This window comes from Mucilaginibacter dorajii, assembly GCF_024808255.1.
In the GTDB taxonomy this organism is placed as follows: domain Bacteria; phylum Bacteroidota; class Bacteroidia; order Sphingobacteriales; family Sphingobacteriaceae; genus Mucilaginibacter; species Mucilaginibacter dorajii.
Map to the genome: position 1 here is coordinate 1 of NZ_JANTYS010000001.1, position 57671 is coordinate 57671.

Genomic DNA, 57671 nt, shown 5'->3' on the forward strand with positions numbered 1-57671 from the left:
TTGCTGAGAAATTCAACGAAAACAGATAAACATGGAGCCAATACGTTGCAAACATAGAGGCCGCATCATTTGAATTATGATACGGCCTCCTTTAAGAGGATATTTAAGAGTCATTTGCTAAGCAGGTGGCTCTTTTTTCGTTTTAAAGGTCTTTTGTCTGATAGTCCCAAAGTCTTATCGTCTATTGTTCCCCTCTTCAAATTCTGTCCTTGCTCCTTCATCCTTCCATCCTTGGTCCCTTTTGTACCCAAAAGTTTACAAAGCAAAACTTCTTATAATTTTTTAAAAACTCTATATTCACCACGTAGTACCAACCTCACACTAAATATGTTAAAAAAAGCTTCCCTGCTGCTGTTCGCACTGCTTACATCATGCACTATTGTTGTTAACGCCCAGGATACTGATCCGTACGCGGGTATTATCCCGGCACCGGTATCGTTAAAAAAAGTACCCGGTCAGTTTATATTGAGCCAGGAAACCCGTATCCAGGCCGATTCACCTTCAAACAAAGCGGTAGTTTTTTTTAAAGATTATTTGGCCAATAACCAGGCTTATAATAAAGCCATCAGTTTAAAAGGGGCGGGGAACGCTTCAAACACCATTACCCTAACAGCTGCCGGTACCGATGGCTTGCCTGCCGAAGGTTACCGCTTAACGATCACCCCACAACAAATTACCGTTGCAGGTAAGGGCGCGGGCCTGTTTTATGGCATCCAAACACTTATCCAGCTGTTCCCGGCCGATAGGGCTGCTACCGCTAAATTACCTTGTGTACAAGTGGAAGATTATCCACGCTTTGGCTATCGTGGTGCTATGCTTGACGTAGGCAGGCACTTCTTCGGCGTAGAGATGGTGAAAAAATACATCGACCTGTTAGCTGCCTACAAACTGAATAACTTTCATTGGCACTTAACTGAAGACCAGGGCTGGCGCATCGAGATCAAAAAATATCCTAAGCTAACACAAATCAGCAGCGTGCGCGCGCAAACGCTGATTGGCGGCTATCGCGATAAAACACCTCAACAATTTGATGGCACGCCATACGGTGGTTTTTACACCCAGGATCAGATCCGCGATGTAGTTAAATACGCCGCCGCAAGATACATCAACATTGTACCCGAAATTGAAATGCCTGGCCACTCGCAGGCTGCCCTGGCCGCTTACCCCGAGTTGAGCTGCGATCCAACCAAAACTTATAAAGCTGCCGAAACCTGGGGCGTATTCAAAGATATTTATTGCCCAAGTGATAAAACCTTCGCGTTTATACAAGATGTATTGACCGAGGTGATGGAACTTTTCCCAAGTAAATACATCCACATTGGTGGCGATGAAGCGCCTAAGGATGCGTGGAAAGCTTCACCGTTTTGCCAGCAGCTGATCAAAAAACTAAAGCTGAAAGACGAGAACGAGCTGCAAAGCTACTTTATCCAACGGGTAGAAAAATTCCTGAACTCAAAAGGCCGTAACATCATAGGCTGGGACGAGATCCTGGAAGGTGGTCTTGCACCAAACGCGGCTGTAATGAGCTGGCGGGGCGAGGAGGGTGGCATTGCAGCGGCTCAGCAAAAACATAATGTGATCATGACGCCCGGCAGCCACGGCTTATATATCGACCATGGACAGGGCAAACCAAGCCAGGAGCCATTAAGTATTGGCGGTAACGAGCCATTATCAAAAATTTACAGTTATGACCCAACTCCCGAAGCCTTAACCGCAGAGCAGAAGAAATATATTATGGGCGTACAAGCCAACCTGTGGACAGAATACATCCCAACAGATGCCAAAGTTGAGTTCATGCTGCTGCCGCGTTTAATGGCCCTGTCAGAAATTGCCTGGTCGCCATTGGCTAATAAGAATTTTAAGGATTTTTCTGAAACCCGTTTACCAGGTCATTTAGCCTGGCTGGATAAAAACGGTTTTGATTACCACGTACCTGTTGCCATTGGCGCGGTTGATACCGTAATGATAGGTAGCCAGCTAACGGTAAACCTGAAACCATCTGTTGACGGTGCCAAAGTTTATTATACCATTGACGGCTATACCCCTCGCGAAACAGATTTAGAATACAATATCCCGATGACCTACACTGTACCGCAGGATCAATACCGCGAGTTGCAAACCATTGTTATTACCCCATCAGGTAAACGCAGTAACGTTACCCGTACATTGGTTTACAATAAAGCGCCTTTAGCCCCCGTTAATTATACAGGTGATGTGGCCGGCCTTAAATACCAGTTATATGCGGGCAATTTTGGCAGCACCAGCCAATTAACAGGTGCCGCTACAGATAGCGGTACGGTAAAAACCTTTAGTACAACTGATTTTAGAAAAAGTAAGGGTAAGTATGGTGTAATTTACAGCGGATTTATTAATATTGATGCTGATGGTAATTACGGCTTTTCAACCCTGTCTGCCAATGGTTCGGTGTTGTTAATTGACGACCAGGTGGTTGTTGATAACGACGGCAAACATGCGGTTAACGAGCAAATGGGTGCCGCGCCTTTAACAAAGGGCTATCATAAATTTACATTGAAATATGTAGATAATGGCGGTAACAATACCTTAAAGGTATTTATAGCCGCCCCGGGCAAAACCAAGGCTGAGTTAACAGCCGATGTGCTAAAAAACTAACAGAAGGATAAAACATATAATGATCAACAGGTTATATTATTTAGCTTTTTCATTAACTGCCGCCATTGCTTTGGCGGGCTGTGGTAACAGCGGAACAAAAACAGCGGTTGCGCCGCCTGCCCGTAAAAAGCCCGAATTAATGGCTCCTTTCAGGTTTCATAAACTGATCGAGGTTTCGCCGGGGCAAAGTTATGACGTTTTTAGCTGGGGCAGGGGATCGCAGGAGGCAGGGGCTTTTATGATCCTGCATTCGGATTCATCGGCCATAAAATATACCACCACAACCGGCGATCTGGATGGCAACATCATTGATGTTTACAATGCTGATATGGATCTGGACGGCAACCCTGAGATACTAATACAAGCCAAATCAAAAGATACCATTAACCGGGCAAGCATTTATGCTTTTGAGTTTAACGATAACAAGGCCAGCAAGCTCGATTTTCCAAAACTAAACTCATCCCAGCGTAAAGGCTACCGGGGCGAGGATAACTTTTACATCCGCGAGGGGAAGTTGATCCGGGAGTTTCCTATTTATAGTGGTACCGGTAAAGATGCCAAATCAACCGGTGCCAAACGTCAATTGGAATACGGCCTGAGCAGGAATGAGTTTACCGTTAAACAATTGAGTAAAGATTCTGTAGATGTAGCTACAAAGGCGACTACTGCGAGTACTCCGGTAAAGCAGGCCGATAAGCCAAGTGTCAAAAAATCTGAAAAGAAAAACTCATCAAAATCAAGCAAGAAAAAGAAACATAAAAGACATAGGGGGGATTAGATCCATGGTAAATGCATCTAATTGGGTTAACATAACTTAACACAATTTAAAAATATATTTTATAAATGATTAATAATCAATATTTTATATTTTTACATGGTTAACACTAAACTGATGTATCGTGCAATTTAGGCGCATCCAAATATTTGTGCCTGTTGTTGCCCAATACAGGTGCCGAATGGACCTGGATCTTTTAACCAGGATCAGATGATAAAAACAAGGTATCGTTTGATGCTTATATATTCCGAGGGCATAAGCTTATTCCGTTAGCTATTATAAAAAAACAGCTCATCGCCGTTAACTATTTAGATGGGTTTGCTCTGGGATTAGACCCTCTTTTATTTGATATTTCGTTAAAAACGGCTATTAGATGGATTATCTGATAGCCGTTTTTAACGAAATATAGTTTACTTAGTTTTTCACCCTGTTCTGCTCACTTTCGGCACCATTGGCATCGTGTTTACGCTGATCTGAAATCGTTTTGCCAAATCGATAGCTAAAAGTTAGTACGCCAAAACGGGTATCGTTTTGGTTATGGTAGGATGCATTCGTGTTTACCAGGTTGGTAATTATTCCCTGGTTTACATACGAATAAAATATATCATTAACCGCCAATTTAATAGAGGTACTTGTTGAAAGTTTTTTAGAAACAGCCATGTTTACCTGTCCCCGGCTACCTACTATAAACTGGGCCGAAGTAACCTTACTCCGGTAACTGCCGTCTAACTGGGCATTCCAGGTATCGCTTATTTTAAATTGCAGCATGGGGTTCACATAAACAAAGGTGCCTTTGGTATGTAAAAAGCCGTTATAAAATGCGCTTTTTGATTCCATTTGTGTTAATTCGGAATAGAGGTGAAAACTGAGCCATTTGGTTGGATCAAGCGTACCATCTATCGATATGCTTTTGTAGGTGCTTGTGCCTATGTTCCCTGGCCGGTCGTAGTAAATGCCATTAACAATCTCAATGGTTTCGTTAACATTGTCGGTTGTAGAGCCATAGCTTATTGTTGTAGTGAACTTGTTTTTATAGGTATGCGAAAGCTCAATGTCTGTTGAATAGGAAGGTTTAAGTAAAGGGTTACCAAGGTAATAGGTAAACTTATCAATCGGACTGATAAATGGGTTCAGGTCCTGGTAATAAGGGCGGTCTATCCTTCGCCCTATTTTAAGACCGAATTGATTATTGCTCATGGTATCCAGCTTGTACGATGCATAAAATGTAGGAAAAAAGCTGTTATAGTTGCGTTGAAATGCAGAGTCGGGTCTTTGCGCGTTCCCAAGCTGATGCCCATCAGAATTGGTGTTTTCAAACCGTAGCCCGGCTTCTATCGATAGCTTTTTAAAATCCTTATTTACATTTACATAGGCAGCGTTTATATTTTCCTTATAAATAAAATGGTTGCTTAGGTTGTAATCCGGGCTGCTTACCTGGTTAATTACGTTTGAGTAATCTGCCAGGTTATCTGTTTTTGTAAAGCTCGATTTTACACCGGCCATCAACTTCAATTTATTGGCAAAGGGGTGGGCATAATCAGTTTTGGCCGAATAAATATGAACATTTGCAGGTAAATTACCATTGCGCTGATCCTGTGTTGCAAGGCTTTGATCTGGCAGGTAAGTGAAATTGTTAAACTGCTGGTTTATATTTGATTGATAAACTATATAATCCACATCGGCGGTTAATTCTTTTCCGTTTTTATCATATTCGTGGCGGTAGTTAAAGTTGATGCCGCCGTTTTTGTTATTATAGATCTCGGTATTATGCGCCACAACTGCCGAATCTAATTGATGCCCTGCATTCAACAGGTTACTGGTGCTATTATAATCGCGGGTAAAGGGGCGGATGGAGCCGGTAAGCACAACACCGAACGTAGTTTTATCAGATGCGTAATAATCGGCCCCAAGCTTTGAAGCAGAAGCGTGGCCGTGTTGATAGATGTAGGTGTGTTGATTTAAGAAGGAGGTTGTACTGCCATCCGGGGCAAAATATTGCCTGTCTATATACAGGTTATTAAACCCACGCTGAACATTAAAGCTTAGGTTACCAAAAATATTCAGCTTACCATCGCGGTAATTGAAGTTAAAACTGTTATTGGTTTTTGAATATTTACCCTGTACAAATGCCAGGCTGATGCCTCCGTTAAACCCTTTGGCTGCATTCTTTTTGGTTTTAATGTTGATAACGCCTCCATTGCCGGCCGCGTCATACTGGGCAGGCGGGTTGGTCATGATCTCTATCTGGTCGAGGGTTGATGAGGGCAGCGACCGTAAATAGTTTTGAAGGTCCTCGCCCGATAGGTAAGTGGGTTTATTATCTATAAAAACGGTTACTCCCGATTTTCCCTTTAGGCTGATCACCCCGTTTTGATCAACCTGTACACCTGGTGATTTTTCCAGTACCTCAAGCGCTGTGATACCGGCGTTGCCTATCAGGGCATCTACATTAACAACTGTCCGGTCAAGTTTCTGTTCAATAAAAGGGCGGGTGCTTACAATGCTCACCTGCTTTAGCTGCCTTACGGCCGTGCTAAGTACCAAATCTGGCAGGGTTACCACCGGGGCATCGGCAAGCGTAATCGCAACGCTTAAACTATCTTTGCCCATGGCCGATAGCTTAACCAGGTAATCGCCTTTTGCAATTACCGATAACTTAAAATGACCGCCGGTATCTGTCTGTGTGGTTTGTAATATTTTATTAGCACTTTTTTCGCTCACGCTAACCATGGCGAATTCAACGGGCTTGTGATCGATTCCGATAACCCTGCCTTTAATTTCATAAGATATTTGCGATTGATTCTTTTGCAGCAGAATGCTTTGATCAACCTGCCTGAAAGATATAAAGGTATTTTGCAGCAATGCCTGCAAAATTTGTTCAATTGAGTTGGCTGTTTCTGTTAAGTTAAGGTTATTGATATGCCTGATGTCCGCTTTGCGGTAATAGAACCGAAGCGCGGTTTGTTGTTCAATTTTGTGGATAGCCGTTTCCAGGCTTTCACGTTTAAGGGCTATCGTTACCTTTTCGGTATGCATATCCTGTGCGCTTGAAACCGCTGCAGATAACAGCTGCACAGAGAGCATGGTAATAAAAGCAATAACGAAGCTTATACGCATCAGTTGTAGTATGGTTAATTTATTAGATAGCCGGCGGCTGGTTTTGCACGTACCTATAGCCGCCCTTCTCCGCTTTATTGCAGAAAAATTCATAATTTTAAATGTTTTAATGATTTCCGAATGATTTAAGACCCCGGTTAGTTCCGGGAAACCTGTAAGTCGATTGCCGTCGGCTTGCAGGTATTATTTTACCGGCTGCGCTTGTTCTGTGATTGAGCCGGTTTGTATCTGTTTCCTTTCCTGTATTTTGTAAATTAATAGATTGAATTTAGGGTTACTGATCGCATCCCGGTCCGTCAATGTTAATACTGCCGTCAGCGTTTGTTTTGTAGGTCGCGCCGTTAAAAGCGCATATTACCTTCAGTATTTTATTTAGGTTGTCTCCGTTTAAAGATGTGCCGGTGAACTGGCATTTTTTAACCTTTTCGTTGCTGAAACTGATTTTTACCTTAAAACGTTTTTCAAGGACGGTGGCGGCATTGGCAAAGCTGATATCTTCAAAATGAATCTCCTGTTGCTGCCATGCAATCACCTGCGTTACATCTACCTGTGCCTGGACGGCTGTTTGCGAATCAGTACGATAACTAATTTGTTGATTAGGGGTAAGAATGCCCAGTGTTTTATTGCCATTGCCCACGCTTACTTTACCGCGTGTTACCGTTACTACTATGGTGTGGCTTACCTTATCTTCCTTAATATTAAAAGCGGTACCCAACACGGTGGTGATCACTTTGCCTGTATGGATAAGGAATGGCCTGGTAACATCATGATTAATGTCAAAATAGGCCTCGCCAGATAGATAAACTTCCCGTGTTTTACCGTCGAAGGTTTTAGGATAAGTTAATTCCGAACCGGCATTCACCCAAACTTTGCTGCCATCGGCCAGCGTAAGTTGTTGTTTTTGGTTAATACCCGTTTTTAAAACAGTTTGCTCAACAACAGCGTCATCGTTATTAGTTGCCGACTGAATTAAATAAACGGAAAAAAAGATGATTAAAACGGCGGCGACTGCCGCAATGCTTCGCCATAAGATTTTCGACCGTTTTATTGGAACAACCTTAGCTCCTTTATTATCTATATCCTGACGGATGCTGCTGTAAAGGAAAGATAACCATTGCGTACGGTCGGCAGCGGCCATTTGGTGCCACTCGGCACTGGGGTTATTGGTATTGGCTAACCATTGCTCTACCCTTTCTTTTTCCGATGCCGATGCTTCTCCGCTTAAATAGCGGTCAAGCAATTTTTCCATGTCCTGCTGGCTCATTGTTTTAATGATTTTTGCAGTAGTCGGATGAAAGCGGATTTGGTACTATACGAAAATGAAAAAAAATTATTTTTTATTTAGAGCCTGTTTAAATTTCTTTCAAAAATATTTTTATATACTCCATTGAGTGCATATACACTCGTCATTGCGAGAACCCATCAGGGGTAAACCAAAAAAAAAGAGTGATGACGTTTAATGCCCATATGGGTTAGCGCAGACGACTCACCCCGACGAGGCTCCGCCCGTCTGCCCCTCTCTCCGGCTGCGCCGCATAGAGGGGCTAAAAAAGTTTTTTGTTTCCTCTAACCCTCTTTGCGGCTTGCCGGAGAGAGGGTGGTCCAGCGAAGCGTAGACCGGGTGAGTCGTTGCCGGCGTTCTCGCAATGATGATCTTTTTATTTATTCTAAAACAGGCTCTTATTACTAATCTCCCAAAGAATAGCAATAAAAGGAAGGGATTTACGTAAAACGGCAAGCGCGGTAGTCAGTTGATTTTTTACGGTTTGTTCCGAAATATTAAGCCTGGCGGCAATCTCCGGAATACTTAAATGCTGGTCTCGGCTTAACTGATAAATTTCCCGTACCCTTGGCGATAACTCATTCAAAGACTCATCAACTGTTCGTTTCAACTCCTTGGCTTCTAACTGTTGATGTGCATCGGGATAAAAGGACGTTTGTAAGGATTGCAGCATTGCCGAATAATCTTCCCGGGTAACGTTTTTGCGGATGTGATCAATAACCCGGTAGCGCACCGCACCAAATAAATATGATTTTAAATCGGCCTTTATTTCCAGGAGTAAGCGATCTTCCCAAAGTTTCACAAAAAGATCGTGGATGATATCCCTGGCATCTTCCAGCCTGAATAATTTCGAAGCTGCAAAGCCAGCAAGATTTTCTGCATACCGGGTGTAAATTTCTTCGAAAGCAGCTTCATCACCATCTTTTAAAAGACGAATTAACTGAAAATCTGCTTCGGATTGATATATACTCATGGTAGCAAGCAAATGTAATCTTTAGGGATAATATATTTAAAGAGGACTACAGGCATCCGCTAACATAAGTTAGAACACTTTAAGAGGTATTAGTTACGCTTATTTAAGACGAAAAAAAAGAGTTTTTCCAATCGATATCATTCCACCCGGTTTATCTCATAAACTTTTACTGGTTCAACCAGGTATTGCGCGTCATCTTTTTGTGATTGAATTTTTTTAACAACGTCCATACCTGCGGTTACCTTGCCAAAGGCGGCAAAGCCTTGTCCGTCGGGGTTACGGGCACCGCCATAATCTAAAGCTGGCTGGGCATTTATACAGATAAAAAACTGGCTTGTGGCAGAGTTTGGTCCGCTTCGGGCCATGGAGAGTGTACCATTTTGGTGCAGTAACCCAGTGGATTTGGTAGTTTCAATTTTTATACTGTCGAGGATCAGGCTATCGGGCATATTGCCACCCTGGATAACCTGGATTTTTACTTTCCTTGTGGCTTCGTTAACAGGAGTACAAACCCTGAAAAAGCTGCTGCCATTGTAAGCGTGCTTGTCTACATATTTCATAAAATTTGCTACGCTAACAGGCGCTTTAGTAGGATATAGTTCAATTGCTATATCACCCAGCGAAGTTTTAATAAGACAATGTATCGGCTTTTGTGCAAAGGCTGTCAAAACGGAGGTTACGGCTAAACAAAAAATGGCGATTGCTTTTTTCATAAGGAATAGTATCTAAATACCGAAAGGTACAGTTTCTTTGGTTTAGATTTTACGTGGTATATGGGTTAGCACAATTTAACTTTGGATGTTTTTGGGGAATTTGCACCATCTTACAGCCAAATCTGTTGATCAAACCGATTTGTAAAAAGTCCCTGCAAAGCGGGAGACGCAAAATATTGCGTCTCTACAAAAAAACATATAAAAAAACGCTCCTCATCAGAAAATGAGAAGCGTTAAATCTTAAAAGAGTTTCTGTTATTTACCTTCCAACCAAACACGGGCATTAACAAATGCCTCCATCCATGGCGAAACCTCGTCTTTACGGCCTTGTGGATAATTAGCCCAATGCCATTGAAATAAAGAACGCTCAATATGTGGCATCATCACCAGGTGACGACCGGTTTTATCGCACATCATAGCCGTGTTATAGTCAGATCCGTTTGGATTAGCCGGGTAACTTTGGTATCCATATTTGGCAACAATTCCGTACTGATCTTCGGTATATGGCAACTGGAATTTTCCTTCGCCATGCGAGATCCAAACACCCAGTGTTGAACCGGCCAGGCTCGATAACATTACCGAGTTATTTGGCTGTATGGTAAGCGATGTAAAGCCGCTTTCGTGCTTGTGGCTCTCGTTATGCAGCATTTTGGGCTTGTCGGCATGGTCGGGGTTAATCAATCCTAACTCTACAAACAGCTGGCAGCCGTTACAAATACCAACAGATAAAGTATCATCGCGTTTAAAGAAATTCTCAAGCGCTATGCGTGCTTTTTCGTTATATAAAAACGCGCCGGCCCAGCCTTTAGCCGAACCTAAAACATCTGAGTTGGAAAAGCCGCCAACAGCACCAATAAACTGAATGTCTTCCAAGGTTTCACGGCCCGAGATGAGGTCGGTCATGTGCACATCTTTTACATCAAAGCCGGCCAGGTACATGGCGTTAGCCAGCTCCCGTTCAGAGTTACTGCCTTTTTCACGTATCACCGCGGCTTTTGGTCTTGGTTTAGATGCATCTATCACCGGTTTTTTACCTGTAAAGCCTGCCGGGAAATTGTATGTTAAAACGTGATTTTTATAGTTGTCAAAACGCTCTTTAGCTTTAACTGGTCCGCTTTGTTTTTGATCTAACAGGTATGATGTTTTAAACCATACATCGCGCAGGTGATCAATATCAAAGGCCCAGTTGCCGCTTGCGTTTGCTACATTAAGGGTGGCCGACGATGATACCGTACCAATTTTATGGAAAGCCACTCCATTGGTATTAAGTAGATCTTCAACAGCGCTATCAGCCTGGAAAACAATACCGATGTTTTCGGCAAACAGGGTTTCAATAATATCCTGTGAACCTAAGCCGCTCAGGTTAATATTAGCACCTAAATCACGTTCGGCAAAACAAAGTTCAAGCAGTGTGGTAATTAAACCGCCGCTGCCAATATCATGCCCGGCCTGGATCTGCCCGGCTTTAATTAATTGCTGTAAGGTGTTAAAGGTATTTTTAAAACCATCGGCATTTAAAACATCCGGTGTTTCTGTTCCTATTTTATTCAGGATCTGGGCAAATGACGATCCGCCAAGTTTATAGGTATCTGCAGATAGGTTAATGTAATAAATAGCACCACCGTCTTTCTTCAAAACAGGCTCAATCACCGCAGTCAAATCATCGCAATGACCGGCTGCCGATATGATCACTGTACCTGGGGCAATTACATCACCATCCTTGTACTTTTGTTTCATTGATAAGGAGTCCTTACCCGTTGGGATGTTAATACCCAGATCGATAGCAAAGGCCGAGCAGGCTTTTACAGCCGCATATAAACGGGCGTCTTCACCTTCGTTTTTACAGGCCCACATCCAATTGGCAGATAGTGATACACTTTGCAAGCCATCTTTTAACGGTGCCCAAATGATATTTGAAAGCGACTCGGCTATGGCGTTCCTGCTCCCGGCTGCCGGGTTAATTAATGCCGATAACGGGGCGTGACCAATTGAAGTGGCAATGCCATCTTTACCCTGGTAATCAAGCGCCATTACACCGCAGTTGTTTAAAGGTAATTGTAAAGCACCAGCACATTGCTGTTTAGCAACCCGACCACCTACGCAACGGTCAACTTTATTTACCAGCCAGTCTTTACAAGCAACGGCTTCCAACTGTAAAACCTGTTCAAGGTAATTGTTTAGCTGGGCGGTATCGTAGGTTACAGGCTGATATTTATGGGCAACAGTTTTATCGTGCATCACCACTTTGGGTGAGCTGCCAAACATATCGTCCATTTTTAGGTCCATGGGTTTTGCGCCCGTGGTGGCCGATTCAAAAGTGAAACGATGGTCGCCGGTTACTTCACCTACAGTGTACATTGGGGCGCGTTCACGGTCGGCAATGCGTTGTAGGGTCCCCAGGTTTTCCTGACCGATAACCAGGCCCATACGTTCCTGTGATTCATTTCCAATGATTTCTTTGGCCGATAGGGTAGGGTCACCGACAGGCAATTTATCCAGGTCTATTTTACCACCTGTTTCTTCCACTAATTCAGATAAACAGTTTAAGTGACCGCCGGCGCCATGGTCATGGATTGAAACAATGGTGTTGGCATCACTTTCAATCATACCACGCACAGCGTTGGCCACACGTTTTTGCATTTCGGGATTTGAACGCTGAATGGCGTTTAATTCAATACCCGAGCCTAAAGCACCGGTATCGGCAGATGATACCGCAGCACCGCCCATGCCTATACGGTAGTTATCGCCACCTAAAACAACAATTTTATCATGCGTAGCGGGTGTCGATTTTTTAGCCTGATCTGCCTTGCCGTAGCCAATACCGCCGGCCTGCATAATTACTTTATCATAACCCAACTTGCGGCCTTGTTCATCGTGCTCAAAGGTCAATACCGACCCGGTAATAAGCGGCTGGCCAAATTTGTTACCAAAATCTGATGCGCCGTTTGATGCTTTTATCAAAATATCAACAGGCGATTGGTAAAGCCATTTGCGTTCGATAACGCCGTTTTCCCAGGGTCTGTCCTGCGCCAGGCGCGATAAAGCAGTCATGTAAACAGCAGTACCTGCAAGGGGCAAAGAACCCTGTCCACCTGCCAGTCGGTCTCTGATCTCGCCGCCAGAGCCGGTAGCAGCACCGTTAAAGGGCTCCACAGTGGTCGGGAAATTATGTGTTTCGGCTTTCAGTGAAATTACCGATTCAAAATCTTTTATTTCGTAGTATTCCGGCACATCCGGGCGTTTAGGTGCAAATTGCTGCACTATTGGGCCTTTAACAAAAGCCACATTATCTTTATAGGCCGAAACAATACCATTAGGGTTGGTCTCGGATGTTTTCCGGATCATTTTAAACAACGATATAGGCTGTTCTTCGCCATCAATAACAAATGTGCCGTTAAAAATTTTATGACGGCAATGCTCTGAATTTACCTGAGAGAAACCGAAAACTTCCGAATCGGTTAGTTTGCGGCCCAGTTTTTCAGATAAGCCATTTAAGTAAGCAACCTCTTCTTCGCTTAGTGATAAGCCTTCCTGTTGATTGTATTGGGCTATGTCGGCTATTTCAAGTATAGCCTCGGGCTTAATTTTAATGGTGTAGACATCCTGATCGAGCGCTGTATATTTTTGAAACAGCATAGGGTCAAAGCCAGTAAAGCCGGCATCAACCACAGCAAATTCTTCAATCCTGATAATGCCGTCAATTCCCATATTCTGGGTGATTTCAACAGCGTTGGTGCTCCATGGGGTTACCATTGTTGCACGGGGACCAATAAAAAAACCGGAAATATTGGTTTCCGGATTTAATGTCGCGCCTGCAAACAGCCAGCTTAATTTAGAAATATCAGTGGGGTTGAGCGTTTGATTTTTTTGTACGGCAAATACCGTATCTGCATTGTTAAAAAAGAAATAGATCATAGCCTCGATTCAAGGCGCAAAGTTACAGTTTTTTTAAAAAATAACAGTGCTTTTATAGCGTGGTTTATGATGTAATCGCATAAAAATCAAATCGGCAATCAAAAAAATCGCCATTTTATGCGAAATGTTGATAACGTCAATCTTATCCACAATAAAATGATGTTCAGATTCTTATTTGCCTAATTGAACAGTTGACCGAATTATAATTAATGCGCCCTGTCTTGTTCGCTATTCGCGCCACCGGTATCGCGTTTTTGAGGTGTATTGGTTGATTTACCGAAACTGTAAGTAAAGGCCAGGGTGGCCACCTGCGTATCTAAATAATTATGATACGTTGAAGTAGCGCCCACTATATTGGTAATGGCACCGCTCGGGCTAAACGAATGTAAAATATCGCGCATATTAAGCTTAATGTTGCCTTTGTTATTCAGTATTTTTTTCTGGATAGCACCATTAAGCATTCCGGTAGGTATAGAAACAAATTGCCCGTAAGTACCGCTGGTATTAAAAAAACCGCTTATTTCGGCACTCCATGTTTTTGATATGGTGAACTGGTTGCTGCCGTTGGCGCTAAAGGTAGTTTTGGATTGGTTAAGATAACCGGAATAAAATGCTCCCTGGTAGTTGTTGTTATATACTTCGGCATATAAATTAACCGACCACCACTTGGTGGGCTGCAAATTGGTATTTACCGAAAAATCCCACGTTTTTTGTTGCCCTATGTTACCCGTGGTGCTTATAAATACATTGCCGCTTTTGTGGATAGTTTCATTTTGAACATCGCTGGTATAATTATAAGTAACAGCAATAGTAAACAGGCTTTTAAAACTATAAGCCAGTTTATAATTATCTGTAAACTGCGGTTTAAGGAAGGGGTTGCCAGAAAAATAGGTGAACTTATCTACAAAAAATGTGAAAGGGTTTAAGCTCCCGTAATTAGGGCGGCCTATCCGGCGGCCGTAAGAAGCAACCAGTACATTATGCCCTGCCGTATCAATATTATAAGAAAAATAAGCAGTGGGGAACAGGTTGGTATAATGTTTTACAAATGATGAATCGGGTTTTTGAGCGTTGCCCAACTGGTGTCCAGAGCCATTGGTATTTTCAACCCGCAAACCTGTTTGTACCGAAAACCGGTGAAAGGTTTTATTGAAATTAACGTACGCGGCGTTCAAATTCTCTTTATATAAAAAGCGATTGGTATTGTTGTAGTCGATGGTGTTTACGTTATCAATTACGTTAAAATAGTTTGCGGCATTATCTGTATTTACATAGCTGCTTTTAACGCCGGCTTCAAATTTAGCCTTGCCTTTGAGCGGATGGGTATAATCTGCCTTGGCCGAGTAAATGTTGATGGTAGCAGGTAAATCATCGTTAATGGTTTGTGAATTGGTTAAAGTACCATCGGGCAAAAAGGTATTATTTACAAACTGTTGAGTGCTGCCTGATGCATCGTGGATATAATCCAGATCGAACGTAAGCGCCCTGCCGGTACTATCAAATTTATGGGTATAATTTAGGTTGATACCGTTGCTATTGAAATGATTTTTAGATGTATTGAGTGTGTTAATGGTTGAATCTAACCCTCCGGTATTGTTATACAATAAGCTATACACCGGGCTGCTATCATGATCGCGCGATATGGTGCCGGTATATACTATACCCCAGGTTGTTTTGGGCGATACAAAATAATCGGCCCCTGCCTTAATGTTGGTATTGTTACTTGTGGGCCTGAAATAAGAAATATCCTGTAGTGAGGAGGTTGGGTTGCCGTTAGTGTCGAAATAATTACGGTCAATTTCAAGTCGCCGGTAAGTTTTTTGTCCGTTATAGGCAACGTTGGCAAACAGGTTAACCTTATCTATCCGGTAATTAAAGTTGATACTCTCATTGGTGCGGTCATAATGCCCCCGGGCAAAATCTGCCGATACTACTGCATTAAAGCCGCGGGTAGTATTCTTTTTAGTTTTAATATTGATCACGCCCGCGTTTCCGGCAGCATCGTACTTGGCTGGTGGGTTATCCATCAACTCTATCTGATCTAACGCCGACGACGGCAACGACCGCAGGTAAGTGGCCAGGCTTGTTGCCGAAAGGTAGGTAGGTTTATCATCAATCATTACCAATACGCCGCTTTTACCCTTAAAGGTAATATTACCGTCGGCATCTACCTGTACTCCCGGGCTTTTTGACAGTACTTCCAATGCGTTAGCTCCTGTATTGGATATCAGCGCCCCAACATTAACTACCGTACGGTCAATCTTTTGCTGCACATATGATTTTTGAGCGGTTATTGATACCTCTTTCAGTGTTTTGCCGGTCGGTGTTAAAATAAACGCGGGTAAACTAACCGGTTTTTGATCACTTACAACAATGGAGCCGCTTAGGTAATTTTTGTAACCTATATAGGTAGCTTTAATGAGATAAGTGTTGTTTTTTAAGTTTTGAAAAGCGAAGCTGCCATCTGCATTAACAAGTTGGGTATGTACCACTGCCGAATCCTTTGCGGTAAGTAAAATGACGGTGGCACCATCCAGCGGCCTTTTAGCACCATCTAAAACGGATCCCGAGATTTTAGCTCCCGGGCTTTGTGCATAGGCAAAATTGAATACAAACAGTGTGAATACGGTTAAAAAAAGTACCTGTACAAATTTCATAACCTAAAGACACCTGTTTGGTTAAGTTAGTTACACCCTTTTAATAATTTATACCATAATTATTTGCCGTTAATGAGTTTTGCCATGCCAAATGCAGCACCGGCGGCTAATGCGCCAATAATAACTACTTTAATTGCTCCGCTTAATGCGGGTTGCCCGGTAAGTTTGCTTTTAAAGTAGCCAAATATAAACAGGCAAATTAAAGTTACACCGCAGGAGTAATACAATGCTTCCTGGGCCGTATGGATAATAAGATATGGCGATAAAGGGATAATACCGCCAACTATGTAGGATATGCCGATAGTAAAAGCGCTTTTTGTTGCACGGTTAGGGTCAGGTTCTTCTAATCCCAACTCATATTTCATCATAAAGTCGACCCACTTTTTTTTGTCTTTGGATAGCTCTTCGGCTATTTGATCCTGTAAATGGGTGGATAAGCCAAATTCAGCAAACACTTCTTTTACTTCGGCTTTTTCCTGTTCAGGTACTAATTCAACCTCGTTGTATTCACGTTTCAGTTCAGAATTGTAATGGTCGGCTTCCGTTCGTCCGGCTAAAAAGCCACCCAGGCCCATGGCAATTGATCCTGCCACTATTTCGGCTATGCCGGCAGTTACTACAAGGCCTGATGAGGTTACTGCTCCGCTCAATCCGGCAGCCAGTGCAAACGGGACAGTTAACCCATCAGACATGCCGATAACAATATCCCTGATGGTTTCTGAGCTGGTAACGTGATGTTCTTTATGCATGCTTTTTTATTTGTATAAATATATCAATGGAATGTATTGTACGCAACTCCTATATATGTTAAGTTTGGTGATCATTATTATTATGAATATGCTCGCTTGTTTAACTTTTATTTGATGTTAAACATCAGATAATCAATGTTTTATTTTGTAGGTATGTGACAATGTTAAAAGTATAAAATGGATACAACCATCGATCAAAATTGTCCTAAAAGAATAGGTATAGCGCTTTCCGGAGGCGGTGTGCGCGGAGTGTCGCATTTAGGTGTAATGCAGGCCATGATTGATCATGGTATAAAATTTTCGCATATATCCGGCACCAGCGCAGGGGCCATTGCGGCAGCTTTTATAGCCGAAGGTTACGCCCCGAAAGAAATATTGCAGATAATTAAAGAAAGCAGCTTGCTTAAATTATTACGTCCTGCTTTTGGCAGTAATGGCTTGATTTCGATACTGCATGCCCGGCATTTAATATCGAAATATATACCGCATAACTCATTTCAGGACCTTAAAATCAAAATTACGGTTGCCGCTGTTGATCTGGGCGAAGCTCGGCAGGTTTATTTTACTGACGGTGAGCTGGATATGGCCATATTAGCTTCATGCTGTTTACCAGGTATTTTTAAGCCTATCATCATTAACAACCACATGTATGTAGATGGTGGGATACTCAATAATTTCCCGGTAGAGCCATTGATAGGCAATTGCGACCTGATCATGGGCTCGTCATGTAATCATTTACCTGTAGTTAAGGAAATTAAGTCTTTTGGAGAACTGGTTGACCGGGCCGCAATGATTTCTGTAAACTCAAACCTTAATACCCGCAAAATTTTATGCGATATAGTTATTGAACCGCATGGTTTGGGCGGGTATGGTATTTTTGATACCGATGCAGCCGAAGAAATTTATATGATAGGCTACGAAGAGGGGCTAAAAACTATCAATGGCAACCAAAAGCTGAAAGATATTATCCAGGCGCAAAAAAAATAACATGGTCAATAAACCATTCCTTCCCGATTTGACTGGTTGAAGGCTGGATATTTGCCTCATGAATTTTAGTAACTAACCTTTAAAGAAATTTGAACAGGCGTTTAAGAACCTACAAATTTGCGTTAAAAACAGTGCTAAAAGTTGGCAAAAACAAGATAAGCTATCCTTGTATGGGATAGCTTATCCTGGTAATTTGTATTCCTGTCTAAATCTGCTAAAAACTGCCGGTTAAATCAGGGGAACTTAACCCCGTTATAATCTGATATATTTACCTGTGGTATAGTGGAGTTGTATTTATTGTTGATAGCCTTAATAAACTCGTTGGCAACTATGGCGTAGCCGCGCGGCGTAAGGTGTATCCCATCTAAAGAAAACAAACCACCACTGATATAGTTAGAGTTAATGCTTACCCCGTCAACCACCATCCCGTTCTGTTTTATATTTAACAGAAAAGCATAGGCATCATATACAGCAAGACCTTTTGCCGCTGCTACGTTTTTTATGATGGTATTGTATGATGTTACATAATCTTCGGTTAAGGCGGTTTCCTTTTCGTCAAGTACGTATTGATTGTCTATAGGGGTATAAGGGGTTAGTCCGTAAGGTAGCGGTCCGTATGGGGTGGTAACCGTTTGACCAATTTTACTTGTAGGGAAGGTGAGTATAATAAGATCACTGGTTGTTGCCGCGCGTGGGGCATAGGTACTGCCCGAAACCAGCGCGTTAATATATAGTGCTTTTGCAGCCGGGTTTACTTTTTGTACGCCGGCAAGTATCGCAGAAACGGTTACGGTATTGAAATAGGGTAGTGAAGTAACATCTGGAATAGTAGCCACCACGCCTTTTTGCCCTTTAGCGGTTAAGGTATTTATCAAAACATTGTACAAATATGCAAAAGTGTTTTTGTCGGTAAGTACATCGCCGGCACCACCCGATACAGCGTAGCTTAAAGCATCGTTATTACCCAGCCAGTTTGAAAAGAAGGTAAAAGGCTTGGCGGTAACAAAATCAAGATAAGTGGTGGAGTTTGTTGGCGAATTACCGGGTAAAAGCCGCTCAAAATAACTATTAAGGTTGCCATAGGGTGCATAAGTAATATGCATCAGCTTAATACCGGGTACGCCATAGTTATTGATATCACCAGCATATTTGGTATACAGGATAACATTGCCAAAACCCGGAACGGTTAACTGACCCCGGATAGCCAGGTTTGTAGTAACCGGTGTAGTAATAGGCGTACCATCGGCATTAAAGCCGGTTAAAGACAAATAGCCCGATCCGTTTGCCTGGCTGGTGCTGAATAATGGCTGCGTGAAGGTACCCCCGCCAACCGCCTGCATTTGTTTGCCAATAATGCTTGGGTAAGATACCTGTTGCCCTGCCAGGTATAAACCACCATCGGCGTAACCGGCTGTAAGGGAATTGCCTACCGATATGTATCTCGAAAAATCGGCAGAGCCCGCAACGGGTTTCGGCGTATGGATCTCGGTTTTGCAGGCAACTAATAAAAGTAACCCAGCAATAATATAAATATGTTGTTTAAACGTTTTCATGTAATAATTTCTTTAAGGGTTACCAATGATAGGCCAATGAAACTCCCGGGATATAAACATTGGTTTTAAATGTTCCCGATAATTGCGATTCAATATTGGTTTGAGTACGCTGCATCAAATGTTCGTATTCAAAAGATACATCTATATCAAGGTGTTTGGCCAATGTATAACCCAGTCCTAATGTGCCATATACGCGATTGGCATCCGGTGCTTCGGGGGTTACATAACCATCGGCAACTGCGGTACTGGCATAGCCGCCGCCAAAACGAAGCGCAAGGGTGCTTGTAGCTTTGTACTGCGCGCCGCCCCGTATACTAACTGCCTGTTGGTAATTCCTGGCAGAGTGCGTATCCTGTAACGCGGCAGTATTGGTTTTATAATCAAATGATAATGTTTTATAAACATCCCAGTTAACCAGGTTGGCATCAAGGGCCAGTATCCACTTACTGCTGGGGTAAAACCCAAAGCCTATTGAATTGGTGGCCGGTAATGGAATGGTTGAGGTAAAAGTATTAGGCTGCGGAAAACTGCTTTGTAGTGATGCCGGTACGCTGAAAATGGCATTGCCGCCAGCGATGGTTGTATTTACTTTCGACCGGTGCGTGATACCTATAGTTACACCCGATTCTGTTTTAATGTAAATGCCTGCATTCCATCCGTAACCTTTACCACTGCCTTTTAATTCGGCCTGGCCGGGATCGCCGGCGCTGTTGGCTACCGGTATTGCCCGGGTTAAATCAACACTCCCGTGGTTGTAAACAAAACCGCCCCCGATGCTCAGGAAACTGGCCAGTTTAATACTTAATGTAGGCTGAAAATAAATGGCTTTTAAATTAAGGCTTTCTAACACGTATTTGCCCTGCCAGGTGTTGCCCCAGTCTGTTAAACCGCCAAAAGGTGTATAAACACCAAGACCGAACTTCCAGAAAGATGATTTTGGTCCCCATACCCCATAAAATTCAAATGGAGTAGCAACTTTGTTTGCAGTTCTGTTTTGTACCGATGTTCCCGCCGGGTTGAAATCAGATTTGAAAAATAATGGGCTTATGCCACCTTGCAGATAGTTTTCGGGCAGCATAGCTACCGCGCCGGGGTTAAAAAATACAGATGCGCCATCCTGAAGGGTACCTACCCCGGTATGGCCCATCCCAATTTGCTTTTGTCCCTCCAGGTTTACCTGGAAACCCTGGGAAAAAGCCATCAGCGGCGCTATAAATAGCGCCAATAGTAAAACTTTTTTCATAAGAATATAATTGGTTCATAACAGGCAATTGTATGAGGAATACAGCTTGCAACTATCAGGAATAAAATTAGTGCGGATTAAAAAGAAAAAAAGGGCTATAATGCGGAGATATTAGTCAAAAAGTCGGTTGATTGGTTGATTATGTTGAGTGAGTTGGATTAGGTTGGTCGGATAACGTTTTAATATAATATCTGCGATGAAAATCTAACTAAAGCCTTTGTCTTTTTAGATAAGGGAAATTGCTTTTAAAGATTTGCGTAGTAAAAGGTAGCTCCTATGGAGCAAAAAAACATAAATTACTTGTTCTACAAATAGGTAGCCGCTATGCGGCATCGAATATTTAATAAGACGAAGGAATGCCGCATAGCGGCTACCTGTTATGCACATTGAAAGATGTTACTTTATGCAGAAATGTTAAACGCGATTTCCCTGCTTTTTAGATGTTTTTTTGTTGAATACGTTAAATAATTTATATATTGAAAATGTATGAATAATAAGATTGGACAGTTAAGCCTATCAAAATTTGCACATCTTTATGCCGATAAGCTGGCCGGTGCTGATTTTTTTGTTGTTGATGAAAAACAGTTGCTGAGTTTAAGCGAATATCCCTATCGCTCTGATGGTTATATTATAGGTATTTGTACACGGGGCACTGCCAAGGTAGAAGCCAATTTGCAGATTTACGATGCCAGGCCCGATGCCATGCTGCTGGCAACTCCCTTTCACGTTTTAAGGATCTATAACAGCAGCCCCGATTTTTTATGCCGCTTTGTTGTTTTTAGTAAAGCTTTTTTAACAGAAAATAGTGTTAACAGTCATTTCCTGGAATCATTCAGCTATTTCAAAAGCGCGTCTATCCCCGTAATTTATCCGGATAACGCGGATGCCAGGATGATATTGGAAATTTATTTATTGATACAGAAGAAACTGGAGCGTGAAGGGCATCCCTACGATGTTGAAATATCCAGGAGCATTTTAACAACCCTGCTTTATGAAATACAGGCCATTTACGAAAAACAACATACCATTATAAAAGGTAAACAAACCCGTAAACAGGAATTGAATGTACTTTTCCAGGACCAGGTTTTTCATCATTATAAAGAACACCGTAACGTGCAGTATTATGCCGACGCGCTTTGTGTATCGCCCAAGCACCTCACAGAAACCGTTAAGGACGTTACCGGAAGAACAGCAGGGGAGTGGATAGATGATGCCGTGATATTGGAAGCCAAAGTATTATTGAGAAATCACGACATCAGCATAGCCCGTGTAGCCGAAGACATACATTTCCCCGATCAATCGTCGTTCGGCAAGTATTTTAAGAAACAAACCGGCATGTCGCCGTCAGATTACAGGGCGGTATCGGCTCGTTAGGTACCGCATACTTACATCGTTTTAAACCTACACTCTAAACAAAACGGTGTCATTTCGAACGAACCGGGGTGGTTTTATGCGCCGGGGGGGTGAGGAGAAATCTTATAGAAACGGACGTTCGGCCATGCCAATCGTATAAGATTTCTCCTCGCCCCCCGCTTTCCCCAGCGCCTGCTCGTTCGAAATGACATTTTTCTTTAATAAAAAAGATGTGGGTACAATCTAACCCAATCAACCGACTTTTTGACTAATATCTCCGCATTGCAGACCTTTCTTTGCTTTAACAAGCCCATTAATTTTACTCCTGATTATAAAACCAATAGCTGCCACAAAAAACGGTGTCCTTGCTAACCGGGGAAACCTGTGCAGTATGAAAAAACAATACAACTAAGTAAAATTGGTTCCGTCTATCGTGAATGATATGGTGACACCAATTTTTGAAAAGGAAAACAGATAAAATTAAATAGTCATTTTATGAATGCCACTGAACCAATGAAAGCTATAAAAGGCGGGGAGTTTTTGATCAGGGAAACTGCTGCAGATAGCATTTTTATTCCCGAAGAATGGAATGAAGAGCAATTGATGATAGCCGAAACATGTACCAACTTTTTGGCACAACAGGTAACACCAAACCTGCAACGTATTGACGAACAGGAGGAGGGGCTAATGCGTCATTTAATGGACGAGGCCGGCGCGCTTGGCTTATTAGGCATATCCGTACCCGAAGAATACGGCGGTTTTGGCAAAGATTTTAAAACATCTATGCTGGTTACCGAAAAGCTTGGGGCCGGGCATTCCTTTTCTGTCGCGTTTTCGGCACATACGGGCATCGGCACCATGCCCATATTATATTATGGTAATGAAGCGCAAAAACAAAAGTATGTGCCTAAACTGGCAAGCGGGGAGTGGAAAGGTGCTTATTGCCTTACAGAACCCTCTGCAGGCTCAGATGCCAATTCGGGTAAAACCCGGGCAAAGCTTTCTGCCGATGGTAAGCATTACCTTATCACCGGACAGAAAATGTGGATCACCAACGCGGGCTTCGCCGATATATTTACCGTTTTTGCCAAAATAGATGATGATGAAAACTTGAGCGCTTTTATTGTCGAAAAAGATTTTGAAGGACTTTCGCTAAATACCGAAGAACATAAAATGGGTATTAAAGGTAGCTCGACCCGCCAGGTGTTTTTTAACGATTGCAAGGTGCCGGTAGAAAACCTGCTTTCTGATAGGCAGAACGGATTTAAAATAGCGGTTAATATCTTAAATCTTGGTCGTATAAAATTGGGCGGCGGCACTGTTGGGGCAAGCAAGGATGTGATTACGGCTTCGGTGCGCTATGCCAATGAGCGTGAGCAATTTGGCCGTTCCATTTCAAAATACGGGGCTATAAGATATAAACTGGCCCAACAGGCTATCCGTACCTATGCTTCAGAATCGGCAGTGTACCGGGCCTGCCAGAACATGGAAGAGGCTACAGAAATGTTGATTTCATCGGGCCTGGATGAAACAAAAGCCAAATTAAAAGGAACGGAGCAATACGCCATAGAAGCGGCCATTCTTAAAGTTCATGCATCAGAAGTGTTAGATTATGTAACCGATGAAGGCGTACAGATTTACGGTGGCATGGGCTACAGTGCTGAAGCACCGATGGATAGGGCTTACCGCGATTCCCGGATCAACAGGATCTTTGAAGGTACCAATGAAATTAACCGGCTGTTAACGGTTGATATGATGCTTAAACGCGCCATGAAAGGTGAGCTTGACCTGATGGGCCCTGCCCAAAAAGTAGCCGGCGAGCTGGTAAGCATCCCAGACTTTGGGGCAGATAGTGACGATAGCTTATTCGCCAAAGAAAAGAAATACATCGCCAACTTTAAAAAAGCCATCTTGATGGTTGCGGGCGCGGCAGTTCAAAAGTTAATGGCTCAATTGAGCAAGGAGCAGGAAGTACTGATGAATCTGGCCGATATGCTGATAGAGCTTTACGTGAGCGAATCCCTTCAATTGCGGGTAGAAAAACTGGTAGGCTTAAGAGGGGAGGATGCCTGTAAAGAACAGTTGGATATCATGCGTGTTTATATCAACGACGCGGCAGAGCACCTGGCAAAATCTGGCAGGGAGGCATTAAACTCATTTGCCGAAGGCGACGAACGCAGGATGATGCTGATGGGCCTAAAACGCTTCACCAAAACCGAAGATTTTAATACAACCCAGGCACGCAGAAACATCGCCGCCAGGCTTATCGCCGAAAATAAATACTGTTTTTAAAGTTACGGGGTAGGAGAGGAAAATGTGTTTATTGAACCTTGAGTGTTTAAAAGATTTTTATTCCCTCCCAACGGGCTACTGTGTGTACACATCTTTCTAAAAAAAGAAAAATGTCATTTCGATAGAGCGAAGGAGGGCATGTGCGGGGCGCGAAAGAGAAATCTTATACAACTCGCAAAGCCGAATGTCCGTTTGTACAAGATTTCTCCTCACCCCCAGCGCGCGCATGCCCCGCTGGTTCGTTCGAAATGACATCAGTTTTGTTTAGTGATACGATTTCAAAAGATGTGTACCACGGTAGCTTCGGGAAAGGAATCGCACATCCTGTACTCTTAACCTTTTAAGTTTATTACATCAACCTAAAAAACAAAAATCTGATAATGAAAATATTAGTGTGTATAAGCCAGGTGCCGGATACCAGTACTAAAATTGTATTAAAGAATAACAATACCTCGGTTAGCAGCGATGGCGTTACCTATGTGCTTAACCCGTACGATGAATGGTATGCCTTGATCAGGGCCATCGAATTAAAAGAAAGCGGTATAGCTACCGAAATTCACCTTATAACTGTAGGTAAAGCAGATGTTGAGCCCGTGATGAGGAAAGCGCTGGCATTGGGTGGCGATGAAGCCATTCGCATTGACGCTGAGAGTAGTGATGCTTATGAAACCGCCGGTTATATAGCAGCATACGCCGCGCAGGTAGGATACGATCTTATTTTATGCGGTAAGGAATCTATAGATTACAATAATGGCACTACCGGAACTATGCTGGCCGGTTTGCTGGATATGGATTACATTGGTTTTGCAACCGATATTCAGATTGAATCAGGCGCAGCCTTGGTAAAGCGTGAAATAGAGGGTGGCGAAGAAACGGATACCTGTAATTTACCTTTGGTTATATCCTGTCAAAAAGGCGTCGCCGAGGCGCGTATACCCAATATGCGTGGCATTATGGCCGCCCGCACACGGCCTTTAAAGGTAATTGTGCCATCTAAAATAACAGCGGTAACAGAAATATTAACCTATGAATTACCTCCTGCCAAGGCCGGCATAAAACTGGTAAGTCCGGATGATATGGACGGGTTGGTGGCGTTGTTACATACCGAGGCGCGGGTTATTTAATATCAATTTTATTGTCTGTTGTATTTACAACGGCGTATCCTAATAAAAAAAATATGTCTGTAATAGTATTGGTAGAACATACCGGGGGAGTTATAAAAAAGAAAAATTTCGAGGCTGTACAATATGCGTCGCAAATAGCCAAAAAAGCAGGTACAACAGTAACAGCGCTTGTTTTAGGAACTGTTACCGAAACCGAAATGGAAGGCCTTGGTCAATATGGCGCGCAAAAAGTGTTACACATTGCCGATGCCCGTTTGGATGAGTTTCATGCAAGAGCGTATTCGAGTGCATTGGTAGCGGCGGCCGAAAAAGAAACCGCCAAAATAATTGTAACACTTCATGACATTGGCGGGCGAATGGTTGCCCCACGCGTGGCTGTACAATTAAAAGCAGGTTTGGTGGCTGGCGCGCTTTCGTATCCCGATACCGAAAAAGGATTTGTAATTAAAAAAGCAGTCTTTTCGGGTAAAGCGTTCGCTTATGTGAATATTTTAAGCGATACAAAGGTAATTATGCTGATGCCTAATACTTTCCCCGCAACAAAACAGGAGGGTAAGGCTGTTGTAGAACGGCTGGATATAAGCTTTAGTGAAAAGGATTTTGTGGTAAAAGTTAAATCGGTAAATAAAGTAACGGGCGAGGTATCGCTTGCCGATGCAGAACTGGTGGTGTCTGGTGGTCGGGGGATGAAAGGCCCGGAAAACTGGGGCATATTAGAAGACCTGGCAAAAGAGTTAGGTGCTGCCACAGCTTGCTCGCGCCCTGTGGCCGATTCACATTGGCGGCCACATCATGAGCATGTAGGCCAAACAGGTGGTACCGTGCGCCCCAATTTGTATATAGCCGTAGGCATATCGGGGGCCATACAGCACCTCGCAGGTGTTAACGGTTCAAAAACGATAGTAGTGATTAACAAAGACCCCGAAGCTCCATTTTTTAAAGCTGCCAATTATGGCGTTGTTGGCGATGCGATGGAGGTTTTACCAAGGCTAACCGCGGCAGTCAGGAAATTTAAAGAACAGCATAAATAATAAATGCCTGTTTAAAAATAAATAAAAATATAGCCATTGCGAGTTATAAAACCTGCGGACTGTGAAGGAGATGATGACGTAAACCGGGCGCAGACGACTCACCCCGACGAGGCTCCGCCCGTCGGCCCTCTCTCCAACTTCGTTGCAAAGAGGGCAAAAAACTTTTAAACCCTCTTTACGGCGCAGCCGGAGAGAGGGTGGTCCAGCGAAGCGTAGACCGGGTGAGTCGCAGCCAGCGTTCATGCGAATGTTTCAGCTTTGTACTTCACAATTGACGGGTGTATACGCCCTCAATGGAGGGTAGGAAATTATTACCGAATAAAAATTAAACAGGGTCTAAATCAGCATTATGGATTTTTTTTATGAAGGGCAGGTACTCTGGTCGCAGATCGACTCGAACCAACACATGAGGCACTCGGCTTATGCCGATTTTGCTGCACAGGCGCGCATCACCATGCTGGAAAGCCTGGGTTTAAAATTACCCACGCTTTATCAGTACAAAATAGGCCCTGTATTATTCAGGGAAGAACTGATTTACCTGCGCGAGATAGGTATGAATGAAACCATAAAGATAACCTGCGAACTCATCAAAGCCCGGCGCGACGGTTCCCGCTGGGCCATAAGGCATGAGTTGTACCGTGGCGATGGGGTTAAAGCCGCAATTATAAACGCAGAAGGATCCTGGATAGATATGGAAAAACGCAAACTGGCCATATTACCAATAGAATTGAGTCAGATGTTTATGAATGCACCCAGGAGCAGCGATTATCTGGAAGAGGGCGATCCTGCCTGAAATCAAAAGTTTAAAAATGAGCGATTTAAAAGAAGCCTTTGAAAAAGCGGTTACGGATAGTAAATTACTATCATCAAAACCAGATAATGAAATATTACTGCGCCTTTACAGTTTATATAAACAGGGAACGGAAGGTGATATAAATACAGACAATCCTCCGGGTATGTTTGATTTTGTGGCCAAAGCAAAGTTTGATGCCTGGCTAAAATTGAAAGGCACAACTGCAGATAACGCTATGCAGCAATATATCGACCTTGTGAGGCAATTATCAAATAAAACCAGTTAAATTTAATATCCGAAATATTGACAAATGTTTCCGCCGTTTTAACCTTTGTAATACGCTGTATAAATAGATATTTGTTACTATAAACCACCCGGTAATTGCCGGGAATAAATTATAAACCATTTTATAATTCTGCCTGTCCTGTTTTTAAAATGATACCTGCATGTGCCGGAAAATCGCTGTTGGGCGATTCTACAAAGCATTTGGACATTTCAAAAAAAGAAGAGGCTTTTTATAAAAATAATACCTAAAGCAATGTTCGTATCCATAAAGCAATCCGCCCGTTTTGTATTGATATTGCTAACTGCAGTATCTGTAAGTGTATGTGCAAAAGCGCAAACTGATAAAATAGAGGGCTTGTGGTACAATGATGTAAAAAGCGCCAAAATATTGATCACCAAAGATGCCGATAACAAGTTTAACGGCAAGGTGGTATGGCTTAAAGAACCCTTAAAAAACGGCAAACCTAAAGTTGATGAATTGAATGTTGACGAAAAATTACGTTCGAGGCCCAGGTTAGGTCTGCCCGTATTAGCCGGTTTTGTGAAAGACGGCGATGATAAATACACCGGAGGAACAATTTACGATCCCAATAACGGCAAAACGTACTCCTGCAAAATAACCTACAAAGGTAAAACCCTTGATATACGCGGTTACATTGGCATTTCGCTTTTTGGGCGTACCACTACTTGGTCAAGGGCCGAATAAGAAAATAATAATAAATAAGCTTTACTGATGGATGCTAAACGAATTATAAAAAAAGTTGCGGTATTGGGGTCGGGAGTAATGGGCAGCCGTATAGCCTGCCATTTTGCAAATATCGGCGTACAGGTACTGTTGCTTGATATTGTGCCCAAAGATGCCCCCGCGGGTGATAAAAAAGCCCGGAATAAAATTGTTAATGATGCGCTTGATTTTGCTTTAAAATCAAACCCATCGCCCGTTTATCTGAAATCATTTGCAAAACGCATCACCACCGGAAATTTTGATGACGATATGCCCAAAATTGCCGATTGCGATTGGGTGATTGAAGTTGTGGTTGAGCGCCTGGATATTAAACAGCAGGTATTTGAAATGGTAGAAAAATACAGGAAACCGGGTACGCTTATCACCTCAAACACATCCGGCATCCCCATTCATTTAATGGCCGAAGGCAGGAGTGATGATTTCAGGAAGCATTTTTGCGGCAGCCATTTCTTTAACCCTCCACGATATTTAAAACTATTGGAGATCATCCCCACAAAAGAAACATTGGCAAGCGTTGTTGATTTTTTGTTGGAATTTGGCAGCAAGTACCTGGGCAAAACCACAGTTTTGGCCAAAGATACCCCGGCATTTATTGGTAACCGTATTGGGGTTTTCAGTATCATGAGCGTATTGCATTATGTGCAAAAAACCGGGATGACGGTTGAGGAGGTTGATAAACTAACCGGGCCGGTAATTGGTCACCCTAAATCGGCAACGTTCCGCACCAATGATGTGGTTGGCTTGGATACCATGGTGCATGTTGCCAATGGCCTTTACAAAAACGCGCCGGATGATGAGGCCAGGGAATTGTTCAGGATCCCATCATTTGTAGATGAAATGCTGAAAAATAACTGGCTGGGCAGTAAAACCGGGCAGGGCTTTTACAAAAAAGAAAAAGTTGACGGGGTAAACCAGTTTTACGCGCTCGACCTGCAAACCCTGCAATACAAACCATCGCAAAAAGTGAAATTTGCTTCTTTGGAAACTACCAAAACAGTCGATAGCCTTAAAGCCCGGTTAAAGATATTGGTTGCAGCAAAAGACAAAGCAGGCGATTTTTACCGCGCTACATTCTATGAGCTATTTGCTTACGCCAGTAACCGCATTCCCGAAATAGCCGACGAGCTTTATAAAATAGATGCTGCCACAAGCGCAGGTTTTGGCTGGGAAATGGGCCCCTTTGAAAAATGGGACGCGCTGGGTGTTAAAGATACAGTAAAGGCCATGGAGGTGGCAGGAAACAAACCCGCCCAGTGGGTGTATGACATGCTTGCGGCAGGGGTAGAAAGCTTTTATAAAATAGAGGATGGTAAACGCTTGTATTATGATATCCAATCTAAAAGCCACAAGGAAATTCCGGGAACGGAAGGTTTCATCCTGTTGGATAATATCCGCGCCACAAATACGGTATGGAAAAACAGCGGAACTACCATCACCGATATAGGAGATGGCATATTGAACCTGGAGTTTCATACCAAAATGAACACTATAGGCGGGGAAGTAATTGAAGGCATTAATAAGGCCATCACACTTGCCGAAACAAGCTACAAAGGGCTGGTGATCTCAAACGAAGGAGCCAATTTTAGCGCCGGGGCTAATGTGGGCATGATATTTATGATGGCCGTTGAGCAGGAGTTTGATGAGCTGAATATGGTCATCAAGGCCTTTCAAAATACCATGATGCGCATCCGTTATTCATCTATCCCGGTGGTAATAGCGCCGCATCAAATGGCTTTGGGCGGCGGTTGTGAAATGTGCTTACACGCCGATAAAGTAGTAGCCCATGCCGAATTGTATATGGGCCTGGTTGAGTTTGGTGTTGGCCTTATACCTGGCGGCGGCGGAACCAAAGAATTTGCCCTGCGCCTTTCAGATGAACTACAGGACGGTGATATCGAACTCAATAATTTCCGGGATAGGTTTTTAACCATTGGTCAGGCTAAAGTATCCACATCGGCCTATGAGGCTTTTGAGTTTGGCTACCTTAAAAAGGGAAGAGACCTGGTTGTGGTATCCCGCGAGCGCTTACTTGCCGAAGCCAAGCAGCAATGCCTGCAAATGGCCAATGAGGGCTATATGCAACCCATCCCGCGCAGCGATATCAGGGTATTGGGCAAGCAGGCCCTTGGTCTGGGTTATGTGGGGGCTAATACCATGTACAGTGGTAATTACATCAGTGAGCACGATGTTAAAATATCTCAGAAACTGGCCTATGTGCTTTCTGGTGGCGATTTGTCTCAGCCTTCGATAGTGAGCGAAGATTATTTGCTGGGATTGGAGCGTGAGGCCTTCATCTCGCTTTGCACCGAAAAGAAAACGCTTGAGCGGATTCAGTCTATTTTAACAGGCGGCAAAGTGTTAAGGAACTAAATTTTAATACGTACAAAAATCTCGATAAAATGAACGCATATATAGTGGCAGCCAGCCGCAGCGCTGTTGGAAAAGCTACCCGGGGCGGGTTTAGATTTACCCGGCCGGATACCCTTGCCGCAGATGTGATAAGGCAGTTAATGGCATCTGTGCCTAATGTTGATAAAGAGCAGATTGACGATGTGATTGTAGGCAATGCAACACCCGAGGCAGAGCAGGGCTTAAACGTAGCCAGGCTCATATCGCTCATGGCGTTGGATACCGATAAAGTACCCGGTATGACCGTTAACCGCTACTGTTCATCGGGCCTGGAAACTATCGCCATAGCCTCTGCAAAAATACACAGCGGCATTGCCGATTGTATTATAGCAGGCGGCGTAGAAAGCATGAGCCTGATCCCGATGGGGGGCTGGCGCATTGTTCCTAATGCTGATGTTGCCCTGGCACACCCTGATTATTACTGGGGCATGGGCCTTACAGCCGAAGCAGTGGCAAAAGAGTATAATATCAGTCGGCAAGAGCAGGATCAGTTTGCTTATAACTCGCACCAGAAAGCTATCAACGCTATTAAGGCGGGTAAATTCAAGGATGAAATAGCCCCGGTAAATATTGTGGAAACCTATATTGATGAAAGCGGCAAGAAAAAGAACCGGGAATTTAAAGTAGATACAGATGAAGGTCCAAGGGCAGATACATCCATTGACGCATTGGCTAAACTAAAGCCTGTTTTTGACGCGAAGGGAATGGTAACCGCCGGCAATTCATCCCAAACAAGTGATGGGGCGGCTTTTGTAATGGTGGTAAGCGAACGCTTTTTAAAACAAAACAACCTTAAACCAATTGCAAGGCTGGTTAATTATGCCGTGGCAGGCGTTCCTCCACGCATTATGGGCATAGGGCCATTGGTGGCTATCCCCAAAGTATTGAAAATGGCGGGGATGAAGCAGCAGGATATCGACCTGATTGAATTGAACGAAGCGTTTGCATCGCAATCATTGGCTATCATTAAAGGATTGGAGCTTGATCCCGAAATAGTAAATGTAAATGGCGGCGCGATAGCGCTTGGGCATCCGCTTGGCTGCACGGGGGCCAAGCTTTCGGTTCAGCTGTTTAATGAATTGAAACGGCGGGATAAAAAATATGGTATTGTTACCATGTGTGTAGGCACCGGGCAAGGCGCAGCGGGTGTATTTGAATTACTGTAAAGGCTAACCTTTATATAAGATAACTGTTGCCATATGGAAAACGCGACACGATTATTTGACTGCATAAACACCCAGGCCAGGGCGCCAAGGGTAGATTTGTTGAATGCAAAAGAAAATGGCTCCTGGAAATTATACAGCACAGCCGAGGTACATACCATGGTTTACCAGTTATGCACCGCGTTGATAGATCTGGGCGTTTCAGGTAATGACGGTACCGCCGCCGGGCGGGATAAAATTGGGCTGATCAGCAATGGCAGGCCCGAGTGGATAATAACCGACCTGGCAGTACAGCAAACCGGTGCTATACTGGTTCCCTTATATCCCAACACAGGTACCAAAGAAATTGAACAGATCCTGAATGAGGCCGAAGTTAAATTTGTATTTGTAAGCAGTAAAGATTTGTGCGATAAGGTAAAACTGGTACACGCAAACATACCATCGCTAAAAGCCATTTACACGTTTGACCATATAGATGATTGCACGCATTGGAGCGTGCTGCTTAAGCCCCTGGCTGATGGCTATGAGCAAAAAATAAAAGCGATAAGCGATAGCATTACCGAAAACGACATTGCAACCATCATTTATACATCTGGTACCACCGGCAGACCTAAAGGGGTAATGCTTACTCATAAAAATATCATGAGCAATGCAATGGCTTCTGGTGCGGTGCTTAGCCAGATACCATTAAAAGAAAGAAGCGTTTTAAGCTTTTTGCCCCTGAATCACATTTTTGAAAAGATGTGTACCTACGTTTATCTGTACTACGGCTTTTCCATTTACTATGCCGAAAATATGGACACCATCGGGCCAAATTTAAAAGAGGTAAAACCATCGCTTTTTACAGCCGTGCCGCGTTTGCTTGAAAAAGTGTTTGAGAAAATTATGGTGCAAGGCCAAAAGCTAACCGGTATAAAAAGGAAGATCTTTTTCTGGTCGGTAAAGGTGGCAGAAGCCTATGAGTTACATGATACCAGCCTGTGGTACAAAATTAAACTGGCCATAGCCGATAAGTTGGTATACAGCAAGTGGCGCAACGCCATCGGCGGCAATATCAAAGCGATAGTGGTCGGCAGCTCGGCCTGCCCGGTTAAGCTGGAAAGGATTTTTACCGCGGCAAATATCGTTATTATGGAAGGCTATGGGCTTACCGAAACTTCGCCGGTAATTGCCGTAAACTGTTATGAAAAAAGCAAAAGGAGATTCGGAACAGTTGGCCCCTTGCTGAGCGGTGTGCAGGTTAAGATAGCCGCCGATGGTGAGATCCTTTGTAAAGGCCCCAATATCATGGCCGGATATTATAAAAATGCAGAGCTTACAGCCGAAGTAATAGAAGATGGCTGGTTCCATACCGGGGATATCGGCGAATTGGACAAGGACTCGTTCCTAAAAATAACCGACCGCAAAAAGGAGATATTTAAAACATCAGGTGGCAAATACGTAGCTCCTTTACCTATCGAAAACAAGATGAAAGAAAATTATTTCATTGAGCAAATGATGGTTGTTGGGTCCGAAAGAAAGTTTGTTGCCGCGTTGATCGTACCCTCTTACACCCATTTAAAGCCCTGGTGCGATAAAAATGAGATCCCATTTTTATCCAACAAAGAGTTAATTAAAGATGCCAGGGTGATAGAGCTATATCAATCCATCATCAATACTTATAATCCCGAGTTTAACCATGTTGAACAGGTGAAGAAAATAACATTGTTATCCAATGAATGGTCTATAGACAGCGGGGAACTTACGCCAACTGGTAAAATGAAACGAAAAGTAATTGCTGAAAAGTACAAGACCGAAATAGATAAAATGTACCCCAGCGAAGTGAACGAAAATCCAACGTTTGTAAACTGAATAAGCCGATGAGTACATTTCAAACAACAATACAGGGCAAACTGGTGGTGATAACATTGGATAGGGGGCGTTCAAATGCCATCAACCACCAGATGGTTAAAGAACTGGCCGACTGCATAAAAAAGCTGGAGAATGATGACAATGTAGGCGGGGTGATCTTAACCGGGAAGGAAGGCTTTTTTTCGTCGGGGATAGACCTGATTGAGGCTTATGAATATAATGAAAGCCAAAGTCGTGAATTTTGGATCGATTTTTTGGCACTGCAACATATTTTAACAGCTTTCAGGAAGCCGTTAGTGGCGGCCATAAGCGGGCATAGCCCTGCCGGTGGCTGCATATTGGCTATTTGTTGCGATTACCGGGTAATGGCTACGGGTAAATTCATCATCGGCTTAAATGAAATCCCTGTTGGTATTATTGTGCCCGATAGCGTTTTTAATCTGTATGCTTTCTGGCTTGGTCAGCGTAAAGCTTATCAATATTTAATGGAGGGGAAATTGCTGCAGGTAGATGAAGCGCTTGAAGCGGGGTTGATTGATGAAATCAGCGCGCCGGGTGGCTTGATGAATGCCGCTATTGAAAAGGTAACAGCTTACATGAAGCTTAACCCGGTTACCTGGAGCCAAAGTAAGCTTAACTTACGTAAGGAGCTGATCAATAAGTTAAAAGTCGATCAAACCGATACTTTAAATAAGATGCTGGAGCAATGGTGGGCACCTGCAACCAGGCAGGGATTGCAAATGATGATCCAAAATTTAAAATCAAAAAATACTGCTGCTAATTAATTGATGATGACAGATCCGGAAACTCCAAATAATGCTACGCCATTCAATCCCGCAACTGCCGGTGGTATGCTAAGGGAAAATGCCCTGAAGGGAAAAACCATCATAGTTACAGGTGGCGGAACCGGGCTTGGCAGGGCAATGGGCACTTACTTTTTGCAATTAGGCGCCAGCCTGGTAATCACCAGCCGTAAATTGGATGTTTTGAAACAAACGGCTGCCGAAATGGAAGCCGAAACAGGTGGCAAGGTATTACCCATTTCCTGCGATGTTAGGAAATATGACGAAGTTGAAAAAATGCTGCAACAAGCCATTGAGACATTTGGCCGGGTTGATGCGCTTTTAAACAATGCAGCCGGTAATTTTATTTCGCCTACCGAACGCTTATCGGCAAACGCGTTTTCGGCTATCATTGATATTGTTTTAAAAGGTTCTGCCAATTGCTCATTGGCTTTGGGTAAATACTGGATTGGCGAAAAAATACCTGGTAATATATTGAATATTGTTACTACCTATGCCTTTACCGGTTCGGCCTATGTGGTGCCGTCTGCCTGTGCAAAGGGAGGCGTGTTGGCCATGACCCGCTCTTTAGCGGTTGAGTGGGGCAGGCATGGCATACGTACCAATGCCATTGCGCCAGGCCCATTTCCTACAAAAGGGGCATGGGACCGATTGCTTCCGGGAGATATGGCCAAAAAGTTTGATTTTAAGAACAGGGTACCCCTTAAACGGGTAGGTGAGCAGCAGGAACTGGCTAACCTGGCCGCTTTCCTGGTGTCCGATTTTTCGGGTTATATAAACGGAGAGGTTATTACCATCGATGGGGGAGAGTGGTTGCAAGGTGCCGGCCAGTTCAACGCGCTTGAAATGATCCCGGCCGAAATGTGGGATAATATTGAAAAGGCCACCCGGTCGGCTTAAGTAGATTGCTTCGTGCTTGCTCATGACAAGTTGTAGATCCCAAACTTACGAAGTTTTTAAAACTTCGTAAGTTTTTCGCCGGTTTGTTATTTTTACCTTCAGAGGCCGCGGATTTTACAACTACCCATTACAAGTCCACCATGTCATTGCGAGGCACGAAGCAATCGCATGCTATACAAGGCGGATCTGTACAGTTCGCGATTGCTTCGTTCCTCGCAATGACATAGCTTTATATTGCCATTCCACCTTCAGAATTTCGCGGAATTTTAGAACTCAGGATGACCAATCTTTTTACAAGCCGCCATGGGTAGGCACGAAGAAAAACTTTAAACAATTGAATTTTTAATGAAAGGATAATAAAAAATAGAAGCTTTTCTATAGCTTAGCGTTATATATAAAAAAGCATAACGAAAACTATAAAAATGAAGCTAACATTACCCTTATTTACAATTATCCTATTAATCTTATCATGTTTTTTTAGCGTGCAGGCTAATGCGCAGGTTGCAGATACAAGCAAACATGTCTTCCAACTTGGCCAGGTTAATATTATAGGCACCAAAGACAGTTTAAGAAGCAACAAGCTAAGCGCCGGTACGCTTAATTTATATAACCGGTACGATGTATCGCATGCCTTGAGTTTATTGCCCGGTGTCACCCTTACAGCCATTGGTCCACGAAATGAGTCGGCTGTAAATGTACGTGGGTTTGATATCCGCCAGGTTCCTGTTTATTTAGATGGGATCCCTTTATATGTACCTTACGATGGTTATGTGGATTTGGCAAGGTATAATACATTTAACCTGTCGGAGATTAATATTTCTAAAGGTTATTCATCCGTATTATTCGGGCCAAATGCCGAAGGCGGAGCGATAAACCTGGTGAGCCGCAAACCTGCAAACCCTTTTGAACTGAACGCGGTTGCCGGATACCTTAACGGCGGCTACCGCCTTAATACAAACATTGGGTCTAACTTAGGTAAGTTTTATTACCAGGTTTCTGCTTCGCAATTAAAACGCGATTATTTTCCGCTTTCATCATCTTTTACACCGGTTAAAAATGAAGATGGCGGCCACCGGGATAATTCTTACAGCAACGATATTGATGTAAGCGGCAAAGTTGGATTTACGCCAACGGCATCGCAGGAGTATGCTATTGGCTATAGTTACCATCATGGTACAAAAGGTACACCCGTATACGCGGGCAACGACCCACAAAATTCTTTACTCACCAAACCGCGTTACTGGAAATGGCCTAACTGGGATACCCAGGGCCTGTACCTGTTAAGCAACAACAAGATCAATGCAACTAATGTGATTAAAACCCGCTGGTATTACAGCCAGTTTAAAAACGAGATTGACAGTTATGACGATGTAAACTATAGCACCATTACCAAACCTTATGCCTTTAAAAGTATTTATAATGATTACACATTGGGAGGCAGCGTGATATTTGAGAATACTGATATCAAGAATAATAGCTTTAGCGTTGTGGGGCAATACAAACAGGATGTGCACCGGGAACACAACGTAGGCGAACCAACGCGGCGTGATGCTGATAATAATTTCTACGCGGGTGCAGAAGACACCTACCATATTACGTCGGCCCTGAAGGTAAATGCGGGTGTAGGTTTTAATGACAGGCGTAATACTCAGGCGCAGCTGTACAGCAACAACGTAATTTCTGACCTGCCCGGTGGCGGAAACAGCGCGTGGAATGTGCAGGGCCTTGTTCAATATGATTTGGATGATACCAATTCACTTAGCTTTTCTGTGGCGCGTAAAACCCGGTTTGCGACCATCAAGGATCGCTATTCCTTTAAATTAGGCACAGCCATTCCCAATCCCGATTTGAAAGCAGAGGACGCCTTAAATTATGATTTGAGCTATCATACGCTTATTGGCAGTAAATTAACCTTACAGGCATCCGGCTTTTACAGTAAGATCAATAATAGTATCCAAACCGTTAATAATGTAGCTGTGGATCCTACCACGCACGTAAACCTTTCACAGGTGCAAAACGTTGGCCGGGCAGAATATTATGGCGCAGAATTTGCCGCCGGTTACCCAATTAACACGCAATTAAGAGTGGACGCCAATTATACCCTCATCGTGCGTAACAATCTGTCGGCCCCTCAAATCTATTTTACAGATGTGCCCAAGCATAAGGTGTTTGCGTCGATACAATATTCGCCTGTTGCCAAATTATACGTGCTGGCATCTGAAGAGTATAATTCAAAAAGATATAGCACCAGTTACGGCACAACATCCGGCGCGTTTTATTTAAGTAATGTAAAAGCACACCTTACTTTGGTAAAAGGATTATCTTTAGAAGGCGGTGTAAACAACTTATTCGACCGTAACTATACACTTGTAGAAGGTTACCCCGAAGAAGGAAGAAATTACTTTGTTAACCTGATGTTTAACTATTAATTGATCATTTGAGGTGTTGATAGAACGATATAAATTGAAATTAAACCGGTATACATCTTTATCTAAAGTTGGTGTACTGGCGTTTCTGTTCTCCCTCACCATTGGATTATCAGCCTGGACTTATTACGAAGATCCTATCCCCACTGGTTCCTTTCAATTGGTCTATCCGGCTAACTTCGGCAATCGTATTAATGTTCCTGCTGATAATCCTACAACTAAACAAGGCGTTTACCTCGGTCGCCTTCTGTTTTATGAAACAGCGCTTTCGGCTGGCAATAAATTGTCCTGTTCAAGCTGTCACAGGCAAGAGAAAGCCTTTACAGATGGTAAAGCATTGAGCGAAGGCGTTGACCATGTATTATCAACCCGAAATTCGATGTCGTTGGCTAACCTGCTTTGGACAAGGAAATTCTTTTGGGATGGCCGTGCGGCCAGCCTGGAAGAGCAGGCTGCTACCCCCTTAAGTAACCCGCATGAAATGGGGCAATCTTTAACTATATCCGCTCAAAAGCTTAGTCGTATTCAATCCTATCCTGCATTATTTAAGCTGGTTTATGGCGACACCCTGATTAATGGCGACCGTATTGTGAAAGCCATCGCCCAATTTGAGCGTACGCTGATCTCGGCTAATTCACGCTATGACCAATATTTAAGAAATGCTTATCAGCCTAATGAGCTGGAACAAAAAGGAATGGCCTTATTTAACCAGTTCCCGCAGCCCGAAAAAGGTATCCGTGGTGCTAACTGTGCACATTGCCATGGGGGCGCCAAAACCTACATGGAGTTATTTCATAACAATGGCCTGGATAGTATTCCCAAAGATGAAGGTATAGAAACTTTAACAGGCTTACCCGCAGATCGCGGACGGTTCAAAGTGCCAACGTTAAGGAATATTGCGCTTACCGCACCCTATATGCATGATGGCCGCTTTAAAACAATGGAAGAGGTAATAGACCACTATAGCGATCACATCAAACAATCCGCTTCTTTAAGTTCCTTTTTACAGGGAGAGTCTAATGAAATTGGTGGCACATCATTAAAGCTATTACCCGAAGAAAAAAAAGAGCTGATCGCTTTTTTAAACATGTTAACCGATTCAACTTTCATCAGTAACCCCGCATTTTCCAACCCTCGTTTACGTATTGCCTCAAATAAATAATATACCATGAAAAAAATATCTTTAATTACCGCTCTGGCCTTTTTGAGCCTTTTGCCTTTGCTTACCATAGCGCAATCTCAACAGGCCGCAGTAAAAATAACCGGAGAGGTTGCTACTCCGCTGACTATTAATAATGAAGACCTGCAGAAGTTCAATCAAACCACCGTAGTAAGAAAAGACAGGGACGGTAAAGACCACACCTACTCGGGCGTGCCTGTTGCCGACCTGTTACAAAAAGCAGGTGTTACCATGGGGCCCGAATTGAAGGGCGAAAACCTAACTAAATATTTATTGGTTGATGCCAGTGATGGTTACCAGGTAACGTTTGCTTTGGCAGAACTTGACAAAAGCTATACAGATCGCGTGATCATACTTGCTAACCAGGTAGATGGAAAACCTTTACTCCCGGCCGATGGCCCATTTCGCATTATTGTGCAGGACGAGAAGAAGCCGGCCAGGTGTATTAAACAGGTAGTTAGCTTTAAGATAGCTTTTGCGAAGTAAAATAAGTGCGGTTTAAAACACTTATATTTATTAGTTTAACTATGAATTACTTATCACTCATGTTATTCAAACAATCGGGAAAAATGATTTTCTAAATGGTTTCGCATTCCATTCCTAAGCATTTCTGCTGATCCGTTTTCTATTAAATCTACCAGGCCTGCATGGGAAACAAACTTTTTAAAAGTTACCGGCTTTTTGAGCAGGCCGCTTTGATGTACATAATTGAAAACCGGCAACAGCATTTTTTGAAACTTCCTTAGGGTCTCATTTCCGGTTATGTCGTACAACTTACCGTGAAACTTTATTTCCTGTTCTACTAAAAATATTTCAGCCTGCGCTTCATTGGGCTCAACAGCAACAATAGCCCTTAATTCAGCAATATCTTCAGGCGTTACCCGCTCAATAATAAAATCGGCCATTCCTATCTCCAATGACAAACGCATTTCAAATATCTCTTTTAGGGTTGAAATATCTAATATTTGGGGATTCATGCTTTTTTCAAGAATCGAGATCAGGTCAGGGCTGGTAATCACGGCTCCCCTTTTTTTCTTGGAATCAATCAAGCCCATCATTCGTAACCGGAGTAAGGCCTCGCGAATTACAGTGCGGCTAACACCCATTGCCTGGGTTAGTTCAAGCTCTTTGGGAATAGTGTCCCCAACCTTAAAGTTCTTTTCTATAAAAAGCTCAATCAAATTCTTTTCAACCCTGTCAACAAGGGAACTGGTATCGATATTTCTAATGCTTTCAATAAGATCGTTAGATTTCATGTAGTTTAATATGCAATCCTCAACCAGGTACTAACAAAAGTTATAAATCTGGAATCAGTTATTAAATATTGGGACAAAGGTATAGTTAAATTTCATATTATTGCATCATGTAATACATAATACAATAATGTAAACTTTTGCACAATCAAATATAAACGAAATTAGGTGATTCTATAAGCAGCTTAAATGGTATGGCGAAATGCCGGTATCAATTTTAATAAGCTACATATACCTTTGATCTATCCCTTTATAATTGATATTGCTCAGAGCCTGTTTTAAAATAAATAAAAAGATCGTCATTGCGAGGAGGAACGACGAAGCAATCCCCAAATTACAGGGCGGATTTGCACAGCGACTCTGTAATTTGGGGATTGCTTCGTACCTCGCAATGACGGTGGCGAGGGTGTTGTGTGTGGGGGGGGATATACACTGACAATCAGTTTGTTATAATTACGGGTGTATATGTGCTCAATGGAGTGTATAAAAATATTTTGAAAGAAACTTAAACAGGTTCTAAATCATCTATCATGCCAAATACTTTAATTACTGATACCTTACTGAACTTTTAAGATGGATATCATTGAAGGGTTGTTATTCGCTTTTTTCTGGGCTTCTGCTACCATAGCCACCAAGTTTGCCGTACGGTCGGCTGATCCTTTTTTGTTAACCTTTTTAAGATTCGCATTGGTTAGCATCATTTTACTCACCTATATCTACATTATTAAGAGAAAAAGCAACAGATGGCCGCGTATTGGTGAGTGGCGACATTTATTGATCTTAGGCCTATGTAACGTGACACTATATATGACGGGTTACCTTATTGCGATTCAAACGGTTTCGGCCGGGCTTATTAGTTTGGCAACGGCCACTAATCCATTGATCCTTATTTTGCTCTCGGCGGTTTTCCTTGATAAAAGACCATCAGCCAGGCAATGGATTGGCATCGTGATCTCCATTTCCGGTTTAGTACTGGCCTCGATACCCAACCTTATGCACAGCCATGTAACTTTTAAAGGACTAATGGCTTTGATTGCCGGTATCACAGCCCTCTCTTCGGGAAGTATATATTTTTCAAAAAATAAAATGGATTTGCCCAGAATGGCGGTAAACAGCTGGCAAATTACCATAGGTGGATTCTTCTTCTTGCCTGTTATATGGCTCAACCGGGCCAATAGCTTTATTAAATTAGATTTGAACTTTGCTTTATCATTTATCTGGTTGGTTGTGCCGGTATCTATAGTTGCTTATTCGTTATGGTTAAACCTGGTTCTTAAAGATCCGGTTAAAGCCGGCGGTTGGCTTTTCTTAACCCCGGTTTTAGGCTATATAATGGCAATCCTTATTCTTCATGAGCAGGTTACACTGTTTGGTACGGTTGGCGCGATATTGGTTGTTTGCGGTTTAATGTACTCCCGGCAAACTAATCGGGCGCAAAAAAACAAGCTTAATTCAATCTCCTAACCCGAATTAGCCGTATCCGCCCCAATATTTGTTAAATCTTAAGAGCATTGTAGCTGGTCATAGCCAGTCCCGGCCTGTAGCGTTAAGACAAGGCAGCACTTTCCTGGTAAATTCATATTCCCTCTGTTTTCTTTCAAAAATTTAAGAGTGTACTTATAACACTCAGATAATCAAGTCTATTTTTTTTGACTTAATTATTTGGAAAGAATCATTTCATTACATATAATTGCATTATGTATGACATAATTCAAAATTAAAAGATCAATTATGAACCTAAAATTTACTTTCTTCAAAGCATTATCAACGGTTGCAGGCGTTTTGCTCTGTACGTTATTACATGCCCAAGCCATTAAAATTTCCGGCAAGGTCACCAGCGATGATGACCATGGCGTATTACCCGGGGTTACTGTAATGGTAAAAGGGACTACAAGGGGTATCCCCACCGCTATTAATGGTACGTATACCATTGAAGCAGCGCCCAGTGATGTACTGGTATTTAGTATATTAGGCTATACTACCCAGGAAATTAAGGTTGCCGATAAAACAACTATCAATGTTTCGCTTAAGCCCGACAATAAAGCGCTTAACGAGGTTGTGGTTGTTGGTTACGGAACACAATCACGAAAAAGTGTTACCGGCGCCGTTGCCAAATTAGATAATCAGGTACTTGCTACCGCGCCGCGTGCCAATATAGGTAGCGCCCTGCAGGGAACTATATCTGGTTTGCAGGTGGTAAGTCCCAGCGGTACGCCGGGTGCAACGCCTATTATCCAGCTAAGAGGCGGGGCAAGTATAAATGCCCCAGGTGCACCGCTTGTAGTGGTTGATGGTATTATCCGGGCATTTAATGATATACCGGCCGAGGATATTGCTTCTGTTGATATGTTAAAAGATGCGGCTTCGACAGCAATTTATGGTGCGCGGGCAAATAATGGGGTAATTTTAATTACTACCAAACAAGGTAAAAATGGCACCTCAGAGCTTACTTACAAGTTTACAGGCGGATATAACCAGCAAAGGCAAGGTTATCAGTATTTAGATGCTAAGGATTATATTTATTACGGCAGGTTAGGTGGTATCAATTCTGGCCGTACGCTGGGCGCTATTAACGCTACCCGTGGGTATGGTTTATTAACTGATGCCGCAAGTTTAAATTCTTTTGATATACGGGCCGAAAACTCATCCAATGTTAACTTATTACAACAGGGCTGGCAGGATATGGATGACCCGGCTAATCCGGGTAACAAGATTATTTTTAAAGATCATAGTAAAGAAATTTCAAAACTTTTATTCAGAAATACCCATACCCAGGACCATTATTTAACTGGCATGGGCGGCAACGATAAAGGCAGATATTTTGCCAGTTTAGATTACTACAATGAAGACGGTACCATTGTGGGAACCAACTATAATCGCTACTCAGGTAATTTCAATGGCTCTTATAAAATAAAGCCAAATCTGGAAATCAGCAGCGGTACCACGCTTTCAACCTCATCACAGATTGGTGTGGTAGGTAATTCAGAAGTGAGCTCACTTTACAGAACACAGGCCCTTTGGCCAACATTTAATCCCTGGTTAGATGCTGCACAAACACAACCTAATCCGGGTAACTCCGTAACTGATGGTAATCCACTTTACTGGTTAGGGAAGTTACAACGCACTAACGAGGTGGACCGTATTACCGTAAACGCGGCTTTAAAATGGGATATTTTACCCAATTTATATTTAAAAGTTTCGGGTAATGGTTATTTAAATCAAAGAACCAACCAGTCTTTTCAGGAAGCTACCCAAACTTATGCCAACCTGCTCAACAATACCTACAGCAGTACTGCAAGGGATGCTATAACTAATTATGACCGTGTTTTTCAGCAAACGTATAATGCAACGCTTAACTATACCAAATCATTTGGAAAGCATGATCTGAGTATATTACTGGGTGCCGAATATTATGATCAGAAAGAACTGTATTTTCAGATTGACGGGCAGAATGCGGCAACCGATAATATCTCTACCGCAAATGCATCAACACTTTTTCCTGTTGGATCAAATACCGGCTATAAGTTACAAAACCGCATCATCTCGTCATTTGCCCGTCTAAATTATGATTATGATCAACGCTACCTGCTTACAGCGGTATTACGTGAGGATGGTGTTTCGCAACTGGCTTCGCAAAACCGGATTGGTTATTTCCCGGGCTTCTCTGCCGGCTGGAATGTGCATAACGAAACGTTTTATAAAGATCTTGGGATTGGGAAAATTGTATCCTCTTTAAAACCACGTGTAAGTTATGGGGCAAACGGTAATATTGGCCCATTGGGTAACTATGATGTACAGGGTTTATATAGTTCAACCACGTTATATAACGGCAACGGAGCTTTTTATAATGCTGCGCCAACCAATGTTAACCTGGTTTGGGAAAAAAGTAAAACTTTTGATGTGGGTGCCGATATTGGTTTTTTAAACGATAGAATTAGCCTGCTGTTTGACTATTACAACAGAAAAACCAGCGATTTGCTTACAAATTTACCACTGCCAAGTTATTCTGGTTTCTCAACGCTTGAAACCAACCTGGGTACCTTACAAAACAAAGGTTACGAGTTTTCCATTAAAGCCAACATTATCAATCAGCCCAATGGCTTAAGGTTAGATGTAGGTGCCAATGCTTCGTTTGTTAAAAATAAGGTTTTAAAACTGCCTTATAATGGTAATGCAAATAACCGCCAGGGAGGGCTTCAGATATTTGATCCTAAAAGCGGCCAGTTGGTATGGGTAGGCGGTATACAGGAAGGGCAGTCCCTTGGCAATATATATGGCTATAAGCAGGTATCCATATTTAAAAATGCGGCGGAGGTTTCGGCTGTTGCCGGTAACCGTATTGATAATATTGCAGGTATTACCGGCCCCAACCTGCCGGCAGGCCCCGGAGGCCATATTACCCCAGGTGATGTGAACTGGCAAGACGTAAATAACGATGGTATTATTGACTCCAGGGACCAGGTTTATTTGGGTAATATCTATCCAAAATGGACCGGTGGGTTTAATGTTAGTGCCGCATATAAAGGCATTTCGCTTTATTCACGGTTTGAGTATAACACAGGTAACACAATTTATAATGATTTACTGGCCCGTACTTTGGGTGGTTACCAGGGAACCTTTAACTATACCACCCAGATATTAAACTCATGGTCGCCCAACAATACCAATACTACTGTACCCAAAGCATATTATGCAGATCAGGTAGTTGGTTCAAAACAAAACTATACCCGTGGCAATAATGCGAGCGGTGTGTTAAACGGCAACAATTCCAGTTTGTATGAAAGCGGAAATTACCTGGCGTGCCGGGAGATTACCCTTTCTTATGATTTTCCGAAATCATTGGTTAGCCAGAGTAAGGTTTTGTCAAGAGCAAAATTATATGTAAGCGCCGATAACTTGTTTTATATCAAGAAGTTTTCGGGCGCTGCGCCAGAGCCTCCTATCACTCCGGGCGGTACAACAATCAATGGTATTTACGCCGGCACTTATCCTACTCCAAAAACATTTGTATTAGGCATCCAGGCATCATTTTAAAAATATTTAATCAATTAAGTATGAAAAAGTATATAACTATCATATTATCAGGTCTGTGGATACTGGTATTGTCAACCTCATGCAGAAAGCAGCTGGATTTATCGCCGGTGAGTAGTGTGAGCGATGCCAACTTTTGGAAAACTGCCGATCAGTTTGATTCATTTGTTGCGGGTGTACACACACTTTTCCGCAATAACAATTCGGCTTTCCAAACATTGGGCGAGATGCGTGCCGATATATTTGCAACAGATCCGGGCTCCAGCTCTACTTTTACCGGGGAGGCAACACAAGGCCTGGAACGCCTTTGGACCCAAAACCTGAACCTGGATAATCCGGGAGTAAGCGGCTTTGGAGGTTTCTACACCAATATTAGTCAGCTTAATTTATTGATATCTAAGTTAAACAGCACAACGGTGGTATCAACAGCAAATAAAAACTATTACCTGGGGATTGCCTACGGTATGCGTGCTTTTTACTATTACCATTTATACCGTTCATGGGGTGGTGTAGTTATTCAAACAGAACCTACAACAGGTACATCAATTGATATTTCAAATTTAGCCAAGGCGGCTTCAAGTGCCGGTGATGTGCTGGCTTTAATAAAGGCCGATATAGATAAATCTGTAACCAGTTTTGGTGCCGATTATTCTTTCAGAAATGCAAAAGGCTACTGGTCAAAATCGGCTACCTTAATGTTAAAGGCCGATGTTTACCTCTGGACAAGCTATCGCGGAGGTGGCATAGCTGATGCAACTATAGCTAAAGCAGCTTTAACTGATATACAAACCAATGTTGCCGCTTTACAATTATTGCCTTCATATGCTAACGTTTTCCCTACTACCAACCGCGGCAACAACGAAATAATTTTTGCTATCCGCTATCAGCTTAATGAAGCAAGCATGGGTTTTGTTTCGGGTAGTTTTGTACCTCAAAGTTCACTTATCATTAATTTTAGCGACTCATTAACTAACCGTCAGTTTACTGTTACTACCGATAACTGGGGAGGGCTGTTAAGGGCACCGGTAAAAATTGCTGCGTTCAGGCAATTTAACACTAATGATACCCGTGCGTTGGCTACTATTCAACCTGCCTATACCAAAACAGGTGGTACCTATAAAATTGCCGGTTGTTTTGTAGATAAGTTTGCCGGTGAGCAAAATGCTGGTTCAAGAACAATTGACAACGACTGGCCGGTTTACCGCTACGCCGATCTGTTACTGATGAAGGCTGAAGCCGAGATAGCCCTTGGGCAGGACCCAACTGCCGAAATAAACCTGGTAAGGGCCAGGGCTTACGGTGCTAATTATAATGCCGGTGTTCAGGGATATCCTAACCAGGCTGTTGATGGTAACGCTAAGGAAGCTATTTTACAGGAACGCCTGCTTGAATTTATTTTTGAAGGAAAAAGGTGGTATGATTTGCGCCGTATGGGCGATAGTTATGTTTATGAACATACTACATTATTACCTTCACAAGCATACGCACTTTATTGGCCTATTGACAGAACATCACTTACCAATAACCGCGACCTAACACAAACAACAGGTTACGCGTCATTTTAACTAAATCAGCACCCTTACCGGGAACCAAAACCGGTAAGGGTATTTATCATCAATATAACCGGGCGCAATTTAAGCGCTCATCTATCTAAAATACAGTACATGAAAATAGAACACTTACAGGGACTAATAAGCGCTCCATTTGCACCATTAAATGATCAGGGTGAACTAAACGTGGATATTATTCCAGCTTACTACTCTTTTCTTAAACAAAATGGCATAACCGGCGCATTTATAAATGGCTCAACCGGCGAAGGGGTTTCCTTAACTTTAAATGAAAAAAAACAAGTAACGGAAGCCTGGGCCGCAGCTACCAGCCACGATCCCGATTTTAAAGTAATGGCCCTTTTAGGTGGTACCTGCATTGCCGATTGTATTGATCTGGCAAAACATGCTGCCCAGGTTGGGTTATACGGTGTATCGTTAACAGCGCCTTTTTATTTTAAACCGGCTAATGCCCAGATACTGGCAAAAATTTGTGCGGCAGTTGCCGCCAGTGTGCCCGATATGCCTGTTTATTACTATCATATCCCGGTGCTAACAGGCGTAAACATTGCTATGATTGACCTGTTGAAGGCATTGGATGGCAGCGTTGCCAATTTTGCAGGCATCAAATATACCCACGAGGATTTTATGGATTTTCAAAGCTGTTTAACTTACCAGAACGGTAAATATGACATGCTTTGGGGGCGCGATGAAAATATGCTTTCGGCCCTGGCATTGGGTACTAAGGGAGCTGTAGGGAGTACCTTTAATTACGCGGCCCCACTATATCATGCGCTTATTGATGCCTTTAACCATAATGAGCTGGATAAAGCACAGCGTTTGCAGCAACAATCTATTGATATGATTCGCCTATTGGGTAAATATGGCGGTATCTCGGTTGGCAAGGCATATATGAAACTGGTGGGGGTAGACCTGGGAGAATTTAGGTTGCCTATAGCAAATATGAGCAAACAACAGTTTGAAAGCTTTAAATTAGATGTTTCTGAAGTAGGTTTTGATGAGTTTAAGTCAACTCGCAGGCCATAAGCCTTTAACTTATGAAATCCTTTATCCTTCTACCTTTAATTATAAACAGTTTTATGTTAATGCCTGGCAAAGCCATTGCACAAAAGGAAAGTTTAAATACCATAAGCTGGTCGGTTGCGGCTCAGTTACCGGCTGCTGCCGGCATGTCAAAACAGTTGGGTTTGGCCGGTGTTTTTACCGGGGTAAGCAATAATGCTTTATTAATTGCCGGGGGATCTAACTTTGCAGATGGCGCTATGCCCTGGCAAGGCGGTAAAAAACAGCATTTTGACGATATTTATGTATTAGCGAAAAATGCAGCGGGCCGTTTTGACTGGCTTAAGCCGGTTAAAACATTTTGCCTGAAACAGAAAACCGCTTATGGAGCAAGCACCACTGTAAATGATGGTGTTGTATGTGTTGGCGGCGAAACAGAAGACGCCACTGGTAGTGAGCAGGCCTTTATGATGCGCTGGGATGCCGTAAGGCAGGAAGTGATGTTTACCAATCTACCGCCAGTTCCCGTTCCGCTGGCTAATGCCTGTATGACGAGTATTGACCAGGTAATTTATTTAATAGGCGGAGAGAGCGAAGGTAAACCCACTGCGCAATGCTTTACGCTTAATCTTGCTGATAAAAACGCACTATGGCAAGCATTGCCGCCGCTGCCAATAGCCATGTCACATTCGGTTGCATTAACGCAATCAAACGGGAAGTACCCTTGTGTATATGTGATAGGTGGGCGTAGCAGTACGGCATCAGGTATCAGTACTTTGCATAACAGCACTTTTTGTTATGATCCCGAATATAAAAAATGGATCAGACTTAAAAATGTAGGCGACGGGTTACATACAACCAACATTTCGGCCGCCACCGGCGTAGCCAGAGGCACCTCAGATATAATACTGATAGGAGGCGATAAAGGAGATGTTTTTCACCGGATAGAAACCTATAACTCGCTCATAGCACATGCACAAAACAACGAGGAGAAACAACGCATTCAACGGGAAAAAATAGAATTGCTAAATCATCATCCCGGATTTAGCAAAGATGTTTATATATATAATACCGTGGCTAACTCCTGGCGAAAACTGGGCGTATTACCCTTTTACGGCCAGGTAACCACTACTGCGGTAAAATGGGGGAATGAAATTTTTATTCCGGGAGGCGAGATAAAACCGGGGACTCGTACACCTGCTGTTACCAGGGGTAAATTCAACACTAAATGAAATATACAAAAAGTTATCCCTGGGTTTTAGTTGGCTTATTATGGGGAGTTGCCTTATTAAACTACATGGATAGGCAAATGCTTTCGGTAATGAAACCTGCCATGCAGTTAGATATAGCCGAGCTTCGGTCGGCCACCAATTTTGGGTATTTAATGGCCGTTTTTTTATGGATATATGGTTTAATGAGTCCCGTTTCGGGAATTATTGCCGATAGGTTTAACCGTAAATGGCTTATTGTTTATAGTTTGTTTGTTTGGTCGGGGGTAACGTTTGCCATGGGGTATGCCACCACTTTTAATCAAATTTATTGGCTAAGAGCCATTATGGGTATCAGTGAGGCCCTGTATATTCCGGCGGCACTATCATTAATAGCCGATTTTCATACCGCTAAAACCCGGTCGCTGGCTATAGGCGTACACATGACCGGGCTTTACGTAGGGCAGGCCATGGGAGGTTTTGGTGCAACCGCCGCTGCCGCGTTTTCATGGCAAACTACTTTTCAGTCTTTTGGCGTAGTAGGAATGGCGTATTCGCTGGTATTGATCTTGTTTTTAAAAGAGAAAGAAAAATCTGTAGATGTTACAGTTACTGCAACGCATCCTTTGCCGGCAAAAACCACACTGTTTAAAGGCATCGCGACCTTGTTAAGCAACAAAGCATTTTGGGTGATACTTTTTTACTTTGCGGTTTCAAGCTTGCCGGGTTGGGCTACAAAAAACTGGTTGCCAACGCTTTTTGCTCAAAATTTAAATATACCCATGGCGCAGGCGGGGCCGCTATCTACGGTAACTATTGCTGCTTCATCTTTTCTGGGTGTCATATTCGGTGGGATATTATCAGACAAATGGGTTCAAAAAAACAAACGTGGCAGGGTGTTTACCAGCGCCATAGGATTGGCGCTAACCATTCCATCCCTATTGCTGCTGGGATTTGGTCACTCGCTTTTAAATGTTATTGGGGCCGGGGTTTGCTTTGGTTTGGGTTTCGGGCTATTTGATGCCAATAATATGCCTATACTTTGCCAGTTTGTTTCGGCAAAATACAGGGCAACTGCCTATGGTATAATGAATATGACCGGGGTATTTTTTGGTGCTTTTATCACCGATATGTTGGGCAAATCATCTGATGCAGGGCACCTGGGGGCCGATTTTGCCATGCTGGCCGGCGTTGTGCTGATAGCTTTAATTATGCAGCTTTATTTCCTGAAACCTGTTAATGATGAATATGTGAAAGCATAATATTTTATGCTTCAATGAAAAAGAGAAAGGTTATGAGATTAAAGAACAGGCGCCTTTGGGTGTTAACGCCGATGATATTTTTGTTTTTAAATACGCGGGCGCTTGCTCAAAGCCAGGGTATAAAAGTAGCTTGTATTGGTAATTCGGTAACGTATGGTTATGGTTTGGCCAATCCGGCACAGGATAGTTATCCCGCCCAACTGCAGGTGTTATTAGGCGATAAATACCAGGTAGAAAACTTTGGGCATAGTGGGGCCACGCTATTAAAAGAGGGACATAATCCGTATTATAAAACGCAGGAGTTTGCCAATGTACTTGCGTATAAGCCCGATATTGCCATTATTCACTTGGGGTTGAACGATACCGACCCCAGGGACTGGCCCGATCATCGCCAGGATTTTGAGGCCGACTATAGCTGGCTTATTGAAAATGTCAGACAATCAAACCCAAACGTAAAGATTTTTATCTGCAGGCTTACTCCAATTTTTAGCGGGCATCCCCGGTTTAAATCGGGAACGAGGGATTGGTACTGGCAAATTCAACGGCTTATACCTGCCATTGCCAAAGCAAATAAAACTGGTTTGATTGATTTGGATGGACCACTTTATAACCGGCCCGATCTGTTTGCCGATAACCTGCATCCCGATAAAGAGGGTGCTTCTATCCTGGCCCAAACAGTTTACCAGCGTATTACAGGCGATTTCGGCGGTTTAAAATTGCCCGATGTATTTACCCATAATATGGTGCTGCAACGTGACAGGGCCATCCCGGTTTATGGCAGGGCAAATGCCGGGAATGTAGTTAAAGTGCAGTTTATGGGTAAATCGATACAATCAAAAACCGACGAATATGGGCGGTGGAATGTTGTTTTTGCTGCGGGCAAAGCCGGTGGCCCTTTTCAAATAAAGGTAAGTACTAAGGATTCGGCCATCGTTATTAAAAATGTTTTAATAGGTGATGTATGGCTGTGTGCCGGGCAATCCAATATGTATTTTCCGTTAAACAGATCGGCCGAAGGTAGTGAAGCGGTGGCATCGGCTGCCGGGAATAAAAACCTGCACTTATACAAACTTAATTTACAGGCCGAGACAGATCCTGTTGTGTGGGATTCGGTTACGCTGGCTAAGGCCAATCGCTTAAATTTTTTTTCAGGTTCATGGAAACAGAGCAATGCACAATCGGCCGCTGATTTTTCTGCAGTTGCTTATTATTTCGGCAGGCAAATTGCAAAAGATGAGGGTGTTCCTATTGGTTTAATTGAAGTTGCCGTGGGTGGCTCGCCTACCGAATCATGGATTGACAGGTATACCATGGAACATGATGACAAATTGGTGGATATGCTGACCAACTGGCAAAAGTCGGATTTTGAGATGCAGTTTTGCCGGGATAGGGCAGCCATTAATTTAAAAAATGCAACCCATATAAAACAGCGCCATACTTATGAGCCATGTTATAATTATGAAGCGGCCGTTGAGCCGTTAACTCATTTTCCGGTAAAGGGTGTTGTATGGTACCAGGGCGAAAGCAACACGCATAATGTGGAATTGTACCAACACCTTTTTAAAACAATGGTTAACAGCTGGCGGCAAAAGTGGGGGTACCAACTACCTTTTTACTATGTGCAATTGTCGGCTATTAATCGCCCATCATGGCCTGCTTTCAGGGATGCACAGCGCACACTGCAAAAACAGATCCCCAATACGGCAATGGCCGTAAGTTTTGACCTTGGCGATTCTTTGAATGTACACCCCATCCGTAAAAGGGAAATAGGCAACAGGCTTGCTTTGCTGGCCGAACGCTATACCTATAAAAAACAAATTAAAGCCGATGGACCTGCTCCAACTGTTGCCAAACAGATGGGTAACCGGATAGTAATTCACTTTTCATTTGCTGTACAGCTAAAAACAAAAGATCATCAGCCATTGACTGGATTTGAGCTGATTAATGATAAGGGGCGACAATTGGCTTGTACCGGTTTACTTAAAAAAGATCAGGTACTGCTTACACTGCCTCCGGGCGAAAAAATAAAGGCTATTTATTATGCCATGAAACCTTTTACAAGGGCCAATTTAATTAATGAAGCCGGTTTGCCGGCCTCAACTTTTACCATGCAACTGCATGAAAAGGAAAATTTATTTTATTAAAACATCTATAAATGAGTTACGCTGATACTGATTTACTGAAATTAAAGGAGTTTTATTCTCACCAGTTATTAAATGACACAGTGCCTTTTTGGTTCCCACGGTCAATTGACGAAGAATACGGCGGTTACCTGCTCATGCGCGATCAGGATGGTAGTTTGCTTGACGATGATAAGGCCGTTTGGATACAAGGTCGCGCCGCCTGGCTGTTATCAACCTTATATAATACGGTTGAACCTAAGCAGGAATGGCTGGACGGTGCCCGCCTGGGTATCGATTTTTTAAATAAACACTGCTTTGATACAGATGGGCAGATGTTTTTTCATGTAACACGTAATGGCAGCCCCATTCGTAAACGCAGGTATTATTTTTCTGAAACATTTGCCGTAATTGCCATGGCGGCATATGCCAAAGCTTCGGGCGATGAAACCGCTGCCGAAAAAGCCCGGTACTTGTTTGGGAAATGTATTGAGTATGCTACAACACCGGGTTTATTACCCCCTAAGTTTACATCAACACGCCCCGCTAAAGGTATTGGTGTACCCATGATCATGATTAATACGGCACAGCAATTAAGGGAAACCATTGGTGACGACCGCTGTGACGAATATATAAGCGGGTGGATCAAAGAAATTGAAACCGATTTTGTAAAACACGACATTAAATGTGTGATGGAACAGGTTGCACCCGACGGAAGTATTAGTGACCATATAGATGGTCGTACCCTAAACCCTGGGCACGCCATTGAAGGGGCCTGGTTTATTTTACACGAAGCAAAATACCGTAATAATGATCCTCATTTGATTGAGCTGGGATGTACCATGCTTGATTATATGTGGGAACGAGGCTGGGACAAAGAGCATGGTGGCATTTTATATTACAGGGATGTTTATAATAAGCCGGTACAGGAATACTGGCAGGATATGAAATTCTGGTGGCCACATAACGAAGTGATTATTGCCACACTGTTGGCTTATACACTCACCGGGAATGAAAAATATGCAAACTGGCATCAAATGGTGCACAATTATGCTTACTCCAAATTTCACGACCCTAAAAACGGCGAATGGTTTGGTTACCTGCACCGCGATGGGAGTATAGCGCAAACTGCCAAAGGAAATTTATTTAAAGGTCCGTTCCATTTGCCGCGGCAGGAATGGTATTGTATGCAATTATTAAAAGAAATAAGATAGTTATGAAAAAGTGGACAATGATATGTGCATTTATCACTGTAATGGGTTTTTCGGCAGTAAAAGGCCAGCAAAAAGAGGTTACTGTTTTTAGTTCGGGATCAGACGGGTATAAATCATTCAGGATACCGGCAATTACAAAGGCACCCAATGGCGACCTGCTTGCTTTTTGTGAGGGGCGTGTAAACGGTGCTGGCGACTTTGGGCACATACAAATAGTAATGAAGCGCAGCCAGGATAAAGGCAAAACCTGGAGTGGGGTACAAATTATAGCCTCTAATGATAGCTTACAGGCGGGTAATGCAGCGCCGGTGGTTGATATGACCGATCCTGCATATCCAAAGGGGCGATTGTTTTTATTTTACAACACCGGTAATGCACCCGAAAATAAAGTACGTAAGGGAATGGCGCTGCGCGAGGTATGGTATAAAACCTCGGTGAATAATGGATTAACCTGGTCGGCCCCGGTTAATATTACTTTACAGGTGCATAAACCCAGGCAGCCCCAGGTAAATAAAGCCTACAATTTTAATGAAGACTGGCGTAGTTATGCCAATACTCCCGGGCATGCCATACAAATCACAACAGGGCAGTATAAGGGCCGCCTGTATGTTGCTGCCAATCACTCCGTAGGTGAGCCGCAAAAGCATTATGCCGATGGGCGTGCGTTTGGCTATTATACAGATGACCATGGTAAAACCTTTAAGTTGAGCGATGATGTAAATATGCCTGGCGGTAACGAGAATATGGCAGCACAACTATCAGGCAATAGATTAATGATGAATATCCGTAACCAATTGGGTAACATAAAACAAAGAATAATTGCCATTAGCAACAATGGAGGACAAAGCTGGGACAGCACCTATTTTGATGCCCAACTGCCCGATCCGGTTTGCCAGGGAAGCATCCTTAACGTGGGGAAATACGGCAATAAAGCGGTACTGGCCGTGTGTAATAATGCCGATACGGTGAACCGGGATAACTTAACGTTACGCATCAGCACCAATGAGGGGAAAACCTGGCAGCAAAATTATACCATAGCAAAAAGCCCGGCAGGTTATAAGGGTGATTACAGTGCATACTCTGACCTCGTTTTGGTTAAAAAAAAGCAAATTGGTGTTATTTATGAAAAAGATAATTATAAGCAAATAGTATTTACAGTTCATGAATGGTAAATTGAAAAAGGCGGCTATAATTACTTGGTGCCTGCTTTTGCTAAGTGTTGCCGGATATGCACAATTGCATTTACCTGTTTACCCGGATACGGTGTTTACTACCTATTATCAGCAGCGGCTAACGCATTTTAAAACGCTCCCTAAAACTTCAAATGATATTATTTTTTTGGGGAACAGTATAACTGATGGTGCAGAATGGAGCGAGCTTTTTAGAGATATGCATATCAAAAACCGGGGTATAAGCGGCGATGTTACCACCGGTGTTATAGCCCGGCTTAATGAGGTAGCCGATCGTAAACCGGCCAAGGTTTTCCTGCTTATCGGGGTAAATGACCTTTCGCGCAATAGTGCACCCGATACGGTTGTGAAAAATATATTATTTATTGCGGACTATCTGCGCCAGCAAAGCCCTGTTACACAGGTATATGTTCAGAGTATTTTGCCTGTTAACAGCATATACAATAAGTTTGGGGCCCATACCAATAAATCAGCCCAGATAATTGCAGTTAACACCGCATTACAGCAAGCGGCGAAGGCCAATAATTATACTTTTATAGACATTCATACCGCGTTTTGCAACCCGGATGGTAAAATGCAGCCAGCTCTTACCAACGACGGATTGCATTTAAAGGGAGAAGGTTATTTACTATGGAAACATTTACTTTATCCTTACGTATTTGACCTGCAGCCTAAAGCAGTTTTGCTGCCATTGCCAAAATCTTTACAATGGAATGCCGGTTATTTCGCTACCTACAATTGCACCACCGTTATTGCAGACGCTAAGCTGGATAATGAACAACATTATCTGCTTAATTTACTGGCGGCAAAAGGCATTCAAATTACAGACCATGATAGCACCGGTAAAAAACCTTATATTCAATTGCATATTGCCAAACTTAAAACCGCCCAACAGGCGGATGAAGCTTACCATTTGCAAGTTACTGCCAGGAGTATTGTTATAACAGCCGGTACAGCGCATGGCATTTTTAACGGGATACAAACCCTGATGCAATTATTGCGTGACAATGTAATTGCAGATGCCTGTGACATTACAGACTGGCCTGCTTTTACCTGGCGGGGTTATATGGTTGATGTGGGGCGTAATTATCAGTCGGTTGAACTATTGAAGCAACAAATTGATCAGATGGCACATTATAAACTCAATGTTTTCCATTTGCATTTGACCGAGGATATCGCCTGGCGATTGTTCAGTAAAAAATATCCGCAGCTTACCGCTGCCCAATTCATGCTGCGTGATAAAGGTATGTACTACACCGTGCAGGATATACAACAACTAATGGATTTTTGTAGGGAAAGGCATATAACGTTTGTGCCCGAAATAGATATGCCCGGCCATAGCGCTGCCTTTAAAAGAGCGTTCAATACCGATATGCAAAGCGATACCGGTATAAAGATCATAAAAGATATTATTAAGGAGGTGTGTGAAACTTATAAATTTAACTATCTGCATATTGGCGGGGATGAGGTTAAGATCAGTAATCCTGATTTTTTAGCGGAGATCTGCCGCTTTGTAAACCAGTTTCATGTTGCCACCATAGGCTGGAGCCCCGGCGGTAATGTGCCTTCCAATACCATAAGGCAGTTATGGATGAAGGAAGGGGCAATTGATAAAAAATTAAGATATATTGACTCGCGCCACTTATATCTTAACCACATGGATCCATTGGAGAGCGTTGTTACCATTTTTAATCGCCGGATTGGAGATCAGAAAAAGGGGGACAACAGCTTGTTAGGCGGCGAGATTTGTGTTTGGAACGATAGGGCAGTGGCAAAGCAGGAAGATGTTTTACTAACGAACCCGGTTTATCCTGGCATGCTTGCCTTTGCCGAACGCAGTTGGCGGGGAGGAGGTAAGCCGGACTGGATAACCGCCATTGGCGCTCCAAATACCGCCGATGCAGCCGAATTTGCCGAATTTGAAAATCGGTTAATTGATCAAAAAAAGCAATATTTTAAAACTTTACCCTTCCCGTATTATAAACAGGCGGGTACTATCTGGCGTTTTTACGGACCGTATGATAATCACGGCGATCCTGGAACAAAGTTTAAACCGGAGTATGCCGTACCAAATGATAATGCAGCTTTTACAGCAACAGGCGGTACTATGATATTAAGGCACTGGTGGCAGCCTTTGGTAAAAGGTTTGATAGCCGATGCAAAAGAGAATACAACATGGTATGCTACCACACGTATATGGAGTGATGACGATGGCTATAAAAACTTTTGGATAGGGTTTAATAACCTGTCGCGCTCTTATGCTACAGATACACCTGAGCCGGGTACCTGGGATAACCGTAAAAGTGCGATTTGGATTAACGGGGAGCTGCTAACGCCGCCAACATGGAAATATGCGGGGAGTAATGGCAACCTGGAAAGGCCGCTTATTGACGAAGGGTACGAATATCGTCCCCCCTTTAAAATTTATTTAAAAAGAGGTTGGAACACTATCTTAGTTAAAGTACCCGTTACCAGCTTTAAAGCGAAAGATTGGGGCAACCCGGTAAAATGGATGTTTACAGTGTTGCCTGTTTGCGATTATGATACTAATTGAGAGCTATTGAACCAAAGGATTAGGCTTGTCTATAAAAAAGGATGATTACTTCGTCAATCGTTCAATAAACATATATCAACCTTCACCGATTAAATTTCATAGGCACAAAAAGTATTGAATCTGATAAATTAGTACGTATGAATCATACGTGCCAATAAAAATAATTGATCTGTTCGGCTCAAGCTATATATTACCAACCTTTGATAGCCCCACCTTTAAAAGCAACTTCCGCTGCTTGCGCTACTTCTGGCGATTGATAAGCTTTTACGAACCTGGCAACGTTATCCTGGGTTTTGTTGTCCTCCCTGGATACGATGAT

The 57671-nt window shown here is 42.9% G+C and carries 39 protein-coding genes (1 of these 39 running past the window's edge); 28 read left to right on the forward strand and 11 right to left on the reverse strand.

Annotated elements, in window-relative coordinates; translation table 11 throughout:
* Positions 1-327 precede the first annotated feature (327 nt).
* Positions 328-2631 carry a family 20 glycosylhydrolase gene (locus FHS10_RS00005; RefSeq protein WP_259086572.1) on the forward strand — a complete coding sequence of 768 codons (2304 nt, stop codon included), beginning with the start codon at positions 328-330 and terminating at the stop codon, positions 2629-2631.
* Positions 2632-2650: 19 nt separating this feature from the next.
* Positions 2651-3409: a PliI family lysozyme inhibitor of I-type lysozyme gene (locus tag FHS10_RS00010; protein ID WP_259086573.1), complete on the forward strand. Its 759-nt coding sequence runs from the start codon at positions 2651-2653 to the stop codon at positions 3407-3409.
* 411 nt (positions 3410-3820) lie between these two features.
* Here the strand turns inward: FHS10_RS00010 and FHS10_RS00015 are convergent, their stop codons facing one another.
* From FHS10_RS00015 to FHS10_RS00045, 7 genes are all read right to left on the reverse strand, one after another.
* A complete protein-coding gene (locus tag FHS10_RS00015) occupies positions 3821-6616 on the reverse strand; it encodes a TonB-dependent receptor (protein WP_259086574.1) in 2796 nt (931 codons plus the stop codon).
* 181 nt (positions 6617-6797) lie between these two features.
* Positions 6798-7787, reverse strand: a complete 990-nt coding sequence (locus FHS10_RS00020; protein WP_259086575.1) for a FecR family protein — start codon at positions 7785-7787, stop codon at positions 6798-6800.
* A 403-nt stretch (positions 7788-8190) separates the two neighbouring features.
* Entirely contained in the window at positions 8191-8778 is a 588-nt protein-coding gene (locus tag FHS10_RS00025; protein WP_259086576.1) for an RNA polymerase sigma factor, read from the reverse strand.
* Positions 8779-8915: 137 nt separating this feature from the next.
* Positions 8916-9491: a peptidylprolyl isomerase gene (locus FHS10_RS00030; RefSeq protein ID WP_259086577.1), complete on the reverse strand. Its 576-nt coding sequence runs from the start codon at positions 9489-9491 to the stop codon at positions 8916-8918.
* Between the two features lie 255 nt (positions 9492-9746).
* Positions 9747-13406, reverse strand: a complete 3660-nt coding sequence (gene purL / locus FHS10_RS00035; protein ID WP_259086578.1) for a phosphoribosylformylglycinamidine synthase — start codon at positions 13404-13406, stop codon at positions 9747-9749.
* Between the two features lie 206 nt (positions 13407-13612).
* Positions 13613-16063: a TonB-dependent receptor domain-containing protein gene (locus FHS10_RS00040; RefSeq protein ID WP_259086579.1), complete on the reverse strand. Its 2451-nt coding sequence runs from the start codon at positions 16061-16063 to the stop codon at positions 13613-13615.
* A 59-nt stretch (positions 16064-16122) separates the two neighbouring features.
* Positions 16123-16812: a VIT1/CCC1 transporter family protein gene (locus tag FHS10_RS00045; protein WP_259086580.1), complete on the reverse strand. Its 690-nt coding sequence runs from the start codon at positions 16810-16812 to the stop codon at positions 16123-16125.
* Between the two features lie 177 nt (positions 16813-16989).
* Here FHS10_RS00045 and FHS10_RS00050 point away from each other — a divergent pair, with 177 nt between their 5' ends.
* Positions 16990-17799 carry a patatin-like phospholipase family protein gene (locus FHS10_RS00050; RefSeq protein WP_259086581.1) on the forward strand — a complete coding sequence of 270 codons (810 nt, stop codon included), beginning with the start codon at positions 16990-16992 and terminating at the stop codon, positions 17797-17799.
* Positions 17800-18032: 233 nt separating this feature from the next.
* Here FHS10_RS00050 and FHS10_RS00055 read toward each other — a convergent pair whose 3' ends face one another.
* Together FHS10_RS00055 and FHS10_RS00060 are read right to left on the reverse strand one after the other, a co-directional pair.
* Positions 18033-19352 (reverse strand): SGNH/GDSL hydrolase family protein, encoded by a 1320-nt coding sequence (locus tag FHS10_RS00055; RefSeq protein ID WP_259086582.1) that lies wholly within the window; start codon positions 19350-19352, stop codon positions 18033-18035.
* 19 nt (positions 19353-19371) lie between these two features.
* Positions 19372-20595: an OmpP1/FadL family transporter gene (locus tag FHS10_RS00060; RefSeq protein ID WP_259086583.1), complete on the reverse strand. Its 1224-nt coding sequence runs from the start codon at positions 20593-20595 to the stop codon at positions 19372-19374.
* A 486-nt stretch (positions 20596-21081) separates the two neighbouring features.
* Between FHS10_RS00060 and FHS10_RS00065 the strand changes: the two genes are divergently transcribed.
* From FHS10_RS00065 to FHS10_RS00135, 15 genes are all read left to right on the forward strand, one after another.
* On the forward strand, positions 21082-21969 hold the full coding sequence (locus tag FHS10_RS00065) for a helix-turn-helix domain-containing protein (RefSeq protein WP_259086584.1): 888 nt from the start codon (positions 21082-21084) through the stop codon (positions 21967-21969).
* 474 nt (positions 21970-22443) lie between these two features.
* Entirely contained in the window at positions 22444-24240 is a 1797-nt protein-coding gene (locus FHS10_RS00070) for an acyl-CoA dehydrogenase FadE (protein ID WP_259086585.1), read from the forward strand.
* Between the two features lie 380 nt (positions 24241-24620).
* Positions 24621-25364, forward strand: coding sequence for an electron transfer flavoprotein subunit beta/FixA family protein (locus tag FHS10_RS00075; RefSeq protein WP_259086586.1), 744 nt, complete (start codon positions 24621-24623; stop codon positions 25362-25364).
* 53 nt (positions 25365-25417) lie between these two features.
* Entirely contained in the window at positions 25418-26395 is a 978-nt protein-coding gene (locus FHS10_RS00080) for an electron transfer flavoprotein subunit alpha/FixB family protein (protein ID WP_259086587.1), read from the forward strand.
* Positions 26396-26744: 349 nt separating this feature from the next.
* A complete protein-coding gene (locus tag FHS10_RS00085; protein WP_259086588.1) occupies positions 26745-27188 on the forward strand; it encodes an acyl-CoA thioesterase in 444 nt (147 codons plus the stop codon).
* Positions 27189-27204: 16 nt separating this feature from the next.
* Complete coding sequence (locus FHS10_RS00090) at positions 27205-27474, forward strand: acyl-CoA-binding protein (protein WP_259086589.1); 270 nt, start codon at positions 27205-27207, stop codon at positions 27472-27474.
* A gap of 252 nt (positions 27475-27726) precedes the next feature.
* Positions 27727-28179 (forward strand): DUF2147 domain-containing protein, encoded by a 453-nt coding sequence (locus FHS10_RS00095; protein ID WP_259086590.1) that lies wholly within the window; start codon positions 27727-27729, stop codon positions 28177-28179.
* Positions 28180-28206: 27 nt separating this feature from the next.
* The gene (locus FHS10_RS00100; RefSeq protein ID WP_259086591.1) at positions 28207-30588 is read left to right on the forward strand and encodes a 3-hydroxyacyl-CoA dehydrogenase/enoyl-CoA hydratase family protein; all 2382 of its coding nucleotides are present in this window, start codon (positions 28207-28209) and stop codon (positions 30586-30588) included.
* A 29-nt stretch (positions 30589-30617) separates the two neighbouring features.
* Positions 30618-31793, forward strand: coding sequence for an acetyl-CoA C-acyltransferase (locus tag FHS10_RS00105; protein ID WP_259086592.1), 1176 nt, complete (start codon positions 30618-30620; stop codon positions 31791-31793).
* Positions 31794-31826: 33 nt separating this feature from the next.
* The gene (locus FHS10_RS00110; protein WP_259086593.1) at positions 31827-33641 is read left to right on the forward strand and encodes an AMP-dependent synthetase/ligase; all 1815 of its coding nucleotides are present in this window, start codon (positions 31827-31829) and stop codon (positions 33639-33641) included.
* 8 nt (positions 33642-33649) lie between these two features.
* On the forward strand, positions 33650-34426 hold the full coding sequence (locus tag FHS10_RS00115) for an enoyl-CoA hydratase/isomerase family protein (RefSeq protein ID WP_259086594.1): 777 nt from the start codon (positions 33650-33652) through the stop codon (positions 34424-34426).
* Positions 34427-34432: 6 nt separating this feature from the next.
* Positions 34433-35344, forward strand: a complete 912-nt coding sequence (locus FHS10_RS00120; RefSeq protein ID WP_374759817.1) for an SDR family oxidoreductase — start codon at positions 34433-34435, stop codon at positions 35342-35344.
* A gap of 422 nt (positions 35345-35766) precedes the next feature.
* Positions 35767-37773 (forward strand): TonB-dependent receptor plug domain-containing protein, encoded by a 2007-nt coding sequence (locus tag FHS10_RS00125; protein ID WP_259086595.1) that lies wholly within the window; start codon positions 35767-35769, stop codon positions 37771-37773.
* Between the two features lie 34 nt (positions 37774-37807).
* The gene (locus FHS10_RS00130) at positions 37808-38932 is read left to right on the forward strand and encodes a cytochrome-c peroxidase (RefSeq protein ID WP_259086596.1); all 1125 of its coding nucleotides are present in this window, start codon (positions 37808-37810) and stop codon (positions 38930-38932) included.
* Between the two features lie 6 nt (positions 38933-38938).
* Positions 38939-39436, forward strand: a complete 498-nt coding sequence (locus FHS10_RS00135; protein WP_259086597.1) for a molybdopterin-dependent oxidoreductase — start codon at positions 38939-38941, stop codon at positions 39434-39436.
* Positions 39437-39498: 62 nt separating this feature from the next.
* Here the strand turns inward: FHS10_RS00135 and FHS10_RS00140 are convergent, their stop codons facing one another.
* Positions 39499-40206 carry a FadR/GntR family transcriptional regulator gene (locus FHS10_RS00140; protein ID WP_259086598.1) on the reverse strand — a complete coding sequence of 236 codons (708 nt, stop codon included), beginning with the start codon at positions 40204-40206 and terminating at the stop codon, positions 39499-39501.
* A 570-nt stretch (positions 40207-40776) separates the two neighbouring features.
* Between FHS10_RS00140 and FHS10_RS00145 the strand changes: the two genes are divergently transcribed.
* The 10 genes from FHS10_RS00145 to FHS10_RS00190 all read left to right on the forward strand — a co-directional run bounded on the left by FHS10_RS00145 (position 40777) and on the right by FHS10_RS00190 (position 57352).
* The gene (locus FHS10_RS00145) at positions 40777-41667 is read left to right on the forward strand and encodes a DMT family transporter (protein WP_259086599.1); all 891 of its coding nucleotides are present in this window, start codon (positions 40777-40779) and stop codon (positions 41665-41667) included.
* Positions 41668-41934: 267 nt separating this feature from the next.
* The gene (locus FHS10_RS00150; protein WP_259086600.1) at positions 41935-45237 is read left to right on the forward strand and encodes a SusC/RagA family TonB-linked outer membrane protein; all 3303 of its coding nucleotides are present in this window, start codon (positions 41935-41937) and stop codon (positions 45235-45237) included.
* Positions 45238-45257: 20 nt separating this feature from the next.
* Positions 45258-46799, forward strand: coding sequence for a SusD family outer membrane lipoprotein NanU (nanU, locus tag FHS10_RS00155; protein ID WP_259086601.1), 1542 nt, complete (start codon positions 45258-45260; stop codon positions 46797-46799).
* 99 nt (positions 46800-46898) lie between these two features.
* Positions 46899-47828: a dihydrodipicolinate synthase family protein gene (locus FHS10_RS00160; protein ID WP_259086602.1), complete on the forward strand. Its 930-nt coding sequence runs from the start codon at positions 46899-46901 to the stop codon at positions 47826-47828.
* Positions 47829-47887: 59 nt separating this feature from the next.
* Entirely contained in the window at positions 47888-49036 is a 1149-nt protein-coding gene (locus FHS10_RS00165; RefSeq protein ID WP_259086603.1) for a kelch repeat-containing protein, read from the forward strand.
* Complete coding sequence (locus FHS10_RS00170) at positions 49033-50274, forward strand: MFS transporter (protein WP_259086604.1); 1242 nt, start codon at positions 49033-49035, stop codon at positions 50272-50274. Before FHS10_RS00165 ends, FHS10_RS00170 begins: the two co-directional genes overlap by 4 nt.
* 32 nt (positions 50275-50306) lie before the next feature.
* Entirely contained in the window at positions 50307-52418 is a 2112-nt protein-coding gene (locus FHS10_RS00175; protein WP_259086605.1) for a GDSL-type esterase/lipase family protein, read from the forward strand.
* An 11-nt stretch (positions 52419-52429) separates the two neighbouring features.
* Positions 52430-53608 carry an AGE family epimerase/isomerase gene (locus FHS10_RS00180; RefSeq protein WP_259086606.1) on the forward strand — a complete coding sequence of 393 codons (1179 nt, stop codon included), beginning with the start codon at positions 52430-52432 and terminating at the stop codon, positions 53606-53608.
* 2 nt (positions 53609-53610) lie between these two features.
* Complete coding sequence (locus tag FHS10_RS00185; protein ID WP_259086607.1) at positions 53611-54780, forward strand: sialidase family protein; 1170 nt, start codon at positions 53611-53613, stop codon at positions 54778-54780.
* Positions 54770-57352, forward strand: a complete 2583-nt coding sequence (locus tag FHS10_RS00190) for a family 20 glycosylhydrolase (protein WP_259086608.1) — start codon at positions 54770-54772, stop codon at positions 57350-57352. The genes FHS10_RS00185 and FHS10_RS00190 overlap by 11 nt, the downstream gene beginning before the upstream one ends.
* A 190-nt stretch (positions 57353-57542) precedes the next feature.
* On the opposite strand, the gene metQ is transcribed toward FHS10_RS00190, so the two are convergent.
* Positions 57543-57671: the 3' end of a methionine ABC transporter substrate-binding lipoprotein MetQ gene (gene metQ, locus FHS10_RS00195; RefSeq protein WP_259086609.1), read on the reverse strand. It continues 681 nt past the right edge of the window; the window shows 129 of its 810 coding nt (coding positions 682-810); its start codon lies off the right edge, out of view; its stop codon occupies positions 57543-57545.

What these genes read in the sequence shown, in the direction of transcription:
- FHS10_RS00165 (WP_259086603.1), top strand. Translation starts at nt 47,888, where the DNA reads ATGCCTGGCAAAGCCATTGCACAAAAGGAAAGTTTAAATACCATAAGC.
- FHS10_RS00185 (WP_259086607.1), top strand. Translation starts at nt 53,611, where the DNA reads ATGAAAAAGTGGACAATGATATGTGCATTTATCACTGTAATGGGTTTT.
- FHS10_RS00120 (WP_374759817.1), top strand. Translation starts at nt 34,433, where the DNA reads ATGACAGATCCGGAAACTCCAAATAATGCTACGCCATTCAATCCCGCA.
- FHS10_RS00115 (WP_259086594.1), top strand. Translation starts at nt 33,650, where the DNA reads ATGAGTACATTTCAAACAACAATACAGGGCAAACTGGTGGTGATAACA.
- FHS10_RS00030 (WP_259086577.1), bottom strand. Translation starts at nt 9,491, where the DNA reads ATGAAAAAAGCAATCGCCATTTTTTGTTTAGCCGTAACCTCCGTTTTG.
- purL (WP_259086578.1), bottom strand. Translation starts at nt 13,406, where the DNA reads ATGATCTATTTCTTTTTTAACAATGCAGATACGGTATTTGCCGTACAA.
- FHS10_RS00065 (WP_259086584.1), top strand. Translation starts at nt 21,082, where the DNA reads ATGAATAATAAGATTGGACAGTTAAGCCTATCAAAATTTGCACATCTT.
- FHS10_RS00170 (WP_259086604.1), top strand. Translation starts at nt 49,033, where the DNA reads ATGAAATATACAAAAAGTTATCCCTGGGTTTTAGTTGGCTTATTATGG.
- FHS10_RS00140 (WP_259086598.1), bottom strand. Translation starts at nt 40,206, where the DNA reads ATGAAATCTAACGATCTTATTGAAAGCATTAGAAATATCGATACCAGT.
- FHS10_RS00110 (WP_259086593.1), top strand. Translation starts at nt 31,827, where the DNA reads ATGGAAAACGCGACACGATTATTTGACTGCATAAACACCCAGGCCAGG.
- FHS10_RS00190 (WP_259086608.1), top strand. Translation starts at nt 54,770, where the DNA reads ATGAATGGTAAATTGAAAAAGGCGGCTATAATTACTTGGTGCCTGCTT.
- FHS10_RS00060 (WP_259086583.1), bottom strand. Translation starts at nt 20,595, where the DNA reads ATGAAAAAAGTTTTACTATTGGCGCTATTTATAGCGCCGCTGATGGCT.
- FHS10_RS00080 (WP_259086587.1), top strand. Translation starts at nt 25,418, where the DNA reads ATGTCTGTAATAGTATTGGTAGAACATACCGGGGGAGTTATAAAAAAG.
- FHS10_RS00090 (WP_259086589.1), top strand. Translation starts at nt 27,205, where the DNA reads ATGAGCGATTTAAAAGAAGCCTTTGAAAAAGCGGTTACGGATAGTAAA.
- FHS10_RS00075 (WP_259086586.1), top strand. Translation starts at nt 24,621, where the DNA reads ATGAAAATATTAGTGTGTATAAGCCAGGTGCCGGATACCAGTACTAAA.
- FHS10_RS00015 (WP_259086574.1), bottom strand. Translation starts at nt 6,616, where the DNA reads ATGAATTTTTCTGCAATAAAGCGGAGAAGGGCGGCTATAGGTACGTGC.
- FHS10_RS00070 (WP_259086585.1), top strand. Translation starts at nt 22,444, where the DNA reads ATGAATGCCACTGAACCAATGAAAGCTATAAAAGGCGGGGAGTTTTTG.
- FHS10_RS00135 (WP_259086597.1), top strand. Translation starts at nt 38,939, where the DNA reads ATGAAAAAAATATCTTTAATTACCGCTCTGGCCTTTTTGAGCCTTTTG.
- FHS10_RS00125 (WP_259086595.1), top strand. Translation starts at nt 35,767, where the DNA reads ATGAAGCTAACATTACCCTTATTTACAATTATCCTATTAATCTTATCA.
- FHS10_RS00100 (WP_259086591.1), top strand. Translation starts at nt 28,207, where the DNA reads ATGGATGCTAAACGAATTATAAAAAAAGTTGCGGTATTGGGGTCGGGA.
- FHS10_RS00005 (WP_259086572.1), top strand. Translation starts at nt 328, where the DNA reads ATGTTAAAAAAAGCTTCCCTGCTGCTGTTCGCACTGCTTACATCATGC.
- FHS10_RS00105 (WP_259086592.1), top strand. Translation starts at nt 30,618, where the DNA reads ATGAACGCATATATAGTGGCAGCCAGCCGCAGCGCTGTTGGAAAAGCT.
- FHS10_RS00095 (WP_259086590.1), top strand. Translation starts at nt 27,727, where the DNA reads ATGTTCGTATCCATAAAGCAATCCGCCCGTTTTGTATTGATATTGCTA.
- FHS10_RS00020 (WP_259086575.1), bottom strand. Translation starts at nt 7,787, where the DNA reads ATGAGCCAGCAGGACATGGAAAAATTGCTTGACCGCTATTTAAGCGGA.
- FHS10_RS00025 (WP_259086576.1), bottom strand. Translation starts at nt 8,778, where the DNA reads ATGAGTATATATCAATCCGAAGCAGATTTTCAGTTAATTCGTCTTTTA.
- FHS10_RS00160 (WP_259086602.1), top strand. Translation starts at nt 46,899, where the DNA reads ATGAAAATAGAACACTTACAGGGACTAATAAGCGCTCCATTTGCACCA.
- FHS10_RS00040 (WP_259086579.1), bottom strand. Translation starts at nt 16,063, where the DNA reads ATGAAATTTGTACAGGTACTTTTTTTAACCGTATTCACACTGTTTGTA.
- FHS10_RS00180 (WP_259086606.1), top strand. Translation starts at nt 52,430, where the DNA reads ATGAGTTACGCTGATACTGATTTACTGAAATTAAAGGAGTTTTATTCT.
- FHS10_RS00050 (WP_259086581.1), top strand. Translation starts at nt 16,990, where the DNA reads ATGGATACAACCATCGATCAAAATTGTCCTAAAAGAATAGGTATAGCG.
- FHS10_RS00145 (WP_259086599.1), top strand. Translation starts at nt 40,777, where the DNA reads ATGGATATCATTGAAGGGTTGTTATTCGCTTTTTTCTGGGCTTCTGCT.
- FHS10_RS00045 (WP_259086580.1), bottom strand. Translation starts at nt 16,812, where the DNA reads ATGCATAAAGAACATCACGTTACCAGCTCAGAAACCATCAGGGATATT.
- FHS10_RS00055 (WP_259086582.1), bottom strand. Translation starts at nt 19,352, where the DNA reads ATGAAAACGTTTAAACAACATATTTATATTATTGCTGGGTTACTTTTA.
- nanU (WP_259086601.1), top strand. Translation starts at nt 45,258, where the DNA reads ATGAAAAAGTATATAACTATCATATTATCAGGTCTGTGGATACTGGTA.
- FHS10_RS00085 (WP_259086588.1), top strand. Translation starts at nt 26,745, where the DNA reads ATGGATTTTTTTTATGAAGGGCAGGTACTCTGGTCGCAGATCGACTCG.
- FHS10_RS00150 (WP_259086600.1), top strand. Translation starts at nt 41,935, where the DNA reads ATGAACCTAAAATTTACTTTCTTCAAAGCATTATCAACGGTTGCAGGC.
- FHS10_RS00010 (WP_259086573.1), top strand. Translation starts at nt 2,651, where the DNA reads ATGATCAACAGGTTATATTATTTAGCTTTTTCATTAACTGCCGCCATT.
- FHS10_RS00175 (WP_259086605.1), top strand. Translation starts at nt 50,307, where the DNA reads ATGAGATTAAAGAACAGGCGCCTTTGGGTGTTAACGCCGATGATATTT.